We start from the raw sequence: 54,204 nt of genomic DNA, 5'->3' as shown, positions 1-54,204 counted from the left end.
GGCGCGTTGGGAAGACAAGGCGGTTGGTGTGAATTATTGAGAAGCATAATTCACACACAAGATTGAGCCTGCGAAATCCTCGGCCCAATCTTGGGGCGCGTTGGGAAGGCATGGCAATTAGTGTGAAATAGAAGATTTGATATTAACGAAAGATTACAGGGAGGCAGAATATGAGTATTGGCATTGGCAGTAATTATTCGGTAGATGCGGCTTTAGCTCAGGCAGAATCCTCAAAGAGTACTTCTAAAATTGAAGACACCTTGAATAAAAACCTTAAAAATGCCTCAGACGACGAATTAATGGATGTCTGCAAGAGCTTTGAATCCTATATGGTTGAGCAGATGTTTAAGGAAATGAAAAAATCCGTTGGCTCAGAAGAGGATGAGAGTCCCTATGTTTCTTATTTTGGGGATACGCTTTATCAAAAGTATGCAGAAGATGTAGTTGACACCGGCAGTATGGGCATTGCTCAGATGCTGTATGATTCCATGAAACACAATAGTTAATTAAGTTACATATATTAGTTGAATTCAGTTTTGAAGCTAAGATTCAACTTATACCGAAAATATTCTTGCGCCTAGAAAATTACTATACTGAATTTCTGAAAGGAAATAACAGTATGGTTATTTTCTGGGCGTAATTTATAACTATTGTGTTATAATATCAGATAGTACCGGAATCTGAATAATTCAGGTAAATTTATTGGCTAAGGCAGGTGAGGAATAAGTTGGAAGATGAAATTGAAGGGTATGTGGAACGGATTGTATTCCGCAATGCGGAGAATGGGTACACTGTTTTGACCCTTGTGAAGGAAGAAAAAGAAATTACCTGCGTTGGTACATTTACCTTTATTAATGAAGGTGAATTTATAAAGTGCAGCGGCAAATACACGGCACATCAGCTCTATGGAGAGCAGTTCCTTGTTGAGAGCTATGAATTTAAAGAGCCGGAGGATCTTGATTCCATGGAAAAGTATCTGGGCTCAGGGGCAATTAAAGGAGTGGGAAGTGCCCTGGCTGCCAGGATTGTGAGAAGGTTCAAGGGAGATACCTTTCGTATTGTTGAAGAGGAACCGGAACGTTTGGCAGAAGTAAAAGGCATCAGTGACCATATGGCAAGAGAGATAGCCAAACAATTCAATGAGAAAAGGGACATGCGGGGAGCTATGATTTTTTTACAGCAATACGGTATTACAACAGCCCTCGCTGTTAAAATATACAAGGAATATGGTATGAGGATGTACCAGGTCATAAAGGAAAATCCCTACAGACTGGCAGAGGATATTACCGGGGTAGGATTCAGGCTGGCAGATGAAATAGCTGCCAGGGTGGGGATCGGCACGGAGTCGGATTACCGTATCAAGGCTGCCATTTTATACGTACTGCTTCAAGGCAGCACCAACGGACATGTATACCTGCCGGAGGAATTATTATACCGTAAGGTATGCGAATTATTAGGGATTGCAGCAGCCGGTATTTCGGAGCAGATTAATAACCTTTCCGTGGAAAGAAAGATTATTATTAAGACCGATGTGGAAGAAAGGCATATTTACAGTGCAGGGCTATATTATCTTGAGCTTAATACCGCAAAGATGCTTAGTGATTTGAACATAAAATACGATTTATCCCTTACGGAAATTGAACACCGTTTGAAAGCAGTTGAAAAGCAGTTTCAGATAGAGCTGGATGAGCTGCAAAGGACAGCAGTCATTGAAGCAGCCAAGAATGGTATCTTAGTGGTAACAGGAGGTCCCGGAACCGGTAAGACTACCACCATCAATGCTATTATCCGTTTTTTTGAAGCAGAAGGAATGGATTTGCTTTTGGCAGCACCTACCGGAAGGGCAGCTAAGAGAATGACGGAAACCACAGGCTATGAAGCGAAGACCATTCACAGGCTTTTAGAAATCTCTAAAATGTCAGGGGATATGGAAAATAAGCTGGTATTTGAAAGAAATGAAGGCAATCCCCTGGAAACAGATGTAATCATTATTGATGAGATGTCCATGGTGGACATTACCTTGATGCATGCACTGCTTCGGGCCGTAACGGTAGGTACCAGGCTTATATTGGTAGGAGATGTCAACCAGCTTCCTTCCGTGGGTCCCGGCAATGTATTAAAGGATATTATTAATTCCCATGCTTTTAATGTAGTAAAGCTTACAAAGATTTTCCGCCAGGCAAAGGAAAGTGATATTATTGTAAATGCCCATAAAATAAATGCCGGGGAGCAGATCGAGCTGAACAATAAATCCAGGGACTTTTTCTTGTTAAAGAGGGCTGAGGTCAGGGATGTCATCGGAGTGACAATAGCACTTGTACGGGATAAAATGCCCGGCTATGTAAATGCTTCTCCCTTTGATATACAGGTACTTACGCCTATGAGAAAAGGGGAGCTGGGAGTAGAGAAGCTGAATGGGATACTGCAGCAGTATCTGAATCCGCCTTCCAAGGATAAGCAGGAAAAGGAATACCATAACATTATATTTCGTGAAGGCGATAAAGTCATGCAGGTCAAAAATAATTACCAGCTGGCATGGGAAAGCAAAAGCCGCTATGGTATTACCACCGAGAGCGGTATGGGAGTTTATAATGGAGACACGGGGATTATAAAGGAAATTAACCACTTTGCGGAACAGCTGACGGTAGAATTTGATGAGGGAAGAATGGTTGAGTATCCCTTTAACCTGTTAGAGGAGCTGGAGCTTGCCTATGCCATAACCATTCATAAATCCCAGGGCAGTGAGTATCCGGCAGTTGTTCTTCCTCTTTTAACAGGTCCCAGGATGCTGCTGAACAGAAATATCCTGTATACGGCCGTAACAAGGGCAAAGAGCTGCGTGACTATTGTGGGCAGCACGGAGACCGTTCAGCTGATGATTGACAATGAGAGTGAACAGCGAAGGTATTCGGGCCTTACTGAGAGAATAAAGGAATTATGATTCAATTACGGAGCAAATTCCGTAATTAGAGAAGAATTTAAATAACCTGTTCCATATATGAGTAGGCATGTAATAATCTGTAAATAATACAAAAGAATTAGTGCAAGTTTTCGTACTTTAAGGTATAATATTTAAATAATATTAATTTGGAGGAAATTATGGAAAAAACAACCTTAGTCATTATGGCAGCCGGCCTTGGCAGCAGATATGGTGGAATCAAGCAGCTTGAGCCGGTGGGTGTAAGCGGCGAGATAATTATGGATTATTCCATCTATGATGCAATTAAGGCAGGCTTTAATAAAATCATATTTATTATCAGAAAAGATTTGGAGAAGGATTTCAAGGAAGTAATCGGAGACCGCATATCCAGGATAATTGAAGTGGAGTACGCCTTTCAGGAAATGACAGATCTGCCGGAAGGCTTCACTGTACCGGAAGGAAGGACAAAGCCCTGGGGAACAGGACAAGCTGTCCTTTGCTGCAAGAATATTATAAAGGAGCCCTTTGCTGTTATCAATGCAGATGATTATTATGGAAGCGAAGCATTTGTCAAGGTTCATGACTATCTGACCAAAGCCGATGAGAAAAGCACTGACTACTGCATGGCAGGCTTCGTTCTTGGCAATACCTTAAGTGAAAACGGAACAGTAACAAGAGGAGTATGCCAGGTTGATCAAGAAGGATATCTTGTAGATATCAAAGAAACCAAATCCATCCAGAAGAAGGGTGAGAGCGCAGTATCCGGTGAAAAAGAAGGAGAAGAGACTCTTATTGATTTAAGCAGTCCCGTATCCATGAATATGTGGGGCTTTATGCCCGGACTGCTTCCGAAGCTGGAAACAGGCTTTGTCAGCTTCTTAAAGACGGAGGGAAAAGAATTAAAGACAGAGTACCTTTTACCGGAAGAAGTGGGAAGGCTGATAAAGAAGGGAGAGGCTTCTGTCAAAGTACTCAGCACCAATGATAAATGGTTTGGTGTAACGTATAAGGAAGACAAGCCCGTGGTAATGGATTCCATAAGAGAACTGGTAAAGAAGGGAATATACCCGGAGAAATTATTTTAAGGGGCAGCGCATGTTTGAAGCACTACTTGATATCCTATATCCGAGAAGATGTCCCATATGCTCTGAGATCGTAGACAAAAGAGGCGAACTCTCCTGTACGGAATGCAGAAAAAAGCTCATACCTGTGGAGGAGCCTAAATGCAAGAGGTGCGGTAAGCCTATAGAGCAGGAAACAAGGGAATACTGCTATGACTGCGAAAGGCGGAAGCATTACTTTGAAAGAGGCTTTGCCTTATGGCTTTATAACGAAGATATGAAAAGAACCATGGCAGCCTTTAAAAACAAGGGCAGACAGGAATATGCCGACTTTTTTGTGGAAGAGCTGATAAAGAAGTATCAAAAAGAGATAGAAGATATTTCACCGGACGCATTAGTGCCAGTGCCTATTCATAAGAACAAGAGACTAACAAGAGGTTATAACCAGGCTGAAATTCTGGCCTGCAAGCTGGGAGATAAACTTAATATACCGGTGTTATCAGAACTGCTTGTCAGGGAAAAGGATACCCTTCCCCAAAAGCAGTTAAGCGATAAGGAACGTTTCCGTAATATCTCAGAGGCATTTGCCTTTTCTCATAAAGAGCGGCTTAAATTTAATAAATCACTTCAAAGGGTGCTGTTAGTGGATGATATCTATACCACGGGAAGCACCATAGAAGCATGTGCCAGGACGCTCAAATTAAATGGTATAGAAGAAGTTTATTTTGCCAGTATATGTATAGGCAAAGGTTACTAAAGAGGAGTAGTTTGAAAAATGCTTTATGTTTTTATACCTGTTGTCTATGCAGTATCAACAAGCAAGCTTGTGATATGCGTGGGAGCTGGTGCGAAATAAAAAGATATTTCGCACCCCATATTTAAGCAGTATCACAAGCAAGCTTGTGATATGCATGGGAGCTGGTGTGAAATAAAAAGACATTTCACACCCCATTTAAGCAGTATCACAAGCAAGCTTGTGATGTGCATCGTGCTAGTGTGAAAAAATTTTTTAAACTATTAATTTTCGCAATAATCAGCTTGCAGGCAAGCTGGTTGATGCAGGAAAGAGGTTAACATGGATGTTAGAAACTGTAAGAGCTGCGGTAGATTATTTAATTATATAGGGGGGCCGTCTTTATGCCCTGCCTGCATGAAAGCCCTGGATGATAAATTTGACCAGGTGAAGGAATATATCTATAACCATCCCAAGGCGGGAGTACAAGAGGTTGCAGAGACAAATGATGTTACGACCATGCAGATACATAAATGGATCAGAGAGGAAAGACTTTCCTTTACGGAGGATTCCATGGTTTCACTGGAATGCGAAATGTGCGGAGCAGCTATCAGAACAGGACGTTTTTGCAAGAACTGCAAGGATAAATTGTCCAGCCATTTCGGTAGCTTATATGAACAGATTCCTGAGGAAAAAAAGAGGGAGTTCAAGGAAGAGTCCACCAAGATGCGGTTTTTACAGAACCGTAATACGAATAAGGGAAAAGGAACGCCCTAAAGAAAGATATTATAAAACTGCCATAAATACCGGATTTCTGTGCTTCTAATGATATATCCGTATATTTATGGCAGTACCTTTTTATTGCAACATGCTATTCTGACATCTGAATCAAGGCTCAAATTATTTGATTTCTTCAATTCCTTCAGCTGTAATGCGGATTTTTTCTTCCTTCATAAGTCTTCCGATAGCTCTTTTATAAGCATTTTTACTTAAACTGAATTTCTCGGCAATAAGGGAAGGCTCTGTTTTGTCGTGATAGGGAAGGAAGCCGCCGGCTTCTTCTAACAACCGGAATACCATATCGGCATCCGTATCAATCTGGATTGGAATCTTTTCCTGAAGGCTTAAGTCCAGCTTGCCGTCTTCCTTTACAGAGGTTACTCTGGCTTCGACGCTGTCACCTGCCTTTAAAATCCTTTTTAATTCCTTTTCGGGAATAAGTGCGCTATAGCAATTGTCCACTGCCACGAAGGCTCCAAAGTTTTTGATGACCTCATATACGGTGCCTATAACCTTATCTCCCTTTTTGTAAGGGGAATCCAGCTGCAGATAATCATATATTTTCATAGTAGCGCACAGCCTGGTGCTCTTATCAATGTAGAGGGCAGCAAGGACGTGCTCTCCTGTATGGACACGCTCTGTCTGCTCCTTAAAGGGAAGCAGAAGGTCCTTTGCAAGGCCCCAGTCAAGGAAAGCTCCGATGGTTGTAACCTCTTTGACCTGTAAAAGGGCTACCTTGCCCAAGGAAATCTGGGGAGTCAGGGTAGTGGCAATAGGCCGGTCATCGGAATCCTTATATACAAAGACGGTCAGAGTATCTCCGGGTTTTATATTTTGCGGCACCTGTGCCTTGGGAAGAAGTATACGTTCTTCCGAGGAGGAGGCTGCCTCCTTCAGGTAAATACCGAAATCCGTGCTTTTTACCATTTCAAGTTCCTGTTGTTCACCTAGCTTTATCATAAGACCTCCTATAAGGTGTATTCTATAATGGTATATGGTTTCTGGTCGGTGTCGGAAAGTACGACCATAAAAGTATTTTCATCCTGATGGATACGCGGGATAATTTCATCCCCAAGTAAAGCGGACTTCCGGTATTCTGCCCTCATCTGGGCGGCATTAAAGCCATCGGGCAGGTATTCCTCTGCCATCCGGATGTATTCTCCGTTGTTTACGTGATTATTGGTATCCAGATTCCTGCGTTGAACGGCAAAGGCAGGAGCATCGGAAAACTCCTTTGGAAGAAGAATCTTCCGGGGGGCATATTCCATGGGATAGGCTTCCTCTGTTTTATAGGCCCTTGCCACGCCTTCCTCAATTTTAGCCGGGCAGTTGTTCAGGGTATCCATATACACCCATACGGAGTTAGCCACGGCTAAGACCTGCTTTCCGGCATCTTCGATCATAAAATTCCGGTAGCCGTAAAAGGTTTTAAAATCATAGGCCCAGGTAGAGACGGTGATATCCTCCCCAAAAACAGGGAAGCGGTTTATCTTGATCTGCCAGGCATTCATAAGCCATACACGGTGATGCTCCTCCAGGTAATCAAGGCCGACTCCGATATCCTCCGAATGAAAGATACTGCAATCCTGGAAATAATTTATAATAGAGTAAAAATCCAATTCTTTGTTGGTACAGACCTCACTGTATCGTACTCTGCTGTTAAAACTGTACATAATAACCTCTTTTCAGTTTTCCCATATTAAGTGTAGGATGGTATGTGATGATAAATAGCCGGCTGCCTTGCAGATGAGCCATAAGGTGCCTCAACAATTACATTTACACATATACCTTATTGTACCATATCTTTTTCTATTATGATACAAGTTCTTTCAGGTTTCTATACCATATAAAAATATGGAAAATATGCTATTTTTATAAAAAGTAGTGAAAATACTTTTTATATAGTATATAATGGTTCTTAATAATGAATAAAACGGAGGGTATATCAATGAAGAAAATAATCAGCACATCCAATGCACCAGCAGCAATTGGGCCTTATTCACAGGCAGTTGTCCTAAATGACATGGTCTATACCTCTGGTGTAATTCCCATTGATCCGGTGAATGGTACCGTGGTTAACGGAGATATTAAAGTACAGACGAAGAGAGTGCTGCAAAGTCTGGAAGCTCTTTTAAAGGACAGCGGCTCCGACCTTGGCAAGGTTGTGAAAACCACTGTATTTATCAAGAATATGGAGGACTTCCCGTTAGTTAATGAAGTATATGCTTCTTTCTTCACAGACAATTTCCCGGCCCGTTCCTGTGTGGAGGTCGCCAGGCTTCCAAAGGATGTGCTGATTGAAGTAGAAGCAGTAGCTTATATATAAGCACATTGGGGTTATACTGAAAGGATGGATTTTTTGGACTCGATAGATTATTATAATAAGAATGCAAACCTATATTTTGAGAATACTGTTAATAGTAATACGGAAGAAAACAGGGAGAAGTTTTTAGCTGCTCTTACGGAGGGCAGTGCCATATTGGACCTGGGCTGCGGCTCCGGCAGGGACAGCCTTGAGTTTATCCAGCGGGGCTTTGACGTGACTGCTGTTGACGGAGCGGAGGAGCTTTGCGAACTGGCATCTATCCATATAGGACAGGATGTGCTCTGCATGCAGTTTGAAGAGCTGGATTTTGATGAAGTTTTTGACGGCATATGGGCCAATGCATCCCTGCTACATATCCTTCCGGATGAATTTGACGAAATATTTAAAAAGGTCATAAAGTCATTAAAGCCTCAGGGTATTTTGTATATGTCCTTTGGTCATGGGGATTTTACAGGGTACCGCAACGGAAGATATTTTAAGGATTTTAAAACAAAGGCCATGAAGGAGCTTCTGTCCGGATACGAGGAACTTGAGCTTCTTGATATTTGGAAAAGCACGGATGATTTAGGGGAAGCAAGCCTTGATGAATGGCTGCATGTTTTAGTAAAAAAGGGCGAAGAGAAACAGGAGTAGATATATGAATCAGGTAAAATCAGTCAACAGGGTCTTTCTTGCTACCGTATTGGTTACCATTGCAGCGATATTTATAAATCCTCTGGTGTATCATGCAAGCGATAACTATTTATATATCCTTATCATTTCGCAGCTTATACTGATTATCCCTTCGGGTATCTATTTATTCCGGCAGAAAAAGGGACTTGCCGATGCCATCGGCTTTCGGAAAATCAGCTTCGGAAATGTGGTGCTCGTAGTAATCTTTGCGTTTCTAATTATGCCTCTTATGGGATTAATAAACGCTTTTTCCCTGCTCTTTGTAAGAAATGATACCACTCAGGTAATCGGAAGCCTGATTGGAGGCAATGGCCTTATTGTCAGCCTTCTCATGGTAGGACTGGTTCCCTGTATTATGGAAGAAAGTGTTTACCGCGGAGTTTTCTTTCAGAGCTACCGTAAGGCGAATCCCTTAAAAGGAATCTTTTTAAGCGGATTGCTCTTTGGTCTTATTCATCAGAATTTTAACCAGTTCTCGTATGCTTTCGTAATGGGTGTGATCTTTGCATTTATAATAGAAGCAACGGATTCCATACTTTCTACCATGATAATACACTTTGTTATAAACAGCACCTCCGTTTTAAGCCTGACCCTTTCTGGCGGGGCTAACGGTTTAGCGGATGCCAATGCACTTTCAGAATATACACAGCAAATAAGTATGGGATATATCTTTTCTGCCCTTTTACCGGTAGCTGCTATATCCACTATGCTTGCTTATTTCGTATTCCGGGTTCTGGCGGACAATTCCGGCAGGTGGGAGCATGTAAAAGGAATATTTAAGAAGAAGACAAAGACAAATTTTATTACGCCCAGCCTGGTAATAGGTATCATCCTCTGCCTTGTTATTATGGTGGCAAATGAATACCTGGGAAGGATGGACGGAGGAGTACAAAAGGACGAAGGCTTTGTAACAGCCATTTTTGGAGTAATCCAGACCATACGGAATTTCTTTTAGTAAATAAATGCCCAAGGTGCAAATCAAAATGCACTTAGGGCTTTTCTTTTTCATAAAATGTGTTAAAATATAAATACAATTAGATTGTAAACAATTTGTATGACGGAAATGGAATAAATGTCATGCATTGTACAAAGATTATATTGTATTAAAAAAAGAAATGGAGGAATTAATATATGGATAAGATACATGAAGTTATGATAATAGGATCCGGCCCGGCGGGATTAACAGCAGCATTATATGCAGGAAGGGCGGAGCTTGATACCATTGTAATTGAGAAGGCGCCCATTAGCGGCGGACAGATCATAAATACTTATGAGGTAGACAATTATCCCGGAATCCCCGGAATCAGCGGTTTTGAACTTGCCACCAAATTCAGGGAGCACTGTGACAGGATGAATCTGCCCTTTATTACAGGAGATGTAAAAAGCTTTCGGACAGAGGATGGAATAAAGGTCATAACCCTGGAGGACGGAACGGAATACCGTGGAAAGACAGCCATTATTGCAACCGGGGCAAATCCCAGGAAGCTTATGGTGGAAGGGGAAGAAAGGCTGGCTGGTATGGGAGTGTCCTATTGCGCCACCTGTGACGGAGCTTTCTTTAAAAATAAGATTACAGCAGTAGTAGGCGGCGGTGACGTTGCAGTGGAAGATGCCATATTTTTAGCAAGGCTTTGTAAAAAAGTCTACGTTATCCATAGAAGAGATGAATTCAGGGCCGCTAAGACCTATACCACCAAGCTTCTATCCATGGAGAATGTGGAAGTGATTTGGGACAGTGTGGTAGAGGAAATACAGGGCGGTGAAGTTGTTGAAAAGATTAAGGTAAAGAATATTAAGAACAATGAAGGGACGGAGCTGGCTGTTGACGGTATCTTCATAGCAGTCGGATACAACCCCAGTTCAGAGATTTATAAGGAAGCTCTGGAACTGGCCTCCGGTGGATATATTAAGGCGGATGAATCCTGCCAGACCAATATTCCGGGAGTATTTGCAGCAGGAGATATCCGTACAAAGGAATTAAGACAAATTATTACGGCGGCTTCCGACGGCGCAAATGCGATTACCGGAGTAGAAAAGTACCTTAATAGTTTATAATGGTTTCTATTAATAGATAATTTCATATTTTTTATCGGATTTTAAGAGAATGGTTAAATAAACCATATATTTTATTAAATTATGCGTTGACAGCAGTAGTATGCTTTGATATAATAACCTCATGATATTTAATAATTTTGTAACATTTAAAAAAGAATTATACTAATGATTATATACATTTAAACGAATTGTTACATTCGCATAAAACCGTAAGGAGGTTACAAGTCAATGCTAAGAAGTACTGCTGTTAAGGCATCTTTATGTACCGCTGCGCTGTTATTATCCCTTGGTGCGGGAGTCAGGGTTCAAGCGGCGGAGGGTATCTCGGACAATGGATTGGCAGGCATCATGCCCGCTCTTGACAATTACTATGTGGCTACTGCAGAGGTAGATAAGGGAGAAGCGGAAAAGCTGCTTGACTCCTATGCTAAACAAAAGGAAGAGCCGAGCAGCAATGAAGTGAAAAAAGTAAAATCACCCTATGCAAATCTTGGAATCTCCATAGCGGATAATTATGTTAATATTCGAAAATCACCCAATACCGACAGTAAAATAGTAGGTAAGCTCTACAAGGGCTGTGCAACAGATATTCTTGCCAGGAAGGGCGATTGGGTTAAGATTAAATCAGGTAAAGTAAAAGGATACATCAATGCGGACTTCTTAGCAATTGGTTCAAAAGCGGAAAAGCTGGTTGATGAATATGCCGACAAATATGCTACTATAGATACAGAGACCTTATTTGTCAGAGAGAAACCGGGAACGGACAAGACCATAGTGACCATGGTTCCTCAGGGTGAAACCTATTACATATCAAAAGAATTTAATAAATGGGCCAAGATAGTCATTGATGAAGGCGAGAGCGGATTCGTATCCAAGGATTACATAAAAATTGATGTAAAGTTCAAGTATGCCATATCCATCAAGGAAGAAATGGCTAAAATAGCAGCAGAGAAAAAAGCGAAGAAGGCAGAAGCAGAAAGACTGGAAGCCCTTGCAAAAGAACGTGAAGAAGCAAGACAGCAGGCCGCATCCAGAGAGCAATCCCATCAAAGCTCCAGTAGCAGCAGTTCAAGCAGAAGCAATTCCAGCAGCAGTAACTCCAGTAGCAGTAATTCCAGCAGCAACTCCAGCAGCCATAGCTCTTCCGGAAATTCCAGTTCTTCCGGTTCAGGAAGCGGAAGCGGCCAGTCAATTGCAAGCTATGCAATGAATTTTGTTGGTAATCCCTATGTTTGGGGTGGGACAAGCTTAACGAATGGAGCGGATTGTTCCGGTTTTGTATATTCCGTATATTCCCACTTTGGATATAGTATCCCCAGAGATTCCAGATCTCAGGCAGCAGGAGCAGGATATGAAGTCAGCGTTAGTAACGTACAGCCAGGAGATTTGATTTTCTACACCAATTCCGGCGGATCCGTTAATCATGTTGCAATGTACATAGGCAATGGCCAGGTGGTAAATGCCAGCAATGAAAGAGATGGCATTAAAATATCCAGATACAATTACCGTACGCCTTACAAAGCAAGAAGAATAGCAAAATAGTATATTGGTACCGCAGCTAGGTTACACTAACTGCGGTACTTTTTTATAAAAATTAAATTTTCAAAAAAAGACCCTCAAAAAGCTATTTTATTAGAATTTTTTGATAATTAACAAAAATAAGGCCATTTGAAGAAAATCATATTTCGAGGGAAATGGGATTGACAAAAGAAAGATTATACAATATGCACAAAATAATAGATAGCAAAAATATAAAAATATGGAAACTAAGAAGTTGGACAGGTTTATCCAAAAGTTATCCACATTAAAAAAGCCCACTTATAACCACTATTAAAAGTTATACACAGAGTTATCCACTTTATCCACAGGTATAAACCACTGTTGTGGAATGTGGAGGGAACTGTCAAGGTAGAAAATTTGTTTTGTAAGTTATGATAATATGAAAAACATGTAAATTACTTGTAACTTTATGGAAATATTTGTAACTGTCAAATAATTATCAGATATGATGTACAATGATAGGGAAATACCCGGAAATTTAAGATGAAGTTAGAATAAGTACGATAGTTTGAAAAATGCGTTGCATTTTTCAAAGAACAGGCAGACGGCTTTAGGAGGACTCTGAATACCACTAAAAACGCGTGAAACCTAACAATTGAGATAAACAGATGACCAAGGGAGTTGTTTTGGAGTTTTGTCTCAAGAGGTTCCTTATGACACTTAAGCGGCAGGAAACGTGACTAGGTAAAACAGTGCTGCTGTTTGAGCTTGATAACTAACACAGCCAAATTTATTGCAGCGAGTTCAGCGCTGATTTACCTGCCAGTTACGTTTTCTGCCGTTTTAGTGGAATAAGGGTTCTCGCGTAACAAAACTCCAAAACAACTCCCTTGGTCATCGTCCGTTTCCATAAACCCTCTTTCTGCGTTTGCCATACTCAGAATACGGAAATAGCTTGTCACATATCCTGGGGTGTGTTATAATATTGTTAAGCAATAGTAATAAAAAAGTTAAAAGGAGTTGATTCATATGCGTTTTATTATAAGCGGCAAAAACATCGAGGTTACAGAAGGTCTCAAGACAGCTGTATATGAAAAGATTGGAAAACTTGAAAGATATTTCACTCCTGATACTGAAATCCACGTAACAATGAGTGTCGAGAAAGAAAGGCAGAAAATAGAAGTAACAATTCCTATGAAAGGAAGCATGGTAAGAGCAGAACAGACAAGCACCGATATGTATGTGTCTATCGACCTTGTTGAAGAAGTGATAGAACGCCAGTTAAGAAAATATAAGAACAAGCTCATTGAGCAAAAGCAGGCAATCATAAATCTGAATCAGGAATTTATTGATGATTCCTTTGAGGAAGAAGATAATATTAAGATCATACGTACCAAGAAATTTGCAATCAAGCCTATGGACCCGGAGGAAGCTTGTGTTCAGATGGAGCTTTTAGGACATAATTTCTTTGTATACCGCAATGCGGAAACCGATGAGGTAAATGTAGTCTATAAGCGTAAGGGCAATACCTACGGTTTAATCGAACCGGAATTCTAAAAATTGCAATTTGCTTACTGTTTATAAGGTTTATAGATTTATAAGGTTTATAAAGAAATGGGATTAGTCAGGGGGCTGTTGGTACAGCCCCCTTTTTAAAACGGTATTGAAATCGCATTCCTTCATATTTAAGGAATTAAAGTAAAAGACAGGTAAAAAAGGGCTTTTCTTATAAAATGGTTGCTAACTAACTGGGGAAATGATACAATGTATTTTATGAAAAAATTATTTGACCAGAATTTATCTTATATTATAAGTTGAACCTTGGCTTTTTTGCGGAAAAAAGCTAGGAGCAGCTTATATTATACCCATTGAAATAAATACAGGAGTGAATAGTATGAGTCTCGTAACGAAAATTTTTGGTACCCACAGTCAAAGGGAAGTCAAGCTTATTATGCCCATAGTTGACCAAATTGAGGCATTGGAGCCTTCTATCCAGGTGTTGTCCGATGCAGAACTAAAAAATAAAACCGTTGAATTCAAGAACAGGCTGAAAAACGGTGAAACTCTGGATGACATTTTACCGGAAGCTTATGCGGTTGTAAGGGAAGCCAGTGTTAGAACTCTGGGGCTCAGGCATTTCCGTGTACAGCTCTTAGGCGGTATTATTCTCCATCAGGGAAGAATTTCAGAAATGAAAACCGGTGAAGGTAAGACGCTTGTTTCTACACTTCCTGCTTACTTAAATGCCCTTGAGGGGACAGGTGTACACATTGTTACCGTAAATGATTACCTTGCAAAGCGTGACTCCGAATGGATGGGACAGATTCATGAATTCTTAGGTCTTAAGGTTGGCGTAATCTTAAACAGCATGGACAATGACGAGAGAAGAGATGCCTATAACTGTGACATTACCTATGCCACGAACAATGAGCTTGGATTTGATTATTTAAGAGATAACATGGTCATCTATAAAGAACAGCTTGTACAAAGAGGACTGAACTACGCTATAATCGATGAGGTGGATTCCGTATTAATCGATGAAGCAAGAACACCTCTTATTATATCAGGACAAAGCGGCAAGTCCACAAAGCTTTACGAAGCCTGTGATATCCTGGCAAGACAGCTTACAAAAGGTAAAGTAAGCGGCGAGCTTACCAAGATGGCTGCTTTAATGAATGAAGATGTGGAAGAAGAAGGGGACTTCGTAGTAAATGAAAAGGATAAGTTAGTCAACCTTACTGCGGAGGGTGTTGAGAAGGTAGAGAGTTTCTTCCATCTTGAGAACCTTGCAGACCCGGAAAATCTTGAAATACAGCACAATATTATTCTGGCCTTAAGAGCACATAACCTTATGGCAAGGGATAAAGACTATGTGGTAAAAGAGGACGAGGTCCTTATTGTAGATGAATTTACAGGCCGTATCATGCCCGGAAGAAGATATTCGGACGGTCTTCATCAGGCCATTGAAGCAAAGGAAAAGGTTAAGGTTAAGAGGGAAAGCAAGACCCTTGCAACAATTACCTTCCAGAACTTCTTTAATAAATATGGGAAGAAAGCCGGTATGACAGGTACCGCCCTGACAGAAGAAAAGGAATTCCGTAACATCTACGGTATGGATGTTATTGAGGTTCCTACCAATGTACAGGTAGCACGTATTGACAGGCAGGATGCGGTTTATAAGACCAAAAAGGAAAAGCTGGATGCGGTAGTAGAGGAAATTACAGAATCCTATAAAAAAGGCCAGCCGGTACTGGTTGGTACGATTACCATCGAAGCTTCCGAGGAATTAAGTGAGCTTTTAAAGAAAAAGAATGTTCCTCACAAGGTATTGAATGCCAAGTTCCATGAGCTGGAAGCGGAAATCATTGCAGATGCCGGACAGGCAGGAGTTGTAACCATAGCCACCAATATGGCAGGCCGTGGTACCGATATCAAGCTGGGAGCCGGTGTGGTAGATCTTGGCGGACTTAAGATAATCGGTACGGAACGCCATGAATCCAGACGTATTGATAACCAGTTAAGAGGACGTGCAGGACGTCAGGGAGATCCGGGTGAATCCCGTTTCTATATTTCCCTGGAAGACGATTTGATGAGACTCTTTGGTTCTGAGCGTCTGATGACAATGTTCAACTCTCTGGGTCTTCCGGAGGGAGAGCAGATTGAGCATAAGATGTTAAGCAGTGCCATCGAAAAGGCTCAGACGAAGATAGAGAATAACAACTATGGTATTCGTAAGAATCTCCTGGAATATGACCAGGTAAATAATGAGCAGAGGGAAATCATCTATAAGGAAAGAAGAAGGGTACTTGACGGCGAAAGCATGAGAGATACTGTTTTCAAGATGATAACCGATACCATAGAGGATAGTGTAAATACCTGTATCAGTGACGACCAGCTTCCGGAAAACTGGGATTTGGAAGAGCTTAACAACATGCTTCTTCCCAGCATACCCTTCGAGCCCATTGCCTTTGATGCAGAAGAGCTTGACCGCATGAAGAAGGCTTCCTTAATGCAGAAGTTAAAGGAAGATGCCATAAAGCTGTATGAAGAAAAAGAGGCAGAGTTCCCGGAGAAGGAACAGCTTCGTGAAGTAGAGCGTGTAATCTTATTAAGAGTAATTGACCGCAAGTGGATGGACCATATTGATGATATGGACCAGCTGCGCCAGGGTATCGGCCTTCAGGCATATGGCCAGAGAGATCCTTTGGTAGAATTTAAGTTCATGGGCTTTGAAATGTTCGATGAAATGACGAATGCAATCAGAGAGGATACCGTAAAGGCCCTGATGCATGTAAGAATCGAGCAGAATGTGGAAAGAGAACAGGTGGCAAAGGTTACGGGAACCAATAAGGATGAATCCCTTCAGCAGGGACCTGTAAGAAGAACCAGTAAAAAGGTACAGCCCAATGATCCCTGCCCTTGCGGAAGCGGTAAGAAATACAAATTCTGCTGCGGAAAGAATTAGGATAACGGACTTTCAGGAAAGAGGTGATAGAGTGGTTGAGTTAGACCAGATGAAATATACGTTAAATACTTATAAACAGCCATTACTTGAAGTGGGGGATTCACTTTGACCTGGCTAATAAGCTGGAGCGTATAGATATGATTGAGCATATCATGGAGGAGCCTAATTTTTGGGACATGGCGGAAAAATCCTCGGGATATGTGAAGGAACTAAAAAATCTTAAAGATGTTGTAGAGGAATATAACGGCCTGAAAAGAGGATATGAGGACATAGAAACTTTGCTGGAAATGGCTTATGAAGCAGAGGATGCCTCCCTGATACCGGAAATACAGTCGGAGCTGGATAAATTCATGGAAGACCTGGAAGAGATGAGGCTTAGTACCCTACTCTCCGGTGAGTATGATAAGGATAATGCCATAGTAACCCTTCATGCAGGTGCCGGAGGAACAGAAAGCTGTGACTGGGCAAGTATGCTTTTCCGTATGTACCAGAAATGGGCGGATAAAAAAGGCTATGTAACTCAGGTACTTGATTATCTGGATGGTGAAGAAGCGGGTATTAAATCCGTCACCTTTCAGATAAACGGGCTGAATGCCTTTGGGCATCTGAAATCCGAAAGAGGAGTTCACAGACTGGTTCGTATATCCCCCTTTAATGCGGCGGGAAAACGCCAGACCTCCTTTGTATCCTGTGATGTAATGCCAGATATTGAAGAAGATACGGGAATTGAGATAGACGAAGGGGATTTGAGAATTGATACCTTCCGCTCCAGCGGAGCAGGAGGACAGCATGTTAATAAAACCTCCTCGGCCATCCGTATCACTCATATTCCAACAGGAATTGTGGTTCAATGCCAGAATGAACGTTCCCAGTTCCAGAACAAGGATAAGGCAATGCAGATGTTAAAGGCAAAGCTGTATCTGTTAAAGCAGCAGGAGAACCAGGAAAAAGAATCGGGAATCCGTGGTGAAATAAAAGAAATTGGCTGGGGAAGCCAGATCAGGTCCTATGTTATGCAGCCCTACACTATGGTAAAGGATCATCGTACCAATATGGAAATCGGTAATGCAGCCAGTGTTCTGGATGGTAATCTGGATCCTTTCATTAATGCTTATTTAAAGTGGGCCAGCATTGGCCAGACAAAAGAATAACAGACAACATATTTGTATACGAATGAAAAGGGGGTACCTCATATGATTACGAAACAGACTCTACAGACAAAGCAGGTTATATTTACTTTAGACAATGAAGAATTCGGACTGGATATTATGGTTGTAAATGCTATTGAAAAATTTACGGATTTGATTCCCGTTCCTAATGCACCTACCTATATTCATGGCATCATGAATTTAAGAGGTGATGTAATTCCGGTATTTTCGCTGAGACGAAAATTCGGCTTACCGGATAAGCCTGTCACAGAGGATTCCAGGTTGATTATAACAAAATCCAATGGAATACTCATGGCCTTTGAAGTGGATGGTGTAAAAGAAATCATTGAAATCCCCCCTGAGAATATCAGTGAGACTCCCGCTATTGTAAAGGGTATTAACACAACCTATATTCGGAATGTTGCAAATATCAATGGAAGAATGGTGATTCTGCTGGATCATGACGGAATTTTATCTTCCAGGGAGCAGGAGAACATCGAGACCATATTAGCTCAATAGATAAAGAGAGCTGCCGTAGAATGAACTGACCCCCATAAGTTAGAGTTATAACTTATGGGGGTCAGTTCATTCTATGGCAGCTTTTTTTTCGTTTGTGTCCGGCGGGACCGGACTGCATACGCAGGTACAGTGAAACAGGAGTACACATTATACAGTGCATATTGTTTAAAAAAGCGAAGTAAAAATTGAAAAAAATGAATATTATGTCTTAAGATTGATAATTTATTCAAAAACTGTTGCAATTAAGAACAAAATATGCTAATATATCTCTCTGGGAAAGACAGTTGTATCCCATATACATACAAAGCATAGAATAAAGGATATAGGAGGAGCATCCAAATGGATGAAGGAAAATACTTCATTGTCAAGAAAAAAGCAGTACCGGAGGTTCTTCTAAAGGTAGTGGAAGCAAAAAGGCTTCTGGATTCTGAGAAGGTATATACCGTTCAGGAAGCAGCTGATATTGTAGGTATCAGCAGGAGCTCTTTTTATAAATATAAGGATGATATCTTTCCTTTTCATGAGAATACAAGAGGAAAGACGATTACCTTTATGCTGCAGATAGATGATAAACCGGGTATACTATCAAGTGTCTTGAATTGTGTATCCAAAAATGGTGTAAATATATTGACCATACATCAGAGTATTCCTGTCAATGGGATTGCATCCCTGACATTAAGTATAGAAATACCAAGCCAATTTGAGGATACGGCTATTATTTTCGAGGCCATTGAGGCACTGGAAGGAATACATTATACCAAAATCCTGGCAAGAGAGTAGCAGGAAAAATGGAGTAGCATTTTTCCTGCAAGTGCCTGCGAAGTCCTCGGCACAAACTTGAGGTATACGGCGGCAGACATATAAACTACTTGAAAAATGAAAAGCGGGTCTACAGCAGATTGGCAGGACAAAGCATGAAGAAGGAATGACAGAAAGGAGCTTTACATGGTAAATATAGCGGTTTTGGGTTACGGCACAGTAGGATCCGGCGTGATTGAGGTATTACGCCTGAATGGCGAGAGTATCAGTAAACGCTGCGGGCATGATATTAATGTAAAATATATATTGGACTTAAGAGATTTTAAGGGTGAGCCTGTTGAAAATCTGATTGTTCATGATTACAGCGTAATTTTAAATGACCCTGAAGTTAAAATCATCGTAGAGGTAATGGGAGGGGTCGAACCTGCCTATACCTTTGTAAAGGAAGCTATTTTAAAAGGAAAAAGCGTTTGTACCTCCAATAAAGAACTGGTGGCAAAGCATGGAGCAGAATTGCTGGAGCTGTCAAAGGCTCAGAAAGTGAACTTTCTCTTTGAAGCAAGTGTAGGAGGAGGGATACCTATTATCCGTCCGTTGAACCAGTCCTTAACGGCAGATGAAATAGAAGAAATAACAGGGATATTAAACGGCACCACCAATTATATTCTATCGAAGATGAGCTCCGATAACGCGGATTTTGATACTGCCCTGAAGGAAGCTCAGAATATGGGATATGCGGAACGCAATCCCCAGGCCGATGTAGAAGGCTATGATGCCTGCAGGAAAATTGCCATTTTATCCTCTCTGGCCTTTGGCATGCAGGTGGATTTTGAGGATATTTATACAGAGGGTATTACCGGAATAACGGATACGGATGTTTTATATGCCAAGGCTATGGGAGCAAGCATTAAGCTCCTTGCGACCAGCAAAAAGGTAGGAAACCATGTTTATGCCATGGTTGCGCCCATGCTGATTAAGCCCACCCATCCCTTATTCAGTGTAAATGGAGTTTTTAACGGAATATTTGTAAGAGGAAATGTTATCGGAGATGTTATGTTCTACGGAAGCGGTGCAGGAAAGCTTCCGACTGCCAGTGCGGTGGTAGCGGATGTAGTAGACGCAGCCAAGCATATCGGTACGAATATCATGACCTTCTGGAGCAGTAAGAAGCTGGAGCTGAGAGATGTAAAAGCAGTAGAGCACCGTTTCTTTGTAAGAGTAGCCGGCTGTGATGATAAGGCAAGGGCTCTCGTCAATGAGGTCTTTGGTGAAATAGAAGAGGTAAAGGTGGACGGAAGGGAAGAGGAGTATTCTTTTCTTACCGGCTTTCTGAGTGAAGCAGCTTTTGAGGAAAAGGCAGACAGGATAGGAAAGCCCTTAAGCCGTATCAGAGTCATGTTTTAAACCTAAGCAGTTAACGGATAGATAAATTCCGGGAAAGAAGGCTTTATGAAATACGTTATTGTACTTGGAGATGGAATGGCAGATGAGCCCTTGGAAGAACTGGGCGGCAAGACACCTCTTGCCTATGCCCACACTCCCTATATGGATGAGCTTGCAAAAATGTCTGAAATCGGTCTTGCAAAGACTGTGCCGGATGGTATGAAGCCGGGAAGTGATACGGCGAACCTGTCAGTCATTGGCTATGACCCGAAAGAGAACTATACAGGACGTTCACCCTTGGAAGCTTTAAGTATAGGAGTGGATATGAAGCCCACTGACATTGCCCTGCGCTGCAACATTGTCACGTTGTCGGAAGAGGACACCTCCTATGAAAACAGAACGATCATAGACCATAGCTCCAGTGAAATAACCACAGAGGATGCGGCAGTATTGCTGGAGGCTGTTAAGAAGGCATTGGAAACGGATATTTATAAGTATTACCTGGGTACCAGCTACCGCCATTTGACAATCTGGGATAAGGGAGAAGTAGTAGAGCTTACACCGCCCCATGATATTTTGGGCAGGGTAATTAAGGACTATCTTCCGGAGGAAAAAGAGCTGAGAGAGATGATGGAAAAGAGCTTTGAGGTCTTAAACAATCATCCTCTCAATATTGAAAGAGCAAAGAAAGGCTTACATAAGGCAAATTCCATCTGGTTTTGGGGAGCCGGCACCAGACCGAAGCTTGCGGCCTTTGAAGATAAATTCGGTAAGAAAGGCTCCATGATATCAGCCGTGGATTTATTAAAGGGAATTGCCGTGGGAGCAAGGATGAAGGTTGTGGAAGTGGAAGGAGCGGACGGAACCCTTCATACCAATTATGAGGGGAAAGCCATGGCAGCTGTGAAAGAGCTGACAGAAAATAATCAGGATTTTGTATATATTCATATAGAAGCTCCCGATGAGATGGGTCATCAAGGCAGTACTGTGAATAAAATAAAAGCGATAGAGTATATTGATAAAAGGGTAATAGGGGTTGTTAAGGAACAACTTCATAAGCAGGGGGTGGATTACAGAATGTTAATCATGCCTGACCATCCGACACCGATTCACTTACGGACCCATACGGGAAACCCTGTTCCCTTTATGCTCTACGACAGTACCAAAAAGCTTGAGAACTCCTGGGAATACACCGAAGAGGCTGCGCTTAAAAGCGGCAATCTGGTGAAAAACGGGTATGAAATGATTTTGAAATTGTTTGAAAAATAATAATGCTTGAAGAATTTCAGAATTATTCCGAAGCAGACCCGGAATAATCCAGCAGGAGCATTAACAGCCTTTTGTGAGTATAAAGGAGGCATTTATGCTTATTGTTAAAAAGTTCGGAGGGACATCAGTAGCCGACAAGGAGAGGATACTGCATGTAGCCGGAATATGTGCCGAAGAATATAACAAAGGCAATGACGTAGTGATAGTACTTTCCGCAATGGGAAAGCAGACCGACGTCCTTTTAACACAGGCAGAAGAAATAAACCCCGATGCACCAAAAAGAGAAATCGATATGCTGCTCACCACAGGGGAGCAGATATCCGTAGCATTAATGGCCATGGCTCTCGAATCAATGGGAGTTCCGGCCATTTCTTTTCATGCCTTCCAGGCAGGGATTTATACTACCAGAGCCTATGGCAATGCAAGGATTCAAAGAATTGATACGGCTAGAATGGAAGAAGCACTGGTGCAGAGAAAGGTTATAATTGTAGCTGGTTTTCAGGGAATCAATGAAGAGGGAGATTATACTACCCTTGGACGGGGCGGTTCAGATACAACGGCTGTGGCACTGGCGGCAGTTCTGAGAGCAGATATCTGTGAGATATATACCGATGTGGACGGTGTATATACGGCGGACCCAAGATTAGTGCCTTCGGCGGTAAAATTAAAGGAAATTACCTATGACGAGATGCTGGAGCTGGCATCCTTGGGCGCAGGAGTGCTTCATAACCGGTCCGTAGAGATGGCAAAACGCTTTGGGGTGGAATTGGTCGTGAAATCCAGCTTTCAGGATGCGGAAGGCACGAGGGTCTGTGACAGAGCCGTAAAAAAGGAAAACATGTTTACTCTGGAAGACGGTATTCTGCGGGCTGCTCAGAGCCTTGAAGGTACGGCCATGGAAGAGATGCTGGTAAGCGGAGTCACTGCGGATAAAAACACGGCCCGTATTCAGTTAAAGGGTATCAAGGAGACTACCAGGGAAATCTACAGGATCTTCAAAAAGCTGTCGGAGCAGCATATTAGTGCAGACTCCGTACTCATGTCCCCAAACAGTGACAGTACTACGGACATCAGTTTTACCGTCCCAAGAGACCAGCTGAAGGAAACAGCTGAGGTGCTGACAAGGTACGGTGAGGATAGTTCTTCTTACCTTGAAATTAAAATAGAAGACAATATAGCAAAGGTGTCTGCCGTAGGTGCCGGGATGATGTCAAATCCGGCAATAGCGGTAAGTATGTTTGAAGCCCTCTATGAGGAAGGCATTTCCATTGAGATGATTTATGCATCTGAGCTTCGCATCACAGTGCTGGTAAGTGAAAAAGATACCCTTAAGGCGGTAAGAGCGATACATGGGCGTCTGATCGAGAGGCAGTTACAATAAGCACTTAAAATAATCCCCATACAGAAAATAAGAGGTGCAGAAGGCTCCCAGGAGTTTTCTGCACTTTATTAAGAAATATTTATTAATAACAGGGTTCCATCTTCTTAGGAAGATATGATATAATGCTACTGTTCTTTGCCCGAAAGCTTAGGGGAAGGATTAACTACCAGGTTATGCCAAACCGGATAACCGTCAAAGCATATCCGGATAATACAACAGAAGAGAGGCATTTATGAAAACTTTTATACGGGCAGTCATGGGCGGAATAGCCATCAGCATGGGCGGAATGATATACATAAGGGCGGAAAACCATGTAATAGGAGCGTTTCTGTTCTCCATCGGATTATTTACCATATATACCTTCGGACTGGATTTGTATACCGGCAAGGTATGCTTGATTTTAAATAAACCGGTTAAATTCTTAGGAACTGTACTCCTTGTGTACTTTGGAAATGCTGTGGGGACCGCCGTAAGCGGATATGTGCTGAGGGCCACCAAGCAAGCTCAATATTTGGACCATGCAAAGGAGCTTGTCAGCCTTAAGCTGGCGGATAATTTATTCAGTACCTTTATAATGGCAGTCATGTGCGGGCTGCTAATGTGTATAGCGGTGCTTGGTTATATGAATATCAAAGACGGAGTTGGCAGGTATCTCGCACTGATATTGCCTGTAATGGTGTTTATCCTTTCGGGATACGAGCATAGTATTGCGGATATGTTTTATTTCTCTTTTGCAAATGCCTGGGGAGGGAAAGCGCTTCTTTATATTAATGTAATAGCAATCGGGAATCTTATTGGCGGGTGTATGCTGCCTCTGGCTGAAAAGATGACCGGTGATAAAAAAGTATACACAGAGGAACATTGATAGATATAATTTTGATGTCATAAATTTATCCCAGCTTTCGTCTATTTATATTGGGGTATAAAGTGCATTGAAAAATGGATTAGCAATAATGTAAAGGTACAGACAACAGTCAATTTGTTGTCTGTATCTTTTTTTTGGCTGCATATTTCGTCAATATACCCAAAATTGGAATAAATAGGAAAAGCATGATTGACATAATTTGGAAATATAGATATAATCAATTAAAACAGATTGTATTTTGAAGAATTCAGACGTCATCAGAGGAGTGAATGGAAGATATGAATGCATACTATAAAAGGATTATAGATATATACGGCGTCTGCATTTAGAAATGGCTGCCGTATCTTTTTTTATACGGGCGGAGAAAGGGTAGAAGAAATATAAAGGATATTACATATGGAGACTTTTATTATTCAGAGTAAAGAGGCAGTAAAGCTTGAGCGGCATAAAGTTAATTCCGGCTACCGTACCAAAAAGCGGCAGGTATTCCTCATAGGTTCCAAGGGAATTCCTGCAAACTACGGCGGTTTTGAAACCTTTGTTGAAGAGCTGACGAAAGGGCAAAAGAGCAGACGTATCAGGTATCATGTGGCCTGTCTTGCAAAGGACAGCATCCGGTATGAATACAACGGTGCAAAATGCTTTCATGTTAAGGTCCCCGGCATAGGGCCGGCAAAGGCGGTCTATTATGACATGGCAGCTTTAAGCCGGTGTATTAAATACTGCCGGGCACGGCCGGAAATCAAAAAGCCTGTTTTTTATGTGCTTGCCTGCCGTATAGGGCCTTTTATCGGACATTTTAAAAGAAAGATAAAAAAGCTGGGCGGTGAACTGTATGTGAACCCCGATGGGCATGAGTGGAAGCGGGCAAAGTGGAATGCTCTTATAAGAAGGTATTGGAAGCTCTCTGAAAAGCTTATGGTAAAGCATGCGGACCTCTTAATTTGTGACAGCAGGAACATTGAGAAGTATATTAAAAAGGATTATAAGCAGTACCGCCCTAAGACAGTATTTATCGCCTATGGATCTGATACCCCAGGGGGCAGCATGTCTGCTGAGAACGAAAAGTTAACCCAATGGTATGGTAAGAATGGCATTGAGGCACAGGATTATTATCTGATTGTGGGACGCTTTGTCCAGGAAAATAATTATGAGACCATAATACGGGAATTTATGAAAACAAACACAGAAAAGAGCCTGGTTATTATTACAAATGAGAATAAAAAGTTCCTGCAGGAGCTGAAGAAGAGGACAGGCTTTGAAAAAGACCCGCGTATTAAATTTGCAGGTACTGTATATGAGCAGGAGCTGCTATATAAGATCAGAGAGAATGCCTATGCTTATATACATGGACATGAAGTAGGAGGCACTAATCCAAGCTTATTGGAGGCACTGGGCAGTACAAGCCTTAATCTTCTTCTTGACGTTGGTTTTAACCGTGAAGTCGGTGGAAAGGCAGCCTTGTATTGGACGAAGGCTGAAGGGAACTTAGCTGGGACCATTGAAATGGCTGAGAAGCTGACAGCAAAGGAGATTGCTGTCTTTGGAGAAAAGGCAAAGAGGCGGATTGCCCAGGAATACCGTTGGGAGGATATAGTGGACCGGTATGAGGAGGTATTCCTGAAGTATTCATCCTGATTCCGGGCACCAATGATAAGAACAGTCGATACCTGCCTAAGGAGCCAGGGGGGAACAAAAGGGAGCCGGAATGAAGATATTACATTATTCTTTGGGATTTCCGCCATATGCCAGAGGCGGACTTGCTAAATATGCCATTGACCTTATGAAGGAAGAGGCAGCAGCAGGCAATGAGGTTGCTTTGCTCTGGCCGGGTTCCATAAGGCTGATTAATTCAATACCCTGCATTAAAAAAAGAAACAGCAGGCTGGGGCTAAAAAGCTTTGAACTGATAAATGGACTGCCCCTGCCCCAGATATATGGAATCAGGGATTTCAGACATTATAACATGGCGGCAGACGACAGATACCTGTCCCGCTTTCTGAAAGGGTACAGGCCGGATGTTATCCATTTTCATACCTTAATGGGACTGCCTCCTGTTTTTCTGGATAGGGCAAAGGAGTTAGGCATCGTAACTGTTTATACCACCCATGATTTCTTTGGCATCTGTCCAAAAACAATTTTATTTTATCAGGGACATTCCTGCCGGCTTAACAGAGCCTGTAAGCATTGCCCGGAATGCAATGCCCATGCATTGGATTATAAAAAGCAGGTGTTAATTCAGTCAAAACTTTACAGGAAAATAAAAGACAACAGAATAATAAAGCAAATCAGGAAATCCCAAAAGGAAAGAAAGTTCTTACAGGAAGAAGCAGAAGAAAAGCACATTACAGGGAGTCTGGCAGGCAAAGGGCAGTACAGGAAGCTTCGCCACCACTTTCTGGAGATGTTTCAGGAAATGGATGGGATACATTTTAACAGCAGGTACATGTCGGATACCTTTTCGAATTTTTGTTCATTAAAAAATGGGAGAATTATTACGATTTCCCACAGCGATATAGGGGACCACAGAAAGACGGCAGCGGGGAAGGTGTTAGATAAAAAGAGGGTAAGACTTGGATATTTAGGAGCAATCGCTGGCTACAAGGGCTTTTATATTCTGCTGGAGGCATTGGACTCACTTTATGAAAAAGACATCCGTAATTTCGAATTGACGGTTTACTCTGACAGCTTAATAGAAAGAGAGTATCTTGTCAGAAAGCCCCCCTATGAATACAAGCAGCTGGCTGAGGTCATGAATTCCATGGATATGCTGGTGGTACCCAGCGAAGTATCATTTGGTTTTACGGTGCTGGAGGGATTAAGCTATGGGGTTCCGGTACTGGCTGGCGAGTATGTGGGAGCCTGTGACCTGATTCAGGACGGGAAGAATGGAATAATCTGTTCCTGCTCAAAAGAAGCCTTGGAAGAAGCCCTTAAGGAGCTGATTTGTAATGCAGATAACATTACAGCGATGTCCCTGAATATACAAAAAGAACAGGAAATAAAAACAATGCCGGTACATGCGGCTGAGATAATGAGTTTTTATGCAAGCTTGGGAGGGAGTAAAAATGGGTAGGAAAGTCCTCATTGTTTCATATTATTTCAATTTACGGGATACGGACCGTGCCTATACGGTCTATCAGTACTTTAAGCAGGCAGGCTTTGAGGTAAAGCTTCTATGCGGAAATTATGACCATAATTCCAAAAAGAGCGTAACCTATAATCTGCCGGAAATAGTTGAAGTTCCGGTGAAGCCCTACGGCAGGAATATTTCAATCCAGAGAATCAGGTCTTATCTGAAATTTGCCAGGGATGCCAGAAAGGCAGTAGAAAAGCTGGATTTTGATATTGGCTATATTGTAGGGCCGCCAAATTCCACCGGTTATAAGCTGCTTCCTGTTATTAAGAAGAAACATGCTTTATTTGTAACGGATGTTTACGATTTATATCCGGAAACCATACCAATTAACGGAGCCTTTAAAGATGTTCTGAAATACTGCGGGCTTTGGTATTGGTCGTATCTGAGGAATGCGGCTATCCGAAAGGCAGATATTTTCATCGGTTCCTGCCAGTATTATTTTACAAGGCTTGGCCTTCAGGAAAGCAGAAAGAACCATATGATTCCCTTGTGCAAGGGAGAGGCAATGCTGGAAGAAGTTCCGATGCTGCCTGTGGAGCAGCTGAATATTTTGTATCTGGGAGCCTTAACGGGAAACTATGATTTCGAGGGCCTGATACGAATAATGGCAAGGATGCAGAACAGGGGAAGGAAGGTACATCTGGACATTATAGGCGATGGACAGAGAAAGGAGTGGCTCCTGGCTGCTTTGGAAAAAGAGGGGATACCATTTACCTTTCATGGCCGTACTTACGACGATGGGAAGAAGCAGAAAATAATGGAGCATTGCCACTTTGGATTTAATGGCTTTAAAAAGGAGGCGGCAATTGCTCTTTCTTATAAAAGCATGGAATATATGGCAAACGGACTGGCACTGATTAATTCCTGCAAGGAAGACACCTGGGACCTGGTGGAAAATGAAAATATCGGAGTGAATTATTCGGAGGATACCCTTGAAACGTGCTGCAAGAGATTGTGCACAGCAAAGGCGGCCGATGTCTATGCCATGAAATGTGCGGCTCTTAAAGCATACCGGGAACGGTACTGTTTTTCAAAATATACTGAAAAAATGAATCATATTTTTTTAGAGCTTGCCAATTAATATAAAAGCACAAAAATACCAGGAAAGGTTCTGACATGAATGAATTATTAAAGCGTATTTTCTGGAAGCTTCCAATAAGCAAAGAGCTTAAATGCCGTATCGGCAATAAGCGTTACGAGCGGATTATTAAAAAGGAAGAAGTAAAGGACCAAAAGGGCTCCTTTACAGTTATTCATGATTCCAGGGCGGTCCTTGAATATTCAAAATACCTTCTGGGCCAGTACGGCAGAAGGTCTGAATTTTTTAAGCCTTTTTCATCCCAGCCCGGGCTGGAGCAGGAAGTACATATAGCAGCCTATTATCTGACCCAGTATCATCCGAATCCGCAGAATGATGAATGGTGGGGAAGGGGAACAACGGAATGGAATAATGTAAACCAGGCTCAGCCCCAGTATGCAGGCCACTACCAGCCGAGACGCCCGGGGGAATTAGGTTATTATGACTTGCGGTTAAAGGAAAATATGCAGCGGCAGATAGAGCTTGCAAAAAATTACGGTGTGGATGTTTTCTGCTTTTACTATTACTGGTTTGATGGGGAGCATTTATTGGAACGGCCTCTTAACATGTTTCTGAAAAATAAAGATATGGACATTCATTTTTGCTACTGCTGGGCAAATGAGAACTGGACAAAGAGATTTTCGGGAACCGATGCCGGCGTGTTAATGGGCATAACTCATACGAAGGAAAATTATGAGCAGTTCATACAGGCGGTGCTGCCTGACATGAAGGATGAACGCTATTACCGGATAAAGGGAAGGCCGGTATTGTCCATTTACCGCCCGTCACTGATTCCTGATACGGAAGAGGTCCTGAAGCACTGGCGGCAGAGGGCGAAAGAGGAGCTGGGAGCAGATATCTATCTGATTGCCGTACAGGAGCGGGATACCTCCATTAATTGGTGCGCTGCCGGCTTTGATGCGGAGACGGAATTCCAGCCTAAGCAGATACAGCATCAATGCAAAGAGATAACAAAGCGAATGAAGCCCATCCGCGGGGATTTTTCCGGTAATATCTACGATTATGAGGACATGGTACGGAACCAGCGGTATGTGCTGTCCGGCAACCAGAAGAAAAAGGTGTATCCGGCAGTGATGCCAATGTGGGATAACACTGCCAGAAGAAATTTCAGGGGAACCATATTTCACGGCTCTACACCGGAGCTTTATAAGATATGGCTGGCTGATGTAATAAAGAGATTAAGGCTAAGAAAGGATTTGGATGACCGGCTTCTGTTTGTCAATGCATGGAATGAGTGGGGGGAAGGGACTTATCTGGAACCGGATTATTACTTTGGCTATGCGTATTTACAGGCAACAAGGGAGGCATTGGAAGGAAAATAAAATTCAAATTATATAGGGTAAAGATGATTTGGATTACTTGATAATCACGAAAGGAGTCAGGATGAATATTTTAAATATTTTGTTTGACTTTCATCCCGGAGGCGTTGAAAGGCTGGCAGTGGATGTGGCAAATCAGCTTGCCAGGCAGGGGCAGAATTCCTATGTATGCATTATATCCAATGAATATTCCAGGGAACTGGTTGCCCAGTTCAGCCCCCAGGTTCAGCTTATTTTTTTAAAAAGGTATAACAATTTCCGCAAAATTCATTATCTGCTGCAGCTAAATAAGGTAATCCGCCATAACAAAATTGAAATAATGCATATTCACCAGGGAGTTCTCTTAAGTTTTTATATGCTTGTAAAGCTAATGAATCCGGGATTGAAAATATATTACACGGTGCATGATACCTATCTTTTTACGGAGCTTTCCAAAAAAAATAAGCTGCTTGCGGGTCTGGTCTGCAGAAAGCTGGTGGCAATTTCAGATGCGGTGAAGGAAGATATTGCTAAGAACGGAATAAAGGAAACAAAGATTGTCAGGATATACAATGGCGTGGATTTCTCGAGATTTGATATAAGAGAGAACTATAATAGAAAGGAAGGGGACCTTGTAGCAATTACAAATGCGGCAAGACTGTATCCGGCTAAAAAAGGGCAGGACATCTTAATAAAGGCAGTATCCCTATTAAAACAGGAAGGGTATAGGTTAAGGGTCAATCTTGCCGGCGGTCCTGTTCCTGATGACCCGGATGCTATGAAAAGAATGCAGGACCTTTGTAAGGAATGGGGCTTGGAGGAGGAAGTTAAAATACTGGGCAATGTGGATAATATACCGGACCTGTTGGAACAGACGGACATATTCGTAATGGCTTCCAGATTCGAGGGATTTGGAATTGCTGCTGTTGAGGCCATGGGAATGGGAATTCCCTGTGTTGCCAGTAATATTGCAGGGCTCAATGAGGTTATTGATTCCGATATGGTCGGCAGGCTATTTTCTCCCGGAGATGAAAAGGAGCTTGCTGCAAGCTTAAAATATGTTATTGAACACATAGACAGCTATCAGGTAGATGAAATAGCCCTAAATGCCAGGTGCCGGTTCTCAATTGAAAATATGGCAGGCCGGCTGGTCAACGTGTACGGAAGCTGAGGGATCGGATGGAAGCATTGGTGTGTGTGGTTTTGGTAAATTATAATGGCTATCAGGATACGGCGGAATGTATAAGAAGTCTTCTTAAGTGCCGCTATAAAAATATAAAGATTATTGTTGTGGACAATGCTTCGGCAAAAGTCCCGGATAAAACGGATATGGAATATATCCTTAAGAATGCCCGGTTCATTAGGTCCGGGAAGAATATTGGCTTTGCCGGTGCCAATAACCTGGGAGTCCGGCATGCAAAAGAGTATGGGCCAAAATATATTCTCATCCTGAATAATGATACGGTTGTAAAAGAGGACTTTCTGAATATCCTCATTGATACCTGTGAAAAAGAAAAGCAGGTGGGAATAGCAACCTGCAAGATATGCTATTATGATGAGCCGGATACCTTATGGTTTGGCGGCAGCTATTATGACAGCAAGAGCTGTGAAATGAAAATAGAAGGAATCGGAGAAAAAGACGGGCCAAAGTATTCTGTTCGAAAGGACCTAAGCTTTTCCACAGCCTGTCTCTGGTTAATTTCCCTGGAAACCTTTGAAAAAATCGGTGAGATGAATGAAGACTATTTCCTCTATTATGAAGATGCGGATTATTGCGAAAGGATTATAAATGGCGGATACCGGATTCTTTATATCCCGGAGGCAGTAATTTATCATAAGGAAAGCAGATCCACAAAGAAAGGGAGCTTTCTCTACCACTATTATAATACAAGGAATTATTTATATTACCTTACCAGGTTCAGAGGCAGAAAAAAGCGGTACAGAGCAATGTTCAGAAGGCTGTATCTGGATATGAAATCTGTTATACGGGGGAGAATTCCAATAAAAGCAGAAATTATGGCTTGGAGGGATTTTGTTTTAGGGCATAAGGGAAGTTACGGACATTGGAGGAAGGTTTCATGAAGGTGGGGAATCCGACAAGAGTCAGCTGCTGGAGTATTGTAACAGCAACTGTTATTTTACTTATGGTATTGGATATACGTGCATTTGGCCTTGTAGCGATCACAGGCAGTTTGAACAGAGTTTGGGGAGCATACGAGAAGACCCTTCTTGCTGCTATCGCTATTATTCTGTTTCTATTTATGGATGCAGCTGCAAAACGGGAGATTACCGGCAGCAGGTTTCTGGATAAATACGTATTATGTGCTGTTTTATCAACGGTTTCCTTATACATCTTTACTTATTTTAAGTATCCTCAGCAGAACCTCACACAAACCGTTTTAGCAGGCACGCATTTTCTGATTGTGCCTTTGGCATTGCCCTTATACGGCCTTCTCAGAAAACAAGGCGGTTCGGAGAGAATATTTGTCTGGATGAACAAGGTGACCTTTGTATGGTATTGCATCCTTATTTTTCAAAGTATTATCTATTTAAAATCCGGCAGGCTGTTCCTGCATATCGATGAAAATATCAGAAATGACAGTATCAGAATATCCCTGAATAGCATAGGTAATTTAATGATAGTTTATAATTTTAATGCTCTTTATTCCGGGAGAGCAAAGAAGAAGGGCTGGTATGTTATACAACTGGCATTAGGAGCCTACTGTCTCATAATGGTCCAGCAGACCAGAGCCTATAATGTGATTATTGGTATCTGCATTGCGGTTATTATTATGCTCCATACGAATACCCCGTTAAAGACATTACGCTCCCTGATACTGATTGCCGCTTGCTTCGTCGTATTGGATCAAATGAATATCATAGATACCATGCAGCAGTCCTTTTCGGTGGACAATGAAGTCTATGGAAATGGCACAAAGGCAAGGATGCTTGCCACAACCTATTACTGGGAGGCATTTTTAAAAAGCCCCCTATTTGGCCAGGGGTTTATTAACAGCAAGGTCTATCTTACTATATTACGGGGAAACCAGGGGATATTCAATTATTCCGATGTGGGATTTCTGGGGCTGCTTGCCAATACTGGCTTATTATGTATTGCTTTCTATATCTGGCCGTTACTGCGCTGGGGAAAGCAGGTGATAGGATATCTTGCCGACAGGAGCAAAAGAATTGACAACAGCTTTCTTATTGCATTTTTTATTTACATAGCCGGGACATCAACAACCTTAATTATGACAGATTCCCAAAGAATTCTCTTACTGCCCTTCAGCCTGGCTGTTTTTGAATATGCGAGAAACAAGCCGGCCTTACGAAAAGAAGTGGCTTGAAAAGGCAGTGCATTTTTTTTATTTATGGCATTGCCGCATCTGTAAGCAGATGTGGCATACAATTGGAGCCAGTATAGCCAGTATAGAAATTAACTTTTACAATCTATTTGGCAGTTGTGCAAGTAAACTTGCAGTATGCATGGAGGATTAAAATGAATGTACTTATCTATGGAGCTAATTGGTATAACAGGGGAGACGAATCGGCAATACGGGCAATGATTGACGAATTCCGCAATTTATATCCCGACAGCAGCATGAGAATTCATGTCAACAATGGAGAGCTGTGTGATTTTAACTATGATGATATCAAACAGGTCCGTAATTTTTCATACCCTTATGGGCGAAATAAATTAAAGCTGCTGCCATATTATTTATCCCTGTATAGTAAAGGCAGAATGAATCTGATGAATAAAAATGAACGGAATAATTTCAGGGATTTTATAGAGGCTGTAAACTGGTCCGATATGGCTGTCTATGCCCCCGGAGGGCCTATGCTGGGAGATTATTATGATGTGAAATTCCTCCTTGACCAATTGCTGTTAATCAGACATATGAAAAAGCCATATGTATTTTTTGCACCTTCCATGGGACCGTTCACGAAGAATAAAAGAAAAATCAAGAAAATTCTGACAGGGGCATCGCTGATCTGCTTAAGAGAGGAGGTATCCAAAGGATTTCTTGAGAGCTTACATATAAAAAATGAGGCGACAGTTACCCTGGACTCTGCTTTTCAGCACAGAATCGATATGCAGGAAAACCAGCAGCTGCTAGAGCAGGATATATCACTTAAGAACTTTTTAGACAGCCATGAACGAATAATCGGAATAACCATAACGGATTTGAAATGGCATAAAAACTATTGCAGGGAGAATTTATCGGATACAATAACAGCGGCATTTGACCCTTTTATTGATAAGCTCATAAGAGAAGGATTTGGGATAATATTTATTCCCCAGCTTTTTGGGAGGGCAAATGACTCCGGTTATATGAGCGGCTTTGCAAGAGAGAACTGCTATGTCCTGCCGGAAAAGTATGACTGCTACTTTCAGCAGTACCTGATATCCAGATTATATGCAATTGTCGGGATGCGGTATCATTCCAATATATTTTCCGCAAAAATGGGAACCCCCTTTCTATCGGTTTCCTATGAGCAGAAAATGCTTGGCTTTATGAAAAAATCAGGATTGGAAGAATACTGTATAGATATCCGGAAGCTTTCCTTTGAAAAGCTGGAAGAGCTTTTTACAAAGCTGCAGGCAGATTATCCGGTATATAAAAAAGCATTGGCGGAAAAGATTCCGCGCTTTCGGGAACAGTCCTATGAAACGACACAATTGGTTTCTGAAGTGATTCAGAAAATGGGCTTATAACAGAAGGATAATTTAAGAATGAATAAGAAGCAGACCAATATCAACATAGTAGTGAACATAATCGCCTTTGCCGTACAAATAATGATAGGCTTCTATACCGCTCCTGTACTCATCCGTGCATTAGGTACCGAGGCCTACGGCTTTATTGGGCTGGCAAACGACTTTGTGACGTATATTTCCATTATAACGGCAATATTTAATTCGGTTGTTGCAAGGTTTATATCCTTTGAAATGGCCCGTAATAATGTTGAACGCGGAGAACAATATTTTAACAGCATCCTTGCGGCAGATTTCTGCCTGGCCGGGCTGTTTTCCTTAGCCGCTGCAATCGTGGTTCCAAACATAGACAGGATAATCAATGTCCCGAAGGATTTAATCCTGGATGTAAAAATCACCTTTCTGATTACCTTCCTCGCCTATATTCTCGGAGTTATAACATCCATATTTACAACGGCCGCCTATGTAAAGAACCGGTTGGATATACAGGGTTCAAGAAATATTATACAGAGCCTGGTAAGGTTCCTATTTATTGTTATATTCTTAAATTTATTTCAGATCCGCATTTACTGGGTGAGTGCTGCGGCACTGATTGCGGCAGTTGTGGTGGCGGTCCTGAATATTAATATTACCCGGAAAATCATGCCGGAAATCCATGTGAATATCCATAAGGCATCCTGGAGCATGATTCTTGAGCTGGTCAAATCAGGAGGCTGGATGGCATTTACAAGTCTAAGTGCCATATTAATGCGCGGGCTTGACTTGCTGGTAGCAAATCTGATGCTTGGCTCCTATGATATGGGGCTGCTGTCTGTTGCAAGGACCTTTCCAAACTACTTTTCCAGTATTATAAATACCATAGCCCCCATATTCAGTCCGGTGTTCATAACTCTATTTGCAGTTGGGAAAATGGAGGAACTCAGGGAATCTACCAAAGCCTCCATTAAAAGCATGGCTTTGATACTGTTTGTTCCGCTATCGGGTTTTTTGGTCTTTTCAGGTGACTTCTATACGTTATGGCTGGGAGGGTATTCGGCCGGGCAGATCCGGATGATTACCGCATTATCTACGGTTACCGTTATCCAAAGCTTTTTTGATGCCTCTACCTCTACAATGGCGCAAATGAGCGTTGTAACCAACAAATTAAAAGCTCCCGTATTTGTGAGTTTTTTTTGCGGGCTGTTAAATGTAGTCACAGTGTTTCTGCTTTTAAAATTCACCGGGCTGGGGGTGTATGCAATTGTCACCTCCAGCACCGTTATTATGGTTCTGCGGTATGTTATTTTCAATTCCTTTTATTGTGCCCATGTCCTGGGACTGCAGAAAAGAGAATTTATACCCGGTGCCATAAAAACATGGATTACAGTACCGGTCCTTATTATGGGAATGCTGATTTTTAAATACCTAATACGGATTAATTCGTGGTCCCACCTTATACTGGCGGCGGTAATCTGCGGAGGCTTGGGCTATATTGGGGAATTTTTTATGCTGGAAGGCTGTAAGGGGGCAGCTAAGATTAAATTTTATATGCAAAAATTAAAAAGTAGAAAAAGGCTGCAAAAAGAGTGAGAAGCTGATTTTGAGCATTATCGCAAGCAACCTTGTTATAGCATGGGTAATTGAGTGAAAATTAAAAAGCAATTTTCACACACAAGATTGTGCCCGCGAAATCCTAGGCCCGATCTTGCGGCACCCTTAGAAGGCATGGGTATTAAGATGAATATTGAAAATATGGTAAAGAGCAGCCGCTGTGTCCAGTGCGGCATGTGCAGCTTTGTGTGTCCTGTAAAAGCTGTTTCAATGGTATTTAATAAAAAGAGGGGCTTTTACTTTCCACGAGTAAGCAGATCCCTTTGTGTGGACTGTGGTAAATGCTGCAAATACTGTCCTGCCTTTCATAACGATAAGAAGAATACCTTAATGGGAAGCTATGAAAATCTTCTTCTGGCACATTCTAACAATATGCACATCAGAAGGGGAAGTACGTCAGGCGGAGTTATCAACGAATTAATAAGATATCTTATTGAGAAGAAAATTGTAAAAGCTGCCATTGTAACGGCAGCCTCTCCGTATTCACCTGTTTTGGCGGAGCCTGTGGTTATCAATGAAAACAATATACATGAATTATTGGAAAGGCCCCGGGACTTTGCATCAAGATATGTTTCGGTCCCTGTACTTTCTAAGCTAAGAGAAGTAAAGAAATATAAGGGCAGGATTGCAGTGGTAGGAACTCCCTGCCAGATTAACGCCTTAAGCATGGAAGGAATATACCCTATGGAGGTGATAAAGATTGGAATTGCCTGCAGCGGAGGAATGAGCTGCCAGGCCACAGAACAGTACAAGCGTTATATGCACCTGCCGAAAGCCGCCATGTATTACCGTGGCGAGGGCTGGCCAGGTAAAAACAGCCTGAAAAGCAAAGAGAGTGTGCTGGAATTCCCCCATCAAGGCTCTCTCTTTGAAAGGATGTTTACCTCACAAATATTTAAGAACCCGGCTTGCAGACATTGCCATGACCAGTTTGCCGAAAATGCGGATATCAGCTTTTGTGATTTCTGGAACAGGGCTGAGATGAACTCCGAGAAAGACGGAAATTCCTGTGTCATTATTCGGAATCAGCTTATGCTGCCTATATTCCAGGGTGCGGTGGAGGAAAAGAGAATTGACATTGTGCGGAGCTTAAGGGAAGAGGAGGTAATTGAAACCCAGATGCAGGTGTTAAAAATGAAAAAAGGAAATATGCATGAAAACCTTAAGTTTAAGATTTTCATGCACCTGATTGATATCATATTCCGTTTTAAGCTTTATAGAATCTTTCGTTTCAGAATATATCAAAAGTTCTGCTCATTTTATGGCAGGCTCTGCAGTGAGTCTGAAATAGATTTGGCGGAGGATTAAAGGCACACCTCATAATATTTCATAGCAGATACCGGATGAAAGCCATTTCCGGTATAAATACTTAAGGCTCTGTCATTTTTCGTTTCAACATCCAATGCAGCTGCCTTGCAGCCTTTTTCAAAGATTATATGAAGAGCTTCTCTTAAAGCAGCCTTTCCATAGCCCTGGCCCCTGTATTCCGGCAGGATGCCAAAGCCGTAGATAAAGGCTTCCTCCTCCTGCATTTCAATACGTATCTTGCCAAGGGTAATTCCCTTTCCTTCTATCAGATAGGTATTCTGCATGGAGGTAAGACTTCTTTCGTCCAGGGTATCTGCCTCCTCTTCTTCCTCATCAGCGTATAACACCCTGTCATATTCATGGATTAATGCCGCGTCCTTAGCAGAGGCTTCTCTTAAAAGGACCTTTTTCCCAATACTTTCCCTATCGAAAGGATAATTAGAGTAATCCGCAGAGGAGAGTGTCATTCTGCTTTCGGTAAAAGCATAAACTCCGCCCACAGACTCAATAAACCCAATGCCGGAGGAGGAATTGCCGTCAGTTAATAACAGCAGCTTATTCTTTTCAAAACTCTTGCATTCCTTTGCAGCATGCTGGTAAAGCCTTTTAAATAAGCCCCTTTTCCGGTAATCCGGATGGGTCAGTCCGTTTACTTCATAGATATTTCCTCCGAAGCTGCAAATACCCAGATAGGATACCAGCGCATTTCCGGAATAATAAAAATATTCCTTCATACAGGAAGGGGTGGGAAAAGCCCCTGTCTTTGATTCTAACAAGGAAAGCTTATAGGGCAGCTCCAGCTTCAGGTTGATATTTTCTTCCTTACAAAGCTTTTCCAGGCTGCAAAGCTCCTTGTAATCTTCCTCTGTAATATTGTTTTTCATTACAATGGTCTCTGAATCCGCATATGTCATTTCGTTCCTCCTCCAATCAGGCAGTTAAATTATTATTATCATATCCAATACTTCTGATAGAAGTCAATTGAAAAAATAACTTTACTTAAGTTTGCCGGGTGGCATGGACCTATGACACCGCTGCCAGCCTAAATAACCGGAACCCTGATTCCTGGATGTACTAGTGATTACGGCCGCCTTGATTTTCCCTTTCCGTTTGTGTTATTATTATGTTATTGCCATAAGAACGAAAAGATATAAAAGGAGTAAAGAATGGATATTATAAAGCAGCTTGCAAGTGAGCTTTCCGTCCGCCGGGAACAGGTGGAGGCAACAGTAAAATTAATCGATGAGGGAAATACCATCCCCTTTATCGCAAGATATCGGAAGGAAGTCACCGGTTCCTTAAATGACGAGGTACTGCGTAATTTACATGAACGTCTGCTCTACCTTCGCAACCTGGAAGAAAAGAAGGCCAGCGTACTGGCAAGCATAGAAGAACAGGGAAAATTAACAGAGGAATTAAAGGAGCAGATTCTCTCCGCCTCCACTCTGGTAGTAGTAGAGGATTTGTACCGCCCCTACCGCCCCAAGAGAAGAACCAGGGCAACCATTGCCAAGGAAAAAGGCCTGGAGCCCCTGGCAAATATTATCCTGCTTCAGATGACGGACAAGTCCATAGAAAGCCAGGCAGAGAGCTTTCTCGACCCTGAAAAGGAAGTAAATACCGTAGAGGAAGCTATTGCAGGAGCGAAGGATATTATTGCAGAAAATATTTCCGATGAGGCGGATTACCGTATTCATATCAGAAAGGTAACCTTTGAAGAGGGAAGTATTATTTCTGCTGCCAAGGATGAGAAGCAGGAAAGTGTTTATGAGATGTACTACCGGTTTGAGGAAAGGCTGAATAAGCTTGCCGGACACAGGGTACTGGCCTTGAACCGGGGAGAAAATGAGAAATTCCTGACAGTTAAGATACAGGCACCGGAAGAGAAAATCCTTCTCTATCTGGAGACAAAGGTAATCGTAAGAGACAACCCTCATACAACGGATATTTTAAAGAATGTAGCAGCGGACAGCTATAACCGCCTTATTGCCCCTGCCATCGAGAGGGAAATCCGGAATGACTTAACGGAGAAAGCCGAGGATGGTGCAATTAAGGTATTCGGCAAGAACCTGGAGCAGCTGCTGATGCAGCCTCCCATTGTGGGACAGGTAGTGCTTGGCTGGGACCCGGCTTTTCGTACCGGCTGCAAGCTTGCGGTTGTGGATGCAACAGGTAAAGTTCTGGATACGGTAGTGGTGTATCCAACAGCTCCCCAGAACAAGGTGGAGGAAGCAAAGGCCACTGTTAAGAAGATGATTGCCAAATACGGCGTTACGCTTATTTCCGTGGGCAACGGTACAGCCTCCAGGGAGTCGGAGCTTATCATTGCGGACATGCTGAAGGAATACCACGGCAAGGTACAGTACATTATCGTAAATGAAGCAGGTGCTTCCGTTTATTCTGCGAGCAAATTAGCCACGGAGGAATTCCCGAATTTTGATGTGGGCCAGAGAAGTGCCGCTTCCATTGCAAGAAGATTGCAGGACCCTTTGGCAGAGCTGGTAAAGATAGACCCCAAGGCAATCGGGGTTGGACAGTACCAGCATGATATGAACCAGAAAAAGCTCTCGGATGCCTTAACAGGAGTAGTCGAGGACTGTGTAAATAAGGTCGGGGTGGATTTAAATACGGCTTCCACCTCCCTCCTGGAATATATCTCAGGTATCACCAAGACCATAGCCAAAAATATCGTAACCCACAGAGAAGAAAACGGGCCCTTTACCGGCCGCAGGCAGTTACTGAAGGTAGCAAAGCTTGGACCTAAGGCCTTTGAGCAGTGCGCCGGCTTCCTTCGTATTCTGGAGGGTGAAAATCCTCTTGACGGTACCAGTGTCCATCCCGAGTCCTATGAAGCGGCGTTTAAGCTTCTGGAGAAATTAGGCCTGTCAGCCACTGATATCCGTGCAGGTAAGCTTGCCGGCCTTTCCAAAATGGTAAAGGATAAAAAGAAAATGGCAGCGGAGCTTTCTATCGGTGAAATTACCCTGACAGATATTATGAAGGAGCTGGAGAAGCCTGGCAGGGACCCGAGAGAAGAGATGCCAAAGCCGATTTTGCGTACCGATGTCCTTGAGATGAAGGACTTAACAGAAGGTATGATATTAAAGGGAACCGTACGTAATGTTATAGATTTCGGAGCCTTTGTAGATATCGGGGTTCATCAGGACGGACTTGTGCATATATCGGAGCTTACGGACAAAAAGTTTGTAAAGCATCCGTTGGAAGTGGTAAGCGTAGGAGATATTGTTGACGTTAAGGTAATGAGCGTTGACCTGTCAAAAAAGCGTATCCAGCTCACCATGAAGCTGTAAATAACATCAAAGGAGCATTTGGGACAGGAGCGGAACGGTTAAAATACTCCCTAACCAGATATGCCAAATAATACCAAATACTAAGAGCGGAATACCTTAAAATACAGTAGGAATTGCCATTAATATGAATTCCATAACGCATAATTAGAAAAATAAGCAGAAGCCCTGTTACTTTTTAGACGCTGGCAGTCAGAAAAGTAACAGGGTTTTTGCTTTTTTGTCATTCCTGTAAGGCAGAAAGGACAGAAAACCGTAAAGGAAAAGCAGTTACTGTAAAAAGTCCAGAAATAGGCTATTTTATTGGAAAATACTGCGATGAAAAGATAGAGGGAAATGCACTTAGCAACTTGTGAAATCAAAAAGTGTGTTTTATAATCGTAGAAGCTGGTAAATATTTACTTCTAAAATACATAAGAAGAACATAGTAAAAAAGATAAGTCAATCTGAATGTATGAGAAGGGAGGAAATATATTGAAGAGGTTAAAGAATCTTATAATACCCATTCTGTGTTTACTGGCATTGCTGATCTTTGCAGGGGAGCCATTAAGAGAAGCAAAAGCCAATACATTAAACAAAACAGCAGAAACCTTAAGCACGGACGGCAGTTTACATGGAAGGATAAACCAGCAGGAAATCAATATAGTAAATGCACTAATAGATAATATCAGCTTTACGGGTGCATTTGCAAATGCAATGGGAAATGATTATGAGCACTTTTTAATCCGGTATTTTGGTCAGAAAAGTGTAAGTCTGGATGAGAATAACTGGGAAGAGGTGGAGAGTAAAATCGGTGCGCTGAATAATCTGATGCAGCTTGAGAACAAAAAAAATTTAAAAGAACTGCCTACGGATGAAAAGGAAATTGCAGTAGGACTTACAAAAGGCATATTTTCCGCATGCGGCCTGTCGGCAGGATTTACTCCCTCAGGAGAGCTGATCAGCCTGTCGGACGAATCCGGAAGCCTTACCCTGTCAAATGAAAAGGCAAATAAGCAGCATATTAATTCCGGCATTCTTATGCTGGTAATTATGGTAGTGGGAATCCTTCAGGTAATCTGCTATATACTGTCAAGGAAATCACGAATAATGATAAAGGATGTGAAATACAATGGCTTTCATAAAGAAGAATTTGCCAGGTAGGTATCTGTTATTCATTGACTGTATCTGCATCGTAATATCCTACATACTGGCAGCCTGCATCCGCTACAGCCTGGTGACCAGGTACTGGTATTACAATATATTCGGCTGGGTCTTAGTATTTACGATACTATTGTATGTCGGTGTCTTCCTTGCCTTTGATTCCTATAAAGAGTTTTCGAAAAGAAGCTTTTTTGATGAACTGATTGAGGTCTGCAAGCTAAATACCATATTATCCTTATCCGTAACTGCCTTTTTATTTTTGACACAGGAAGGAGCCGCTTTTTCCAGGCTGTTCTTCCTTCTGTTCTTCCTATTGAATATTCTGATAACCTATACCCTGCGCCAGTATTTTAAATGGCTGCTCTTGGGAGTGTATAAAAAGAGCAGGTCAAACAGCAAGATCATGATTATAACCACATTCAGCCAGGCAGAGGAAGTGCTGAAACAAATAAACAACGAAAGCACCTGGGAATATGTAGTTACTTATCTTACCATACTGGACCGTGACATGGCAGGGAAAAGAATCCTTGGTATTCCCGTAAAGGCCAATGAAAGCAATATGTTTGAGGTGGCAAGGCAGGAGGCTCTTGATGGGGTATTTATCCATCTGCCAAGTGATTATTCGGAAACCATTAATCTGGAGGAGACTATCAAGCAATTTAAGAATATGGGTGTAGATGTAAGCTTAAGCATACATATTTTCGGACTTAAACTTTCCGAGCAGAATATTCAGAATATGAGCGGGTATCATGTTTTGACCTTCAGCCATAGGGTCTTTAATGAATATCAATTACATATTAAAAGACTTACAGACATATTGGGAGGGCTGGTAGGCTGCATTCTGACAGTTATCGTAGGAATTTTCATTGCACCGGCCATTGTAATAGAAACACCGGGACCTGTTCTTTTCAAACAGACCCGGGTGGGAAAGAACGGAAGACGTTTTCAGATATATAAGTTCCGTTCCATGTGTGCCGGGGCAGAGGAGAAAAAGGCAGAGCTGCTGGCTCAGAATGAAATGGAAGGGCAGATGTTCAAAATAACCAGCGACCCCCGTATCACCAGGGTGGGAAATTTTCTTAGAAAGACCAGTCTGGATGAATTTCCCCAATTCTTCAATGTTCTAAAGGGGGATATGAGTCTGGTAGGAACAAGACCCCCCACGGAAGATGAATTTCTTCATTATGAGGGCAGGCATAAAAGAAGACTGGCCCTGAACTGCGGGTTAACAGGACTCTGGCAGGTAAGCGGCAGAAGCGACATAACGGATTTTGAGGATGTTGTAAATCTGGATTTGAAATATATTGATAACTGGTCCCTGCGGATGGATTTAAAGATAATTGTTAAGACCATCTATGTTGTATTGTTCGCAAGGGGATCAAAATAGCGGGAGGAAATAGCTTGGAACGGCTTATTGATATTCACTGCCATATACTTCCGGCAGTGGATAACGGTTCTGTAAGTATGGACCAGACAAAGAGAATGCTGAATATAGCCTATGAGGAGGGTATTACCTATATAATAGCAACGCCTCACTACGGGGCCGGCTGCATTAACACCGGAAATCCTGAATTGGAGGATAAGCTGGAAAAGGTACGAAAAGCTGCCAAAGAGATAGATCCGGCATTTCAGATAGAGCTTGGAAATGAGCTGTTTTACAGCCGGGAAATTGTGGAACACCTGAGAAAGGGGAGGGCACTTACCCTGGCGAACACCCGCTACTGCCTGGTGAAATTTCCGAAGGATGAGGAGTATCCTGCTATGAAAGCAGGGCTTCACAGCCTGTTAATCCAGGGATATTATCCGATACTTTCCCACATGGAAAGCTACCGGTGCTTGTATGAGAACTATGAGGGTATTGCAAATCTTATAAATCTTGGGGTTTACATGCAGATGAACAGCAGGAGCCTGACGGGAAATCCCCTTGATTCCCATGTTAGATATGTCAGACGCCTGATATCCAACGGGATGGTACATCTTATAGGGACAGGTTCCCACTCGGACTGTTTAAAACCGCCTCAAATGAAAAAGGGGCTTGCTCTTATAAAGAAGGATTACGGAGAGGCAGTAAGGAAAAGGCTGTTGGAAAATACCCAAAAGCTGCTGCTGAACCAGAAGATGGAAAGAAAGATATTCCCCTATGCATAATTTTTACAGGCAGAAGAACAGAAAGAGAGGTTATATATGGAGCTGGAAAAAACAGAAGAGATAGAAATTGATTTAAAAGATATTTTCTTTGCACTCCTTGATAAGATTTGGGTGCTATTCTATGCCGCACTTATATGTGCACTTCTTGGCGGTATTGTAACAAAATTGACCCAGGAATCGTTTTATTCCTCCACGACAAAGCTTTATGTAATTAACAGGCAGGACCCGGATAAGACAATAACCAATACGGACTTGTCAGCGGGAAGCCTCCTGATAAAGGACTTTGAGATACTTGTGACCAGCAGACCGATTTTAGAACAGGTAATCCATAATTTAGACCTTAAGGTAAGCCAGGAGGAGCTGGCAGGTGAAATTTCCATCAATATACCGGAGGAAACGAGAATATTGGAAATCACCGTAACGAGCAGGGACCCGTTTATGGCAAAGAAGCTCGCAGATGAAATTGCAGATGTTTCTGCGGAGCAGATGATTAGTGTCATGGACATTGAAAAAGTAAATGTAGTGGAAAGAGGGCGCATCCCCACCTCCCCCACAGAAAATAAATTTAAGAAAAACATACTGCTTGGAGGCATTTTGGGACTTGGAGTATCCATGGCAGTAATTATCCTTCTCTATCTTGGTAATGATCATATCAAAACCAACGAAGATATTGAGAAATTTTTAAAGGTAATCCCTTTGGCGGAAATTCCTATGGAGGAAGATATCTTAAATTCAAGAAGAGTCAGAGCAGAGCTAAAAAAAGCATATAAAAAAGGCTACAAAGGAGGACTGAACAATGCAATCGGTTAATATTGAACTGGCAGCAAGCCTGGACTTTAGAAGCTATGAGGCCTATAACACCTTGAGGACCAACATACAATTCTGCGGGAAGGAAATACAGGTCATCTGTATAACCAGCTGCACGCCGGGGGAGGGGAAATCCACAGTAGCCCTGCGCCTGTCAGCCTCTCTTGCCGAAACCGGTAAAAAAGTGCTTTTTATCGATGCAGATTTGAGAAAATCCATATTGGTAAAAAGTCTTAAGGTGAACCAGGCTGTTTTGGGGCTGTCCCAGTATTTATCCGGTATGAATACCTCCGAGGAGATTACCTATGAAACGAATGTGGCTGGCCTTGATATTATTTTCACCGGCCCCATGCCGCCGAATCCTTCGGACTTACTCAGTAATAAATTTTTTAAAGCCTTACTGGAAAATCAACGGAAAATATATGATTACATCATTATCGATACACCGCCTTTGGGGCTTGTCATAGACAGTGCCAATGTAGCGGAAAGCTGTGATGGTGCGGTTGTTGTCATACAGGCTGATGTTAACAGCTATAAATTCGTACAAAAAATAATCAAGCAGCTGGAAAAGAGTAACTGCCGTGTTCTGGGAGCGGTGCTTAATAAGGTGGAAAGCAAGCACCAGAAAAGATACTATGGCAAGCAGTATAAGCGGTATTACGGTACGGCATATGCTTCTGCAGAGGTATAAATACAGAAACAGATGGTATACGATAATCATTCTTAAATTAGGAGCAACCTATGAAAAAATTTATAATACTGGCAGGAGTAGTAACAGCACTGCTCTTTTCTGTTCTGATATATATCGTTATGGGTGAGGATAGGACGGCACCGGTGATAATGCAGGATAACAAGAACCTGATTTATAAGGAGGGAGAGGATTCCGGCCTCCTCTTATCCGGTGTCAAGGCGGAGGATGATGTAGACGGTGATGTCACCGCTACGGTTATAGTAGGGGATGTTGTAACAATGCCTGATAAAACAGCGGCAAAGGTAACATATCTTGCAAAAGACTCCAGTAACAATGTGGGTGAATTGGATATTATTATTCCCTGTGAAACGGAACTCCAAAAGACGGAGGAAAAGGCAGGAGGGGCGGAAAGCAGCACTGGTGCCAAAAAAGAGCAAGTCGGACAGAAGAGAGAGCAGCAGAGTGAGCAGCAAGTAGAGCAGAAGGGAGAGCAGCAGGGCGGGCAGCAAGGAGAACAGCAGGCAGAGAAGCAGAGTAACGTGCCCGTTATAACTCTTACGGCAGCGAAAGCAGAAATAAAAGCAGGGGGAGAATTCCATCCCGAAGAATACATAAAAGCAATAAAAGATGATAAGGATTCCATTCAGACCCTGCTTCAGAACCTGAAAGTAACAGGAGACTACGATCGGAATAAGAGAGGGACCTATGTGCTGCTCCTTGCTACAAAGGACAGTGACGGGCACTCGTCAGAAGAAGTATCCCTTATATTAAATGTAAAGTGAGTATAAAACCAAAAGCCCCAGCGGGCGGCCCTGGCAGCCGGGAGGAGGAGCTATGGAAGGATACATAGATATACACAGCCATATCATTCCAAAGGTGGATGATGGCGCACATAGCATGGACCAGGCCCTTCGTATGACAGATATGGCATACAGGGAAGGAATCCGTTCCATCATTGCGACACCACATGTAACCTACCGGAGAGGTGAGGAAAGATACCGGCAATTAGAAGCTGCCTTTTCCGAGCTGAAGCTAAGAGCAGAAAAGGAGCTTCCTGAGCTGAAGCTATATCTTGGAAGCGAGATATACTACGGCCAGGATACGGTTTACGGCCTGGATAAAAAAGAAATACCGACTTTGGGAGGCACAAGCTATGTTTTGATAGAATTCCAGCCCTCCTGTGAGTACCGGTATCTGAAGAGCGGCATACAGAATCTCATTATGGGGGGCTATAAACCAATAATCGCCCATGTAGAACGGTATGAAAGTCTGAACAAAGACATGAACAGGTTAGAAGATTTAATTGCAATGGGAGCATACCTTCAAGCCAATGCCATGAGCATAAGCGGAGAGAACGGGAAGGGGTTTCGAAAGATTACAAAAGGGCTGTTAAAGAATGGACTTTTGCATTTTATAGCTACGGACAGCCACAATGAACTTTTAAGGCCTCCCAGGATAGAAAAATGTCTGGTATCCACTGCAAAGCGGTACGGTGAAAAATATGCGGCGGAGTTATTTTCCCATAATGCAAGGAAATTACTGAATGACCAGTATATTTAGCCAGCTGCTGGTACCTATTTATGCAGACCTTCATATTGCGGTAACTGCTTACCTGCTTCCATCCCTGCTCCCCGGAATGCTGGCTCTTGTAACCTTTGATATTGCCTATCTGCTTTTTTTCAGGAAAAGGCAGAAGGATTATAAAATCTTTCTTAGAAGCAACCAGTTTATACTCTTTATCATGTTTTTTTATCTTGCCTTTATTATATACCTGACCATATTGTCAAGGCCTTCCGGCTCCAGAACAGGTGTGGATTTAATGCCCCTTGCAACGTTGTCCGACAGCCTGTCCGGTAATATTTATGCGGCAGAAAATGTATTGCTGTTTCTCCCCTTTGGTGTTATCTACTGCTTTTTACCCATTGCCGGCAAAAGGGCGTCTCAGTGCAGGATGACAGGCTTTACAATCAGCGTTTCTATTGAAGTGGTTCAGTATATAACAAAAAGAGGCTTTCTTCAGACCGATGACGTAATTTTAAATGTGCTTGGCTGTTATATTGGATATATTATCGGAAGTCGGTTAATAAAATTAAAAGACGGCTTTCCTTTACCGTCAGGTTAATGAGTGGTTTGGAAATTAAAAAAATTTTACTATCTGTTTTATCGCAAGCTGACTTGGGATATGCATGGGGATTAATATGAGAAAAATAAATACCGGTATAAAGGAAAATTTCATAGAGCTGTCCTGGCACCTGAAGAAAAGATTCCTAAGAATACTTCTTATAGGAATGATCACAGGAATAACCGTAAGTGGTATCAATCATTTTCTTTTGCCGGATTATTATTTCGCAGCTGCGAAATTTCAGGCAGGAATGCAGGTCAGCAATGATTATATGATATTGATAAAAAGCTGGCCGTTTCTGGAAAAGGTCATCTATGAAGCCGGGGTCAGTATGACACCGGATGAATTACAGGATGAGATGTTTATCACCGTTCTTGAGGAAACCAGAGTCATGGAAGTGCAGATAAGTGATTATAACCCTGAAAGAGCCGAAACCCTGATAGGGGCTTTTGTCAAGACAGCAGAGGAAGATTATGGGGATATCTTCAGACTAAAAGTGGTAGAAGAGGCCGGCAAGGCAGTGCCCCTTCCAAAAAGGGATATGGAAAGCTTTTTAAGAGGCTTTTTGCTTGGAGCCATAACGTCTGTCCTTGTCATTTCCGTCAGGTATATCCGCGGCAGCAGGATACGGAAGGCGGAAGAAATAGAAACTCTGCTAAACCTTTCCACTCTGGCAGTATTGCCTGACTGGGATAATAAAAAGACAAAAAGAAGGAGGATTGGATATGAAGATTAAGGAAGGTTTCTTACTTCGTGAAATAGCAGGATCTTATGTTGTAGTGCCTATCGGGCAGAGAGTAATTGATTTTAACGGCCTTATGAGCCTTAATGAGACCGGGGCCCTGCTTTGGTCAAAGCTGGAAAAGGAAGTAAGAACAATAAATGAACTGGTAACCCTCCTGTGCGAGAATTATCTGGTGGAAGAGGATAGGGCAAGAGTAGACATAGAGGCCTTTATCAATAAAATTACTGAGAGAGGATTGATAGAAGATGGCAATGAACTGGGGGCAGTTAAGTGCGCAGCTGACAATGAACTCCTATAGCCGGCAATTACCCTTTATCGGGCAATTTGAGCTGACGACCAGATGTAATTTTGGGTGCCGCATGTGTTATGCCTGTTCCGGCTTAAACCATCTTTCTTTAAAAGAAAGGGAACTAAGTGCAGGAACATGGATAGGGCTTGCGAAAGAGGCCTTGGAGGCGGGGACCCTTTTTTTACTGCTGACCGGCGGAGAGATTTTCTACCGGGAAGATTTTCGGGAAATCTATGAAGAAATTTCCCGGATGGGATTTATCGTGAGCCTTTACAGCAATGGCTCCTTGATAACAGAGAAGGTAATGAATTGGCTTTGCAAAATACCGCCTGCTCAAATCGATATATCCCTCTATGGAGCCTCTCCGGAGACCTATAAAAGAGTATGCGGAAATGCGGAAGGCTTTCAGAGGACATTGGACGGAATAAAACGGCTAAAGGAAGCCGGAATCAATGTCCAGATAAGAACGACCGTAATACGGGAAAATGCCGCAGACATCGACAGGATGATTGAGATTGCCGAAGACTTTGACTTAAAACTGAACCTTACGGACTACGTATCCCCCGGAAGGGAAACGGGAAGAAAGGATACCGGAAGACTATCCCCTGCCGAGCAGGCTCAGCTCCTAAAAAAGATGGATGCTTACTATAACAGGGAGGAGCCGGAGTTTAAGCTGGAGGACCTTTACGAAGATAAGGAAACCTTTCATAGGGCCCTGGAATGCTTTCGCACTTATGAAAACAGCGGTTCCTTTCCCTGTAACAGCGGAAAGAATTCTTATTTCATCACCTGGGAGGGAAAAATGATACCCTGCCCAATTCTGAATATTCCCCAGTCATACCCGGTGACACAGGGCTTTACCAATGCCTGGAAGGATTTAGCCATCAAGTGCAGTGAAGTACCGACCTGTAGAACCTGCGATAAATGCAGCCTGAAGGAAAATTGCAACTCCTGTCCGGGAAGGCTGCTAAATGAAACCGGAAGCTTTCAGGAACCGGCGTTGTACTTATGTGAGCTGACAAGAGAAAACAGAAAGCTTTATCATGAAAAGGAGGATGATTATGAAGGATTATGTAACACCAACTATTGAAATTGTTGAATTAAGGCCGGAAGAACGTCTGGCTACCTGCCACGGCGGCTATACGAATTATAACCTGTGGTGGAATTTATTAAGTGTGATTTTCTGCGGACTCAAAAAATGCGCCAAGAGCAATTCACAGGCACATGGCTGCAGTTAAAAGAAGGGCAGCATAATGAAAACTACATTAAGGATAGCAGATATTCCCATAACGCTGGAAGCGGATATTCTAAAGGGGAACAAAAAGAAATTTAAAGTCTTTGAAACAGACCAAAAGGCTGACGGAATGAAAGTAGAATACATAAGGGAAGAAACCCTTGAACTACCGGAGGAAACAGTTTCCTTTGATGATACCATAAAATGGGCGGCAGGAAGCAAAGAGGAGGAGGCTTCAAAGCTTTATATTATCAACAGGGACTCCAGGGAGGTGGCATACAAAGTCTCTGCGGATTTAAACTGGAAGGAAGTAAGGGTTTCCTGCGGCGTAAAAGAGGCCAGACCTCTTAACTCCTTCTTATACTCCCTGGGTGAAATAACTTTCCGGAACCGGATATTATCCTATGACGGCCTGGTTATCCATGGGTCTGCCATACAATGGGAGAAGAAAGGAATCATATTTTCAGGACCTTCCGGCATGGGAAAATCCACCCAGTCAAAGCTGTGGCGGAAATATAAAAGAGCTGAAATGATTAACGATGACAGGCCTGCCATTCGTGTGATTGATGGGGTACCCTATGTATACGGTACCTTGTGGAATGGAGCGAGAGGTAAATGCACCAATAAGTCGGCGCCGTTAGCGGCAATTGTCCTGCTGGAGCAGGAGAAGCAAAATAAACTCGAAAGGCTGGGAAAAGCCGAGGCAGTAAACAAGCTGATGCCAAGAAGCTTTCTGCCCTTTAACAGCCCTGAAAATATGGATAAGGCCCTTAAAAATCTTGAAAACATTGTAACTGTCACGCCGGTATTTTATTTAAAATGCAGGCCTGACAGGGAAGCTGTGGAGTTGTTGTACCAATGTCTGAAATAAAAGAAATAAAAACAGACACTATGATGCCTGTTATCGATAAGCTGTTAAAGGAAGGCAAAGGGGTACGTATTAAAGTAACAGGAAGCAGTATGTACCCTTTTTTGCGTGATAAAAAAGACAGTGTTGTACTTTATAAAACCTCCCTTGACAGGGTAAAGGCCGGTGACATTATCCTGGTGCAAAGAAAAGAGGGAGCTTATGTATTGCACAGGGTGCTGTTAAAATTAAGAAGCTCTGTCTATATACTGGGAGATGCACAAAGAAGGCTGGAAGGACCCATATACGAAGGGCAGATACTCGCAAAGGTAGAGACAATCTGGCGGGGTAACCGGCCAATAGCCGGGGACAGCCTGATAATCAGAAGCCTGGCCCTGCTATGGACCTTTGCAATACCCTTTCGCAGAATTATTATGAAAAGTTACCGCGGGCTTCGGAACTGGCAGTTAATGATAAAACATAAAGTATTCAACTGCCTGCCTGGGGATGTTGAATCAAAGATTTGATATTTAATGCATGGGATTAGATTAAGAATGCATTGCATTTTTAATCTTTCTATTTAAGGCAGTATCCTAAGCAAGCTTGTGATACGCATGGTGTTTAGAAGGAGTAAGACAAATGAAGCAAAAAGTACAAATATTAAAATGGATGGCGGCTAAGACAAAACCCTATGTCAGGAATCTGATACTGCTCATTTTAATGGGAGGTATCCTGTCCTTTGTAAGGGTCTATATGGCATACATATCAAAAGACCTTATTGATTCTGCTCTGGAAAGAAACCATGAGATATTAATGAAGACCGGAAGCGTCTTCTGCCTCACCATTCTGGTGCAAATAATCCTCAAATGGCTGTCCGCCGATTTGTCGGTAAAGACAGCAGAAAATATGTCGGGCAGTTTAAAGATAAGACTATACCGCCATTTGACAAATGCCAGATGGACGGATTACATGAAATACCATACCGGAGACATTCAGATGCGGGTGGTGGGAGATACACAGGTAGCGGTAAACGGAATAATAGACGGCATACCTAAGGGGGCAACCCTGTTTACCGGGCTGCTTGCGGCATTTATTGCTCTGCTGTCTTTTAATAAAGAAATTGCCCTGATAACATTACTCTTAGGGCCCTGTTCTCTGATTTTTGGAGGACTGGTGGGTTCGAGATATATGTCCTTTCACGAGAGCACCCAGGAGGCAGAGGGCAGATACAGAGCCTATTTACAGGAGTGTTTATCCCATATGCTCATCATAAAGACCTTTTGCAGGGAAGGTGACAGCGTGGAGAAGCTGAGGAAAATGCAGGCAGAAAAGAAACGCCTTGCAGTAAAACGTACCTTTTCTACGACATTAATCAATACCGTTGCTATGATGGGATTGGGCTTAAGCTTCCTGCTTATATTTGCTATAGGAATATCCCGGGTATTCGATAAGACCCTTACTGTCGGCGCCCTAACGGCATATATTCAGCTAATCGGGCAGGTGCTGATGCCCTTTGTGGATATGACGGTTTTATTTACTACCTTCCTCTCTGCTGCCGGTTCAGCTAAGAGGCTGATGGAAATAGAAAGGCTCCGGATAGAAAAAGCTGAGATAAAACCCAGCATCAAAGAGTTTGATGAGCTTATATTAGATGGTCTTAACTTTTCCTATGAAAAGGACAAGCCGCTGCTAAAGGGGATATCAGTCTCAATCAAGGCAGGTGAAATAATCGGCCTGGTAGGAGCTTCCGGCCAGGGCAAAACCACCCTTATAAACCTTATTATGCAGCTGATTAACCCGGATAAGGGCTGCATTTTACTGAAAAAAGAAAACACGATCTACAACCTGGAGCAGTTTTCAGCCAGGGATTTGATATCCTATGTACCTCAGGGAAATACTCTTTTTTCCGGTACCATAGAAGAAAATCTGGAGATGGGCAGTACCGGGACGAAGGCAGAAGAGAAGATAGAAGCTTTAAAGGGAGCATGTGCCCTGGAGTTCGTAAATGAATTGAAGGAAGGGCTTAATACCGTAATCGGGGAATATGGCATCGGCCTTTCTGAGGGACAGGCTCAAAGAGTAGCAATAGCCAGAGCCCTGCTTAAAAAAGCTCCCCTGCTTCTATTGGATGAGGCGACCTCTGCTCTGGATATGGATACCGAAAAGGCAATCCTACAGAATATCATTGGATTAAAAAGAGAAAGAACCTGCATCATAATAACCCACAGGCTCTCGGCTCTTCGGTACTGTAACAGGGTATTCAGGCTGGAGAATGGAAATTTAAAAGAGAAAGAGCCGGCTAAAATGTTGGCAGAACTAAATGAAAGAGCCGGATTTTCTGTTTTTTTTAATGCTAGCGAAGCTTAAGCCAGGTAAGAAGCTGTATCCGGTCCGTATAAGCAGAAACAGATTCCCTGTTATAAAAAAAGGAAAGCAAAGAGAGCTGCCTTATATTATAAAAAGCTCTGTGCAGCCAGGCAAAAGGCAGCAGAATCGGGTGCTTCCTGGCATACCGGTACTGATGGCTGAGCTTGCCAGGGGATGGAAAGAAAAAACGCATGAGATTACAAAGGGAAGAAACCTTTAAAGCAGGAGGTTTTACAGCTTCCTCTGCCGGAGAAAAAGAAGGGTGCTTATTCTTCATATACAACAGGATATGCCGCGAGGCTTCCCTCTCTTTTGTGCGCTTACCATATACCCCGGAATTAATAATATCCTCGGTCAGGAAATTTCGGTAAGTCTCAAACTCCTCCTCCTCTTCTGTTATGGGGTTTTCCGCTAGGGACAAGTCAAACAGTTCACGGCATATGGAGAGAAGCACCAGTGTGAATTTATCATAGCCATAAAGCTCCATTTCATAGAGGATATCTTCCCATATAATATCCTCTGCATGAGAAACTGCAAAAACAGTAAGGTCACATAGCTGCCGGATACCGACACCGCTTAAGAGGACGTGGTGGATTATGTGAAACATCAGATATACCACCTGGTCCTTGGGGGACAAGCTTAAGGCTGGTGCAGAGCCTATAAAGGCAGGGATAGTATTATCCCATACCTGAAAGGTAAAATGATTAAGCTTTTCCATTTCCTCACTATCTGTAAGAATCCCATGAAGCTCTATGTCAGGATAGCCGTTCAGGGAATAAGCAGTATGGCGTTCATCGTGCTTTCTTTTCTTATATCCCAGGGAAGTCAGGACAGTATGTACCTTATGAAAATCCTCCTTCTGAATCAGGATATCGGCATCCCCCATGGTACGAAGCTCCGGATTGGGGTAATAGCCTCGCAACACCAGTCCTTTTAATGCAATTACCGGAATGTCCGCTTTATGAAGGAGAAGGAGAACCTTCTCTATCTGCTCCATGTGAAGAAGCTGGAGGGCCGCCTCACGCAGGGTTTCGTACTTCCAGACTTCCAAAAGGGAAGAGGCAGGCCTTAGTTCTGCAGGCAGCTTTTCAAACAGCGGGAATAATAAGGTATGGACCTGGTGGGCCTTTGCCTCCTCATAAATAGAATCCCAATCAGGAAGAGAGAGAAGGAAATCAGGTGTTTTTTCAAAAATAGCGGCGGATAAAAGTTTTATAAAAATATTGGAATGTTCTTTCATATTATCTCCTATAATGAATGGTAAAATTTTACATATATTATAAACCATAGAAACTGCCAGGACAACCTTTCCGGTAAGACAAAAAAGGAGCTAATTATACAAAAAGCACGACAACGGTGGGGTGACCGGTACATTAACAAAGTGTGCAACGGATTCGGCAGGTTTGAATCGGCACTGTGACCGCAAGCAAACTTGTGATATGCATGGGGATAGTGTGAATTATTGGAAAGCATAATTCACACACAAGATTGAGCCTGCGAAATCCTCGGCCCAATCTTG

General features: G+C 42.4%; 49 protein-coding genes. 45 read left to right on the top strand and 4 right to left on the bottom strand.

Translation table 11 applies throughout. The features are described from left to right. The first annotated feature begins 170 nt into the window (after nt 1–170). From BUB77_RS26670 to BUB77_RS26650, 5 genes are all read left to right on the top strand, one after another. A complete protein-coding gene (locus BUB77_RS26670) occupies nt 171–506 on the top strand; it encodes a rod-binding protein (RefSeq protein ID WP_073280223.1) in 336 nt (111 codons plus the stop codon). Between the two features lie 221 nt (nt 507–727). Further along, on the top strand, nt 728–2,941 hold the full coding sequence (gene recD2, locus BUB77_RS26665; protein WP_073280222.1) for an SF1B family DNA helicase RecD2: 2,214 nt from the start codon (nt 728–730) through the stop codon (nt 2,939–2,941). Between the two features lie 158 nt (nt 2,942–3,099). Continuing rightward, entirely contained in the window at nt 3,100–4,005 is a 906-nt protein-coding gene (locus BUB77_RS26660) for a nucleotidyltransferase family protein (protein ID WP_073280221.1), read from the top strand. Between the two features lie 10 nt (nt 4,006–4,015). Then, nucleotides 4,016–4,738 (top strand): ComF family protein, encoded by a 723-nt coding sequence (locus BUB77_RS26655; protein WP_073280220.1) that lies wholly within the window; start codon nt 4,016–4,018, stop codon nt 4,736–4,738. Between the two features lie 318 nt (nt 4,739–5,056). Further along, nucleotides 5,057–5,491, top strand: a complete 435-nt coding sequence (locus BUB77_RS26650) for a flagellar protein (protein WP_073280219.1) — start codon at nt 5,057–5,059, stop codon at nt 5,489–5,491. Nucleotides 5,492–5,614: 123 nt separating this feature from the next. Here BUB77_RS26650 and BUB77_RS26645 read toward each other — a convergent pair whose 3' ends face one another. Then, nucleotides 5,615–6,454 carry a CvfB family protein gene (locus BUB77_RS26645; protein ID WP_170866765.1) on the bottom strand — a complete coding sequence of 280 codons (840 nt, stop codon included), beginning with the start codon at nt 6,452–6,454 and terminating at the stop codon, nt 5,615–5,617. An 8-nt stretch (nt 6,455–6,462) separates the two neighbouring features. Continuing rightward, entirely contained in the window at nt 6,463–7,167 is a 705-nt protein-coding gene (locus tag BUB77_RS26640) for an acyl-[acyl-carrier-protein] thioesterase (RefSeq protein ID WP_073280218.1), read from the bottom strand. A gap of 275 nt (nt 7,168–7,442) precedes the next feature. Between BUB77_RS26640 and BUB77_RS26635 the strand changes: the two genes are divergently transcribed. The 24 genes from BUB77_RS26635 (at nt 7,443) to BUB77_RS26520 (ending at nt 36,984) form a co-directional block, all read left to right on the top strand. Further along, nucleotides 7,443–7,820, top strand: coding sequence for a RidA family protein (locus BUB77_RS26635; protein ID WP_073280217.1), 378 nt, complete (start codon nt 7,443–7,445; stop codon nt 7,818–7,820). Between the two features lie 33 nt (nt 7,821–7,853). Continuing rightward, a complete protein-coding gene (locus BUB77_RS26630; RefSeq protein ID WP_073280226.1) occupies nt 7,854–8,453 on the top strand; it encodes a class I SAM-dependent methyltransferase in 600 nt (199 codons plus the stop codon). Nucleotides 8,454–8,457: 4 nt separating this feature from the next. Next, a complete protein-coding gene (locus BUB77_RS26625) occupies nt 8,458–9,447 on the top strand; it encodes a CPBP family intramembrane glutamic endopeptidase (RefSeq protein WP_073280216.1) in 990 nt (329 codons plus the stop codon). A 176-nt stretch (nt 9,448–9,623) separates the two neighbouring features. Continuing rightward, a complete protein-coding gene (gene trxB, locus BUB77_RS26620) occupies nt 9,624–10,547 on the top strand; it encodes a thioredoxin-disulfide reductase (protein ID WP_073280215.1) in 924 nt (307 codons plus the stop codon). Nucleotides 10,548–10,775: 228 nt separating this feature from the next. Further along, on the top strand, nt 10,776–12,089 hold the full coding sequence (locus tag BUB77_RS26615) for a C40 family peptidase (RefSeq protein WP_084124776.1): 1,314 nt from the start codon (nt 10,776–10,778) through the stop codon (nt 12,087–12,089). Between the two features lie 987 nt (nt 12,090–13,076). Then, nucleotides 13,077–13,604, top strand: coding sequence for a ribosome hibernation-promoting factor, HPF/YfiA family (hpf, locus tag BUB77_RS26610; RefSeq protein WP_073280214.1), 528 nt, complete (start codon nt 13,077–13,079; stop codon nt 13,602–13,604). Between the two features lie 337 nt (nt 13,605–13,941). Further along, nucleotides 13,942–16,512, top strand: a complete 2,571-nt coding sequence (gene secA, locus BUB77_RS26605; protein ID WP_073280213.1) for a preprotein translocase subunit SecA — start codon at nt 13,942–13,944, stop codon at nt 16,510–16,512. Nucleotides 16,513–16,543: 31 nt separating this feature from the next. Beyond that, nucleotides 16,544–17,663 (top strand): peptide chain release factor 2 gene (prfB, locus tag BUB77_RS26600; RefSeq protein ID WP_139241337.1). Its coding sequence is split into 2 segments (ribosomal slippage): nt 16,544–16,618 and nt 16,620–17,663, totalling 1,119 coding nucleotides; the frame shifts between segments, so codons are not numbered across the junction. A 42-nt stretch (nt 17,664–17,705) separates the two neighbouring features. Then, nucleotides 17,706–18,179 carry a chemotaxis protein CheW gene (locus tag BUB77_RS26595; protein WP_073280211.1) on the top strand — a complete coding sequence of 158 codons (474 nt, stop codon included), beginning with the start codon at nt 17,706–17,708 and terminating at the stop codon, nt 18,177–18,179. 339 nt (nt 18,180–18,518) lie between these two features. Further along, a complete protein-coding gene (locus BUB77_RS26590; RefSeq protein ID WP_073280210.1) occupies nt 18,519–18,959 on the top strand; it encodes an ACT domain-containing protein in 441 nt (146 codons plus the stop codon). Between the two features lie 165 nt (nt 18,960–19,124). After that, nucleotides 19,125–20,342 carry a homoserine dehydrogenase gene (locus BUB77_RS26585; RefSeq protein ID WP_073280209.1) on the top strand — a complete coding sequence of 406 codons (1,218 nt, stop codon included), beginning with the start codon at nt 19,125–19,127 and terminating at the stop codon, nt 20,340–20,342. Nucleotides 20,343–20,387: 45 nt separating this feature from the next. Beyond that, the gene (locus BUB77_RS26580) at nt 20,388–21,590 is read left to right on the top strand and encodes a cofactor-independent phosphoglycerate mutase (RefSeq protein WP_073280208.1); all 1,203 of its coding nucleotides are present in this window, start codon (nt 20,388–20,390) and stop codon (nt 21,588–21,590) included. Nucleotides 21,591–21,684: 94 nt separating this feature from the next. Beyond that, nucleotides 21,685–22,971: an aspartate kinase gene (locus BUB77_RS26575; protein ID WP_073280207.1), complete on the top strand. Its 1,287-nt coding sequence runs from the start codon at nt 21,685–21,687 to the stop codon at nt 22,969–22,971. Between the two features lie 232 nt (nt 22,972–23,203). Next, nucleotides 23,204–23,836 (top strand): formate/nitrite transporter family protein, encoded by a 633-nt coding sequence (locus tag BUB77_RS26570; protein ID WP_073280206.1) that lies wholly within the window; start codon nt 23,204–23,206, stop codon nt 23,834–23,836. Nucleotides 23,837–24,232: 396 nt separating this feature from the next. Beyond that, a complete protein-coding gene (cps2T, locus tag BUB77_RS26565; protein WP_084124774.1) occupies nt 24,233–25,474 on the top strand; it encodes a beta 1-4 rhamnosyltransferase Cps2T in 1,242 nt (413 codons plus the stop codon). Nucleotides 25,475–25,544: 70 nt separating this feature from the next. Beyond that, on the top strand, nt 25,545–26,912 hold the full coding sequence (locus tag BUB77_RS26560; protein WP_073280205.1) for a glycosyltransferase: 1,368 nt from the start codon (nt 25,545–25,547) through the stop codon (nt 26,910–26,912). Further along, entirely contained in the window at nt 26,905–28,056 is a 1,152-nt protein-coding gene (locus BUB77_RS26555) for a glycosyltransferase (RefSeq protein ID WP_073280204.1), read from the top strand. Before BUB77_RS26560 ends, BUB77_RS26555 begins: the two co-directional genes overlap by 8 nt. Before the next feature lie 35 nt (nt 28,057–28,091). Next, the gene (locus BUB77_RS26550) at nt 28,092–29,396 is read left to right on the top strand and encodes a glycosyltransferase WbsX family protein (protein ID WP_073280203.1); all 1,305 of its coding nucleotides are present in this window, start codon (nt 28,092–28,094) and stop codon (nt 29,394–29,396) included. 61 nt (nt 29,397–29,457) lie between these two features. Next, nucleotides 29,458–30,543 carry a glycosyltransferase family 4 protein gene (locus BUB77_RS26545; RefSeq protein WP_073280202.1) on the top strand — a complete coding sequence of 362 codons (1,086 nt, stop codon included), beginning with the start codon at nt 29,458–29,460 and terminating at the stop codon, nt 30,541–30,543. Nucleotides 30,544–30,551: 8 nt separating this feature from the next. Next, nucleotides 30,552–31,454: a glycosyltransferase family 2 protein gene (locus BUB77_RS26540; protein ID WP_073280201.1), complete on the top strand. Its 903-nt coding sequence runs from the start codon at nt 30,552–30,554 to the stop codon at nt 31,452–31,454. Beyond that, nucleotides 31,451–32,719 carry an O-antigen ligase family protein gene (locus tag BUB77_RS26535; protein WP_073280200.1) on the top strand — a complete coding sequence of 423 codons (1,269 nt, stop codon included), beginning with the start codon at nt 31,451–31,453 and terminating at the stop codon, nt 32,717–32,719. Before BUB77_RS26540 ends, BUB77_RS26535 begins: the two co-directional genes overlap by 4 nt. Nucleotides 32,720–32,871: 152 nt before the next feature. Beyond that, on the top strand, nt 32,872–34,089 hold the full coding sequence (locus BUB77_RS26530; protein ID WP_073280199.1) for a polysaccharide pyruvyl transferase family protein: 1,218 nt from the start codon (nt 32,872–32,874) through the stop codon (nt 34,087–34,089). 18 nt (nt 34,090–34,107) lie between these two features. After that, complete coding sequence (locus BUB77_RS26525; protein ID WP_073280198.1) at nt 34,108–35,655, top strand: oligosaccharide flippase family protein; 1,548 nt, start codon at nt 34,108–34,110, stop codon at nt 35,653–35,655. 147 nt (nt 35,656–35,802) lie between these two features. Next, on the top strand, nt 35,803–36,984 hold the full coding sequence (locus tag BUB77_RS26520; protein ID WP_170866764.1) for a Coenzyme F420 hydrogenase/dehydrogenase, beta subunit C-terminal domain: 1,182 nt from the start codon (nt 35,803–35,805) through the stop codon (nt 36,982–36,984). Here BUB77_RS26520 and BUB77_RS26515 read toward each other — a convergent pair. Next, nucleotides 36,981–37,898 (bottom strand): GNAT family N-acetyltransferase, encoded by a 918-nt coding sequence (locus BUB77_RS26515; protein WP_073280196.1) that lies wholly within the window; start codon nt 37,896–37,898, stop codon nt 36,981–36,983. The two genes, BUB77_RS26520 and BUB77_RS26515, sit on opposite strands and share 4 nt — an antisense overlap. A 252-nt stretch (nt 37,899–38,150) precedes the next feature. Here BUB77_RS26515 and BUB77_RS26510 point away from each other — a divergent pair, with 252 nt between their 5' ends. The 16 genes from BUB77_RS26510 to BUB77_RS26440 all read left to right on the top strand — a co-directional run bounded on the left by BUB77_RS26510 (nt 38,151) and on the right by BUB77_RS26440 (nt 52,685). Continuing rightward, on the top strand, nt 38,151–40,295 hold the full coding sequence (locus tag BUB77_RS26510) for a Tex family protein (protein ID WP_073280195.1): 2,145 nt from the start codon (nt 38,151–38,153) through the stop codon (nt 40,293–40,295). Nucleotides 40,296–40,766: 471 nt separating this feature from the next. After that, a complete protein-coding gene (locus BUB77_RS26505) occupies nt 40,767–41,435 on the top strand; it encodes a hypothetical protein (protein ID WP_139241336.1) in 669 nt (222 codons plus the stop codon). Next, nucleotides 41,404–42,822, top strand: a complete 1,419-nt coding sequence (locus BUB77_RS26500) for a sugar transferase (protein ID WP_073280193.1) — start codon at nt 41,404–41,406, stop codon at nt 42,820–42,822. Before BUB77_RS26505 ends, BUB77_RS26500 begins: the two co-directional genes overlap by 32 nt. 14 nt (nt 42,823–42,836) lie before the next feature. Beyond that, nucleotides 42,837–43,583: a CpsB/CapC family capsule biosynthesis tyrosine phosphatase gene (locus BUB77_RS26495; protein WP_073280192.1), complete on the top strand. Its 747-nt coding sequence runs from the start codon at nt 42,837–42,839 to the stop codon at nt 43,581–43,583. A gap of 36 nt (nt 43,584–43,619) precedes the next feature. Then, entirely contained in the window at nt 43,620–44,393 is a 774-nt protein-coding gene (locus tag BUB77_RS26490; RefSeq protein ID WP_073280191.1) for a YveK family protein, read from the top strand. Further along, nucleotides 44,380–45,081 (top strand): polysaccharide biosynthesis tyrosine autokinase, encoded by a 702-nt coding sequence (locus BUB77_RS26485; protein ID WP_073280190.1) that lies wholly within the window; start codon nt 44,380–44,382, stop codon nt 45,079–45,081. Before BUB77_RS26490 ends, BUB77_RS26485 begins: the two co-directional genes overlap by 14 nt. Before the next feature lie 50 nt (nt 45,082–45,131). Beyond that, nucleotides 45,132–45,863: a hypothetical protein gene (locus tag BUB77_RS26480; protein ID WP_073280189.1), complete on the top strand. Its 732-nt coding sequence runs from the start codon at nt 45,132–45,134 to the stop codon at nt 45,861–45,863. 52 nt (nt 45,864–45,915) lie between these two features. Further along, entirely contained in the window at nt 45,916–46,641 is a 726-nt protein-coding gene (locus BUB77_RS26475) for a CpsB/CapC family capsule biosynthesis tyrosine phosphatase (RefSeq protein WP_073280188.1), read from the top strand. Next, on the top strand, nt 46,625–47,203 hold the full coding sequence (locus BUB77_RS26470; RefSeq protein WP_073280187.1) for a VanZ family protein: 579 nt from the start codon (nt 46,625–46,627) through the stop codon (nt 47,201–47,203). The genes BUB77_RS26475 and BUB77_RS26470 overlap by 17 nt, the downstream gene beginning before the upstream one ends. Nucleotides 47,204–47,279: 76 nt before the next feature. Further along, on the top strand, nt 47,280–47,939 hold the full coding sequence (locus tag BUB77_RS26465; RefSeq protein ID WP_073280186.1) for a YveK family protein: 660 nt from the start codon (nt 47,280–47,282) through the stop codon (nt 47,937–47,939). Further along, entirely contained in the window at nt 47,929–48,246 is a 318-nt protein-coding gene (locus BUB77_RS26460) for a PqqD family protein (protein ID WP_073280185.1), read from the top strand. Before BUB77_RS26465 ends, BUB77_RS26460 begins: the two co-directional genes overlap by 11 nt. Further along, nucleotides 48,194–49,327, top strand: a complete 1,134-nt coding sequence (locus BUB77_RS26455) for a radical SAM protein (protein ID WP_084124770.1) — start codon at nt 48,194–48,196, stop codon at nt 49,325–49,327. The genes BUB77_RS26460 and BUB77_RS26455 overlap by 53 nt, the downstream gene beginning before the upstream one ends. Continuing rightward, a complete protein-coding gene (locus tag BUB77_RS30180) occupies nt 49,299–49,475 on the top strand; it encodes a hypothetical protein (protein WP_170866763.1) in 177 nt (58 codons plus the stop codon). The genes BUB77_RS26455 and BUB77_RS30180 overlap by 29 nt, the downstream gene beginning before the upstream one ends. A gap of 15 nt (nt 49,476–49,490) precedes the next feature. Next, complete coding sequence (locus tag BUB77_RS26450; protein WP_073280183.1) at nt 49,491–50,342, top strand: phosphoenolpyruvate carboxykinase (ATP); 852 nt, start codon at nt 49,491–49,493, stop codon at nt 50,340–50,342. Further along, nucleotides 50,330–50,845: a S24/S26 family peptidase gene (locus tag BUB77_RS26445; protein WP_073280182.1), complete on the top strand. Its 516-nt coding sequence runs from the start codon at nt 50,330–50,332 to the stop codon at nt 50,843–50,845. Before BUB77_RS26450 ends, BUB77_RS26445 begins: the two co-directional genes overlap by 13 nt. A 112-nt stretch (nt 50,846–50,957) precedes the next feature. After that, a complete protein-coding gene (locus BUB77_RS26440) occupies nt 50,958–52,685 on the top strand; it encodes an ABC transporter ATP-binding protein (RefSeq protein ID WP_073280181.1) in 1,728 nt (575 codons plus the stop codon). Here the strand turns inward: BUB77_RS26440 and BUB77_RS26435 are convergent. Then, nucleotides 52,672–53,925 (bottom strand): nucleotidyltransferase domain-containing protein, encoded by a 1,254-nt coding sequence (locus tag BUB77_RS26435; protein WP_073280180.1) that lies wholly within the window; start codon nt 53,923–53,925, stop codon nt 52,672–52,674. The two genes, BUB77_RS26440 and BUB77_RS26435, sit on opposite strands and share 14 nt — an antisense overlap. Between the last annotated feature and the right edge of the window lie 279 nt (nt 53,926–54,204).

This window comes from Anaerocolumna jejuensis DSM 15929 (assembly GCF_900142215.1).
GTDB classification, from domain to species: Bacteria; Bacillota; Clostridia; order Lachnospirales; family Lachnospiraceae; genus Anaerocolumna; species Anaerocolumna jejuensis.
This window is presented reverse-complemented; position numbering and strand designations above follow the sequence as displayed.

What these genes read in the sequence shown, in the direction of transcription:
- BUB77_RS26670 (WP_073280223.1), top strand. Translation starts at nt 171, where the DNA reads ATGAGTATTGGCATTGGCAGTAATTATTCGGTAGATGCGGCTTTAGCT.
- BUB77_RS26660 (WP_073280221.1), top strand. Translation starts at nt 3,100, where the DNA reads ATGGAAAAAACAACCTTAGTCATTATGGCAGCCGGCCTTGGCAGCAGA.
- BUB77_RS26655 (WP_073280220.1), top strand. Translation starts at nt 4,016, where the DNA reads ATGTTTGAAGCACTACTTGATATCCTATATCCGAGAAGATGTCCCATA.
- BUB77_RS26650 (WP_073280219.1), top strand. Translation starts at nt 5,057, where the DNA reads ATGGATGTTAGAAACTGTAAGAGCTGCGGTAGATTATTTAATTATATA.
- BUB77_RS26645 (WP_170866765.1), bottom strand. Translation starts at nt 6,454, where the DNA reads ATGATAAAGCTAGGTGAACAACAGGAACTTGAAATGGTAAAAAGCACG.
- BUB77_RS26640 (WP_073280218.1), bottom strand. Translation starts at nt 7,167, where the DNA reads ATGTACAGTTTTAACAGCAGAGTACGATACAGTGAGGTCTGTACCAAC.
- BUB77_RS26635 (WP_073280217.1), top strand. Translation starts at nt 7,443, where the DNA reads ATGAAGAAAATAATCAGCACATCCAATGCACCAGCAGCAATTGGGCCT.
- BUB77_RS26625 (WP_073280216.1), top strand. Translation starts at nt 8,458, where the DNA reads ATGAATCAGGTAAAATCAGTCAACAGGGTCTTTCTTGCTACCGTATTG.
- trxB (WP_073280215.1), top strand. Translation starts at nt 9,624, where the DNA reads ATGGATAAGATACATGAAGTTATGATAATAGGATCCGGCCCGGCGGGA.
- BUB77_RS26615 (WP_084124776.1), top strand. Translation starts at nt 10,776, where the DNA reads ATGCTAAGAAGTACTGCTGTTAAGGCATCTTTATGTACCGCTGCGCTG.
- hpf (WP_073280214.1), top strand. Translation starts at nt 13,077, where the DNA reads ATGCGTTTTATTATAAGCGGCAAAAACATCGAGGTTACAGAAGGTCTC.
- secA (WP_073280213.1), top strand. Translation starts at nt 13,942, where the DNA reads ATGAGTCTCGTAACGAAAATTTTTGGTACCCACAGTCAAAGGGAAGTC.
- BUB77_RS26595 (WP_073280211.1), top strand. Translation starts at nt 17,706, where the DNA reads ATGATTACGAAACAGACTCTACAGACAAAGCAGGTTATATTTACTTTA.
- BUB77_RS26590 (WP_073280210.1), top strand. Translation starts at nt 18,519, where the DNA reads ATGGATGAAGGAAAATACTTCATTGTCAAGAAAAAAGCAGTACCGGAG.
- BUB77_RS26585 (WP_073280209.1), top strand. Translation starts at nt 19,125, where the DNA reads ATGGTAAATATAGCGGTTTTGGGTTACGGCACAGTAGGATCCGGCGTG.
- BUB77_RS26580 (WP_073280208.1), top strand. Translation starts at nt 20,388, where the DNA reads ATGAAATACGTTATTGTACTTGGAGATGGAATGGCAGATGAGCCCTTG.
- BUB77_RS26575 (WP_073280207.1), top strand. Translation starts at nt 21,685, where the DNA reads ATGCTTATTGTTAAAAAGTTCGGAGGGACATCAGTAGCCGACAAGGAG.
- BUB77_RS26570 (WP_073280206.1), top strand. Translation starts at nt 23,204, where the DNA reads ATGAAAACTTTTATACGGGCAGTCATGGGCGGAATAGCCATCAGCATG.
- cps2T (WP_084124774.1), top strand. Translation starts at nt 24,233, where the DNA reads ATGGAGACTTTTATTATTCAGAGTAAAGAGGCAGTAAAGCTTGAGCGG.
- BUB77_RS26560 (WP_073280205.1), top strand. Translation starts at nt 25,545, where the DNA reads ATGAAGATATTACATTATTCTTTGGGATTTCCGCCATATGCCAGAGGC.
- BUB77_RS26555 (WP_073280204.1), top strand. Translation starts at nt 26,905, where the DNA reads ATGGGTAGGAAAGTCCTCATTGTTTCATATTATTTCAATTTACGGGAT.
- BUB77_RS26550 (WP_073280203.1), top strand. Translation starts at nt 28,092, where the DNA reads ATGAATGAATTATTAAAGCGTATTTTCTGGAAGCTTCCAATAAGCAAA.
- BUB77_RS26545 (WP_073280202.1), top strand. Translation starts at nt 29,458, where the DNA reads ATGAATATTTTAAATATTTTGTTTGACTTTCATCCCGGAGGCGTTGAA.
- BUB77_RS26540 (WP_073280201.1), top strand. Translation starts at nt 30,552, where the DNA reads ATGGAAGCATTGGTGTGTGTGGTTTTGGTAAATTATAATGGCTATCAG.
- BUB77_RS26535 (WP_073280200.1), top strand. Translation starts at nt 31,451, where the DNA reads ATGAAGGTGGGGAATCCGACAAGAGTCAGCTGCTGGAGTATTGTAACA.
- BUB77_RS26530 (WP_073280199.1), top strand. Translation starts at nt 32,872, where the DNA reads ATGAATGTACTTATCTATGGAGCTAATTGGTATAACAGGGGAGACGAA.
- BUB77_RS26525 (WP_073280198.1), top strand. Translation starts at nt 34,108, where the DNA reads ATGAATAAGAAGCAGACCAATATCAACATAGTAGTGAACATAATCGCC.
- BUB77_RS26520 (WP_170866764.1), top strand. Translation starts at nt 35,803, where the DNA reads ATGAATATTGAAAATATGGTAAAGAGCAGCCGCTGTGTCCAGTGCGGC.
- BUB77_RS26515 (WP_073280196.1), bottom strand. Translation starts at nt 37,898, where the DNA reads ATGACATATGCGGATTCAGAGACCATTGTAATGAAAAACAATATTACA.
- BUB77_RS26510 (WP_073280195.1), top strand. Translation starts at nt 38,151, where the DNA reads ATGGATATTATAAAGCAGCTTGCAAGTGAGCTTTCCGTCCGCCGGGAA.
- BUB77_RS26500 (WP_073280193.1), top strand. Translation starts at nt 41,404, where the DNA reads ATGGCTTTCATAAAGAAGAATTTGCCAGGTAGGTATCTGTTATTCATT.
- BUB77_RS26490 (WP_073280191.1), top strand. Translation starts at nt 43,620, where the DNA reads ATGGAGCTGGAAAAAACAGAAGAGATAGAAATTGATTTAAAAGATATT.
- BUB77_RS26485 (WP_073280190.1), top strand. Translation starts at nt 44,380, where the DNA reads ATGCAATCGGTTAATATTGAACTGGCAGCAAGCCTGGACTTTAGAAGC.
- BUB77_RS26480 (WP_073280189.1), top strand. Translation starts at nt 45,132, where the DNA reads ATGAAAAAATTTATAATACTGGCAGGAGTAGTAACAGCACTGCTCTTT.
- BUB77_RS26475 (WP_073280188.1), top strand. Translation starts at nt 45,916, where the DNA reads ATGGAAGGATACATAGATATACACAGCCATATCATTCCAAAGGTGGAT.
- BUB77_RS26470 (WP_073280187.1), top strand. Translation starts at nt 46,625, where the DNA reads ATGACCAGTATATTTAGCCAGCTGCTGGTACCTATTTATGCAGACCTT.
- BUB77_RS26465 (WP_073280186.1), top strand. Translation starts at nt 47,280, where the DNA reads ATGAGAAAAATAAATACCGGTATAAAGGAAAATTTCATAGAGCTGTCC.
- BUB77_RS26460 (WP_073280185.1), top strand. Translation starts at nt 47,929, where the DNA reads ATGAAGATTAAGGAAGGTTTCTTACTTCGTGAAATAGCAGGATCTTAT.
- BUB77_RS26455 (WP_084124770.1), top strand. Translation starts at nt 48,194, where the DNA reads ATGGCAATGAACTGGGGGCAGTTAAGTGCGCAGCTGACAATGAACTCC.
- BUB77_RS30180 (WP_170866763.1), top strand. Translation starts at nt 49,299, where the DNA reads ATGAAGGATTATGTAACACCAACTATTGAAATTGTTGAATTAAGGCCG.
- BUB77_RS26450 (WP_073280183.1), top strand. Translation starts at nt 49,491, where the DNA reads ATGAAAACTACATTAAGGATAGCAGATATTCCCATAACGCTGGAAGCG.
- BUB77_RS26445 (WP_073280182.1), top strand. Translation starts at nt 50,330, where the DNA reads ATGTCTGAAATAAAAGAAATAAAAACAGACACTATGATGCCTGTTATC.
- BUB77_RS26440 (WP_073280181.1), top strand. Translation starts at nt 50,958, where the DNA reads ATGAAGCAAAAAGTACAAATATTAAAATGGATGGCGGCTAAGACAAAA.
- BUB77_RS26435 (WP_073280180.1), bottom strand. Translation starts at nt 53,925, where the DNA reads ATGAAAGAACATTCCAATATTTTTATAAAACTTTTATCCGCCGCTATT.